Below are 46,517 nucleotides of genomic sequence, written 5' to 3'. Positions count from 1 at the left end.
TTACTCACTCGAAAGTAAAGTAATTTCGATTAACTCAACACCTGTGAGTGTCCACACAGATTTCTTGTTTTATCTTGTTAAAGAGCAACTCAATATTCGTAAGAGAACTTGAGTACCACACTGAGCGCCGAACGCTTCCAGTTGGCTAGGGCTGCGTATTCTACACATTTCCTGTTTCGCGTCAAGGAGTATTTTTCAACTTCTTGCTGCGCTTGAATTAAATGCTTAAATCCAATCAATTCAAGCTAACTCGTCAGCTGGCTTTCGCTGTCTGCCGTGTCAGTGAATGCGCATTATAGGGAGCCGGAGATTTTGTGCAAGGGCTTTTTTAATGAAAAAAGATCGCATGGCGATCTTTTAAACAATGGCGATTCTTTTACGTGCAGAGTGTCGATTAATTGGGCTTTTTACTGCCTTTATCGATAAAACCTTGGATTAGTGAGACAGCTTTGGCATCGTCCCAATCAACATAAGATCGAACAAAAGCTATCAATTGGCCCTGTTGATCGAGAATAAATGTCGCTGGAATCGTATCGAGCGGAAAAACATCCCCAAGACTTTGTGGCTGATCGTAATAAGAGTTGAAATTTGGCATACCTAATGAGCTTAAGAACGGCTGGACCTGTTGCTTACCTTCTGCATCAATAGAGATAGGTAATAGTACGAAATCTTCAGCTTTGAACTTAGTCGCTAGCCTTTCGATTGCTGGCAGCTCCCTTACACAGGGTGGACACCAGGTCGCCCACATGTTCACCATAATGATCTTACCTTTAAATTGACTGAAGTCGATGGTTTTACCATCGACGTCATTAAAGGTGACAGGCTCTATTGGGAAAGTCTTTGGCAAGACATTGATCAAATCAACAGTTGATTCCATCGGTTTAGTCGTTTGCTGCATGCCGGGGTACGCATGCGCGACCCCACCAGCAAGTAACGAAAAGAGCGATGACAACAATAATGCCGCTATGACTTTATGCTTCATTTATTATTACGCTTTAGCAAGGAATCTAACTCACGCCGATCTTCTTCGCTAATTTCATTCGGCACATTACCGCTGATGCGTTGTTTACGAATGAAGATAAAACCAATCACTAGCCCAATGAGTAACAAGCCAACGGGACCTAACCAAAGAATGTAGGTCTTGGTTTCCATCTTAGGCTTATAGAGTACAAACTCACCGTAACGGCTGGTCATAAACTCGATGATCTCATCATCCCCTTTGCCTTCGTCTACCATCTTGAAGACTTCAAGACGCAAATCCCGAGCAACCGGTGAGTTTGAGTCAATCAAGTTTTGATTTTGACACTGTGGGCAACGTAGCTCATGTGCTAAAGACAAACCGCGCTTTTGATTTTCAGGCGTTTTGAATTCATAAGTATCAACCGGTGTTGCCATAACGGCGGTCGTCATACTGAATAACAGCACTAGACCACCCATGATTTTTATCAGCGTTCTCATGATGCGCCATCCTTCGCCGCTTCAGCTTGTAATTGTTGGATCATAGGGTAAAGGGTCTCGCTCCATACGCGTTGATCGATTGGACCCGCATAACGGAAGCGAATAATACCGTTGTGATCAACCACAAAACTTTCAGGTGCACCATAGACGCCAAGGTCTAAACCTAAACGGCCATCTTTATCATAGATATTGACGTTATAGGGGTCGCCCTGACGCTTTAACTCTTCTAATGCGGGAGCACGCTCATCGCGATAGTTGATCCCGTAAATTGGCAGAAGATTTTTACGCTTTAGCATCACTAAGAAAGGATGCTCATATTTACAAGATGGACACCAAGTCGCCCACACATTAAGTAATGACACCTTACCTTTTAACTGCTCATTCGTAATGATCTCAGCAGGTGTTTCTAAGCGTTCCAGTTGGAAAGCCGGAATAGGCTTTCCTTCTAGTGCCGAATCCAGTTGCTGTGGATTCAGGAATAACCCTTTATAGAGAAACACCCCCATGGCGAGAAATATGACCAATGGGATAAACAGAACCAACTTCTTCATACATTCCCCAATTATTGAGCCGTTGCTAATTTTGCTTTGTTCGCTAACGGTGCGACGGCTGCAGTGACTTTCGCACGGTAACGTTTATCCGATGCCGCGAAGAATCCACCAATCATCATAAAAATTGCCCCAAACCATAACCAACGCACGAATGGCTTGTAGTTCAAACGAACCGCAAATTCAGTGCTAGTAATTGGATCGCCCATGGTCACATACAAGTCACGGAATAGACCCCAGTCGATCCCCGCTTCTGTCATGTCCATAGTACGCACATTATATTGACGACGGTCTGGCTTGAGTAATGTCAGCAACTCATCACCTTTGTAGACTTCTATCTGTCCCTGCATTGCTGTGTAGTTAGGACCCACTACGTTTTTAGTCTCGAGATACTTAAAGGTATAACCCGCAAGCTCTTGGCTAATACCAGGTCCCATGCGAACACTTTTCTCAATCGAGTAATTCGACACCATAGTGGCACCAATCACAGATACAGCAATACCAAGATGCGCGAAGATCATACCCAGCTGGCTACGGCCCATACGGCTGATGCTGATATCACCTTCTTTCGACTTGACCATATTATAGGCCGCTCTAGCAGTCGCCAGGATAATCCAAGCCGCTGCCGCGATACCAAAGGCAACCCAAGTATTGAATACACCATCGACGATAAATGGCGTCACAATACCGATAGCCGCAGCAATCATTGCAGGGATCAATAACTGACGCTTAAGCTCGCCTGCTTTCGATTTTTTCCAACGGATAATTGGACCAATACCCATAAAGCCAAATAAGACTAATACGATAGGCACAAACACAGCGTTGAAGTATGGGGGTCCAACAGAGATTTTACCCATGCCAAGCGCGTCGATGAGCAATGGATATAATGTACCCAATAGCACCGTACCTGCGGCAACCGTCAGTAGCACGTTACACACTAGGAGCATAGTTTCTTTAGACTTAAGCTCGAAACGGGCAGGACTACTCATTTCACTGGCACGTAAAGCAAACAGTGTTAATGAACCGCCAACAGCTAAACCAAGTAACAACAGGATGAACATACCGCGACTTGGATCGGCTGCGAATGAATGCACTGAGGTTAATACACCTGAGCGAACAATAAAGGTACCAAGCAAACTTAAAGAGAAAGCGAAAATAGACAGTAATACTGTCCAGTTACGGAAGGCGCCGCGTTTCTCAGTCACAATCAAAGAGTGAACAAGCGCAGTACCCACTAACCAAGGCATAAAAGAGGCGTTCTCAACGGGATCCCAGAACCACCAACCGCCCCAGCCTAATTCATAATAAGCCCACCAAGATCCTAGTGCGATACCGCCCGTAAGGAAGGTCCAAGCAGCCAATGTCCATGGACGAGTCCAACGAGCCCATGCAGAATCGAGACGGCCGCTCATCAGCGCAGCAATCGCAAATGCAAAGCTTACAGAGAAGCCCACATAACCTAAGTACAACATAGGAGGATGGAAGATTAATCCCACGTCCTGCAGCATTGGATTTAAGTCACGACCTTCGGCAGGGATCGGGAATAAACGTTCAAATGGGCTAGATGTGAGTAGCATAAACAAACTAAAGCCAATCACAATAAGAGCCAATACTGCCAGCACACGGGCAGTAAATACTTCTTCTAAACCTTTGCTAAACAAGGCAACCGCAGCCGCCCAAGTTGATAAAGCAAACACCCAAAATAACAGTGACCCTTCATGACCGCCCCATACGGCCGAGATCTTAAAGAAGATAGGTAACTGAGAATTTGAATGATGTGCCACATAGGCGACCGAGAAATCATCGACGGCAAAACTATAAGCCAGCACGACAACAGATAAGGTAATAAAAAAGAACATTCCGTACGTTAATGGCCAAGCGTACCTAACAAGGTATTGGTCTTTTCTGGCAACACCTATTAGGGGGACGCTGATTAATAAGAAGGCAAAAGCCACCCCTATTATCAACGCAAAGTGTCCAAGTTCTGGGATCATGGGTTTTCCTCAGTCTTCAATAATATGTTGATTTAGAAAGACTCTATCTCAACGCACAACATGCTATTCACGCAAATGCACGAAATTTTGCTCATTTTAGTATTTGCTATTGTTCCTGTCTGCCTCTTTCGTACAAAACTGGGTTACTTGTCTCATTCTCAATTTTAGAGGTCGATGAAAGTCACGGAAGAGGCTCAGTTCTGCATGTGACCGACAAATGACACTTAAGTTTCATACAAAATTTACAAGAAGAATCAATTTGTGAACCAGTGCCCAACTATAAGCTTTCAGCACTGGGATTACCTTATATTACTGTTCAATGAACAATCTTTACGTATAATCTTGCTTCCAAGCCTAGCGGTTACTCCGCTTTCTGCAAACTAAAGTGAATATAGAAACAATGACGACATTTTGGATTTTTATTGCGCTTGTTATGTTAGTCGGCCTGATGCTGATTTGGATCCCGCACTTCAGACAGCAAAAATTGCTGAAAACGGAAGAAGCTGGAGTTCGTAAACAAACGAACCTTGAATTGTTCAATGAGCGCTTAGGCGTTCTTGAAAAAGAATTAAGTGAAGAGCTACTCGATCAAGCCGAATTTGATGCATTGAAGAAAGAACTGGAAATCAGTCTACTCCAAGACATCAAACAAGCGAACGACGATTCACTGGTCAACCAAATAAAGCCAAAGACGATTCTGTGGCCGTCGATCATGTCAGTTTGTTTGATTGTTATCTCAGGCTATCTCTATCAACACTTAGGCGCCTTCGAGAATATTGAAACTGCCCAGCAACCTGCAAATCCACATGCGGGAATGGATACGGCTCAAATCATGATGCAACGCGTGCAGATGATGGAAGCTCAAGTTAAAGCCGAGCCAGAAAACAGCCAACTGTGGTTCAGCTTAGGTCATGCTTATGTATCGGCAAACCAATACGATAAAGCGATTGCAGCTTTCGATAAAGTAATCGAATTAGTCGGAAAGCATGCAGAATTGCTCGGTCCAAAAGCAACGGCGATGTATTACAAAGCGGGTCAACAAATGACACCGCAAATCCAAGCTCTTATCAATGAGTCTTTAGCAATGGATGCCCAAGATCCTTCAACGCTACTGCTCGTGGGTATGGATGCTTTCTTTACTGCTGACTACAAGAAAGCCATCACCTCTTGGCAAACGATTTTAGATAGCGGTCGTGCCGACGTTGATCGTGCAGCTCTTATGAATGCAATCGAAACCGCCAACTTACGCATGCAGTCGGAAACCGCTGGCATGCCAAATGATGATGCACATAAGCAAGTCAAAGCGAGCGCTAAATCGGTCAATGTCACTATATCTATCTCAGCAGAACTTGCGGCTAAAGCCAGTCCAGAAGACACCATTTTCATCTTTGCCCGTGCAACTGAAGGACCTAAAGTCCCATTAGCTGCAACCAAAGTCAGTGCTAAGTCTTTCCCGATTACAGTGACATTAGATGACAGCAGCGGTATGGGTGGTGATGTGAAGTTAAGCGATGCAGCCAATGTGGAAGTGATTGCTGTACTGTCTAAACAAGGTAATATCAAACCGCAAACGGGTGATATTCAAGGCAAGATCAGTAAAGTCGCCGTAGGCGATACAGCGAACCTAGTACTTGATACTCAAGTGCAATAAATCGCAGTTAATTGCAGATATAAAAAAACCGGCTTTCGCCGGTTTTTTTATATCTGAAGAATTACTTAGCTGTAGACATAAATTTGATAGCAGCTTTGTAATCATCATCAGTACAATCAGTACACATACCGCCTGGTGGCATAGCATTCAGACCGGTTTTCACACTCTTCACTAGAGCGTCAACACCCTTAGCTAAGCGTGGTTCCCATTCTGCAGCGTTGTGTACTTTTGGAGCACCAGCAACACCCATACTGTGGCATACGGTACATGCCTTATTATAAATAGCCTCAGCATCTTGAGCTGAAGCGTTAACTGACATAGTCAAAGCAGCGACAGCAGTCATTGCTAACAGTTTTTTCATGTTCAATGTTCCTAATGCAAATACGTACAAAGCTCGGCGCCGCCCTTACTTAGGCAGACTCATTATAGCCGACTAAGATTACTACAAACTTCAAGAAATCTCATCTTTTTGTGATTAGAATCTCAACACAAAATGAATCAGGCGACAAGGATGACAAATTCGTTAATATATTAGCAAGTCGTAAAAAAGTTCGATAAATATTGCGGTTATTGGAACCACATCATATTGCTGACATCTAGTGCAAACCAAGAGTAAACCCCCAATAACGTTTGTGTTAGAATGACTTGTGTTTCCTTCCGGCTTGAGATAGAGGGTTCAGTGACAAATATAACTAAAGAAACCACATTAGTGTCAGCCAGCAAGCTGACCTGTATCCGCGAAGAACGCATCCTTTTTGATGAGTTAAGTTTTGATATTAATGCCGGTGACATTGTTCAGATTGAAGGCCCTAACGGCGCAGGCAAGACCAGTTTATTACGCATATTGGCGGGCCTCTCTCGCCCCTATGCCGGACAAACTTTTTACATTAATGAAGACATAAACCGTTGCCGCGATGAATACAATGAAGACCTCTTGTATTTAGGCCATTTAGCTGGCGTGAAATGCGAGCTGACTGCCGAAGAAAACCTTAATTTCAATTTAAGAATCGGTGGTTATGATGACTTTGATACGTCAGAGATTTTAGCCAAAGTCAATTTAACGGGCTTTGAAGAAGCTCTCGCGGGGCATTTATCCGCAGGCCAGCATCGCAGAACAGCGCTATCAAGATTGTGGCATAGCAACTGTAAAATTTGGATCCTTGACGAACCTTTTACTGCAATCGATAAAAAAGGCGTCGAAGAACTGGAGCAGTTATTTATTCAGCATGCGGATAATGGTGGCTGTGTGATCCTCACAACTCACCAAGATATGGGCATTATCACAGATGATAGGCTTCGTAAAATTCGTCTCGATTATCGCTTCATATAAGGTCAGGCTCAATGAAAAGAGGCATCAGTTTTACCCAAGCATTTTTCACCTTGCTGCAGCGAGATCTTAAAATTGCTATTCGCCACCGCGGCGACATTTTTAACCCACTGCTATTTTTTATTATGGTCGTTACTTTGTTTCCGCTGGGGATTGGACCAGAACCGCAAATGTTAGCACGTGTGGCACCAGGGATAATTTGGGTAGCCGCATTATTAGCATCAATGTTGTCACTTGAAAGGCTTTTCAAAGCCGACTTTAGTGATGGTAGCTTAGAACAAATGCTATTAAGCCCACAGCCATTAGCCATTCTCGTATTAGCTAAAGTGTTAGCCCACTGGATTTTAACTGGTGTGCCACTGATTATTATCGCACCACTGTTAGCGGTATTACTCAATCTAGACGGCAACAGCTACGGTGCGTTAATTTCGACGCTTGCGCTAGGCACGCCAGTATTGTCGCTGTTAGGTGCTATTGGTGTGGCATTAACCGTCGGTCTAAGGAAAGGCGGCGTGTTACTCAGCTTACTTATTTTGCCCCTATATATCCCAGTACTCATTTTTGCAACGAGTGCTATAGACGCGGCAGGAATGAATTTACCCTATGATGGTCAGCTCGCTATAATAGGCGCTATGCTGGTCGGATCGTTAACCTTAGCACCTTTTGCAATTGGTGCATCTCTGCGAGTGAGTACTAACTAAAATGTGGAAATGGTTACACCCTTACGCGGATCCTGAACGCGCATATAAATTATCAGGAACGTTATTTCCATGGTTTGCGATCTTAGCCGGTCTATTGATTGCAGTTGGCACTACTTGGGGACTCGTTTTCGCGCCGACGGATTACCAGCAGGGTGATAGTTACCGTATTATCTTTATCCATGTTCCTGCCGCGTCTATGTCAATGGCAGCTTATATGGGGATGGCAACAGCGGCCTTTATCGGTCTAGTTTGGCAGATAAAACTTGCCGACTGGGCTGCTGCATCTATTGCTCCCATTGGTGCAGTGATCACCTTTATCGCACTCTTTACCGGGGCAGCATGGGGTAAACCTATGTGGGGTGCCTGGTGGGTATGGGATGCACGCTTAACTTCTGAGCTGGTATTACTATTCCTATATCTAGGTGTGATCTCGCTCTATGCCTCATTTGAGGATAAAGTGCTCGCAGCTCGTGCAGCAGGGATCTTAGCGATCGTCGGTGTAATCAATATTCCTATCATCAAATACTCAGTTGAATGGTGGAGCTCATTACATCAACCGTCGACGATACGCATTACCGAGAAATCGACTATGTCGACTGAAATGCTCTATCCACTGTTAATTAACATACTGGGCTTCGGTCTTATGATTGGCGCCATCACTATTGTTCGTTTTAGAGCAGAAATTTTAGCAAGAAATGGCATGCGCCCTTGGGTTCGTGAACTAGCTAAAGCGGAGGAGGTCAAATGATGCAATTCGATTCAATCAGTGATTTTTTTAATATGGGCGGCTATGCATTCTATGTATGGCTATCCTACGGAGTGACCTTCTTCTGCCTCGCTACGCTCATCATTACCAGCGCACGCCAAAAGCGTAAGGTGTTAATTGATATCGCGAAGAAGATGGATAGAGAAGAACGCCTAAAAGAAACCAGGAGTACTAAATCGTGAACCCAAGACGCAAAAAAAGACTGACATTAGCTGTAGCATTAATCGGTGGCGTTGCTGCGATTACTTCGCTTTTGCTCTATGCGCTGAACTCCAACTTGAACTTATTCTATACTCCGTCTGAAATTGTCCACGGCAAGACAGACACTGGCGTAAAACCTGAAATTGGCCAACGTATTCGTGTCGGCGGAATGGTGACGGTAGGTTCTATGGTGCGAGATCCCAAAAGCTTGCATGTCGAATTTGCAGTACATGACTCCCTCGGCGGTGAAGTACTGGTCACTTATGACGACCTATTGCCCGATCTTTTCCGTGAAGGACAAGGCATTGTTGCTCAGGGTGTACTGGGTGCTGATGGCAAACTAGAAGCTACTGAAGTACTGGCCAAGCATGATGAAAACTACATGCCACCAGAAGTTGCTGAAGCCATGGGCCAAAAGCACGAAAAGTTAGATTATAGCCAGCAAAAGGCACCAGATACTAAGTAGGTTATTGATGGATCAACAATAGCGTACAAACTAAGCCTCCTAGCTTAATAACTAGTGAGGCTTTTTTATTCTCTCAATCTAGAGAATTAAAGGTGAACTATACTCAAAGCAGCATCAAAACCTAAGACTGCGTATGATTCAAATCACACCATTAAACATAAGCTTGCTTGGTATTGGTCTACTCTTATGCCTTTTAAGCCTTTCACAAAACGCTAATGCAGCTAAAATCGTCGTCATCGAAAGCTATCATCAAGGCAATCAATGGGACCAAGAATATAGCCGAGCGATTAATGACACGCTCAGCCCTTTACACGATGTTAGCTATTTCGAAATGGATACCAAGCGCATACCAAAGGAGCAATTTGGCGAAAGGGCTAATTTAGCGTGGAAGTACATCCAAAGCCAAGTACCTCAACTGGTTATTCTGGCCGATGATAATGCGGTTAACCTGTTACATCAGCGCCTCAATGACAGCTTAATCCCTGTCGTTTATCTCGGGGTGAATATGAACCCAAGGGCCTATCATCTCAACGAGCTCAAGCGATTTACAGGGGTCATAGAAAGACCGCTGCTACGACGCTCTCTGCTGCTTATTCAACGCATACTCCCACAGACTATACACCGCAAAATACTCGTGCTGTTCGATCAAGGTGTGACTTCAGACTCAGCCGCAGAATACATCAGCAAGCAACACTCTAGTATTTTGGGTGATATCGAAGTGAATCTGGTGCAATTGTCACAGCTAGCAGATTGGCAGCAACAGCGAAAAAGCAAGGCTATAACGCGATTGTCGTAGCGCTATACCATACAGTAAGAGATGCAGAGAATCGTTCTGTTGATGCGGATCAGCTACTAAAATGGATATCTGAACATACCCCAGTACCCAATTTCGGGTTTTGAGGATTCAGTGTCTCCGCCGAGGGTAATATTGGCGGCTACGTACTCGATGGCTATCATCATGGCAAGATAGCAGCCAATATGGCATTAAAAATACTGGCAGGCGATAAACCCGAGAATATCTTTCCAGTGACAGATGATCTTGGAAAATACATGTTTAGTCAGCAAGGCTTGGCAAGATGGAATATATCCCTACCGAAAGACATAGAGAAAAAATACACTGTGGGTAGAGTAGAAAAATGGGTATAAAAAAGCCGGGCATTGCCCGGCTTTTTAAAAGTGTAACCTTAATTACTCAGCAGCTTCAACATCAACAGCTTGAGCAGCTTCTGGACGGCCAACTAGCTCGATGTAAGCCATAGGGGCTTTATCACCAGCACGTAAACCGCACTTAAGGATACGGGTATAGCCACCAGGACGTTCCTGGTAACGTGGACCCAACTCAGTAAATAACTTACCAACGACTTCAGCGTCGCGAGTACGTGCAAACGCTAAACGACGGTTTGCAACGCTGTCACTCTTAGCAAGTGTTATCAGAGGCTCAACTACGCGACGCAGTTCTTTCGCTTTAGCCACAGTTGTCTTGATGATCTCATGACGAACTAGTGAACCGGCCATGTTGCGAAACATGGCTTGGCGATGACTGCTGTTACGGTTTAGTTGACGACCACTCTTACGATGGCGCATGACCTAATCCTTATAACCTAAATCTGTACAAACCTGAGACTTATAGGTCGTCTGCTAAACTAGCTGGAGGCCAGTTTTCCAAACGCATACCTAACGACAGTCCGCGAGAAGCTAAAACGTCCTTAATTTCAGTAAGAGACTTCTTACCTAAGTTAGGGGTCTTCAGCAACTCAACTTCAGTGCGCTGTACCAGATCTCCGATGTAATGAATCGCTTCGGCTTTCAAGCAGTTAGCCGAACGTACAGTTAGCTCTAAATCGTCGACAGGACGCAGCAGAATCGGATCGAATTCCGGCTTCTCTTCTTTCAGCTCTGGCTCAGTCACGTCACGTAATTCAACAAACGCATCTAGCTGTTCAGCTAAAATTGTTGCAGAACGACGGATAGCTTCCTCAGGATCGATAGTACCGTTTGTGGTCATATCGATAACGAGTTTATCTAAGTCAGTACGCTGTTCTACACGTGCTGCTTCTACATTGTAGGCAATACGCGCAACTGGCGAGAAAGAAGCATCAACCAGCAAGCGGCCGATTGGGCGATCATCGTCTTCAGTCTGTGCACGAGCAGATGCTGGTACATAGCCACGACCACGCTCAACGCGAATACGCATGCTGATATCATTGTTACCTGTCAGGTGACAGATAATATGATCAGGATTCACGATAGTGACATCACCATCATGCGTGATATCTGCTGCGATGACAGGGCCTGCGCCGGACTTGCTCAACGTAAGCATAGCCTCGTCTTTACCCTCGATAGTCACTGCTAACCCTTTCAGGTTTAACAAGATCTCAAGGATATCTTCTTGAACGCCTTCCTTACTGCTGTATTCGTGCAGTACACCGTCAATCTCGACTTCGGTAACCGCGCAGCCGGGCATAGACGACAATAGGATGCGACGCAACGCGTTACCTAAAGTGTGGCCGAAACCACGCTCAAGTGGTTCCAATGTAACCTTGGCACGTGTTGAGTTAACCTGCTCGATATCAACGAGACGCGGTTTAAGAAATTCTGTAACAGAACCCTGCATTGTGTCCTCTCTTGTTTGTTAGCCTTACTTAGAGTAAAGCTCGACGATCAGCTGTTCGTTAATTTCCGCAGACAAATCGCTACGTTCTGGAACGCGCTTGAAAGCACCTTCCATTTTCGCGCTGTCGACTTCAACCCATGTAGGCTTCTCGCGTTGAGCTGCCACTTCTAAAGCCGCTTTAATACGAGCTTGAGTACGTGACTTCTCGCGGATGCTCACAACATCATTCGCAGACACTTTGAATGATGGAATGTTAACAACACGACCGTTAACCATAATTGATTTATGGCTCACTAGCTGACGTGATTCTGCACGAGTTGCACCGAAGCCCATACGATAAACGACGTTATCAAGACGGGTTTCTAAAAGCTGAAGCAGGTTTTCACCTGTGTTGCCTTTAGTACGTGCAGCATCTTTGTAATAGTTACGGAATTGTTTTTCTAACACACCGTAAATACGACGAACTTTTTGTTTTTCGCGTAACTGAGTACCATACTCTGACAAACGTGGCTTACGAGCGCCATGTTGTCCAGGTGCAGTTTCCAGTTTACACTTTGAATCGATTGCTCTCACACCGCTTTTTAAGAAAAGGTCTGTACCTTCTCGGCGGCTGAGCTTGAGCTTGGGACCCAAGTATCTTGCCATGATCTTTCTCCAACTATCCTAATGAAACGGCGTTATACACGACGCTTTTTAGGAGGACGACAACCATTATGAGGGATCGGCGTCACATCGGTAATGTTGGTAATTTTATAACCAACAGCGTTCAGCGCACGAATGGCTGACTCACGACCTGGACCTGGACCCTTCACAAACACTTCAAGGTTTTTTAAACCGTAGTCTTGAGCAGCAGCACCTGCACGCTCAGCAGCCACCTGTGCAGCAAATGGAGTAGATTTACGTGAACCACGGAAACCTGAACCACCTGAAGTAGCCCATGACAACGCATTACCTTGACGATCTGTAATGGTGACAATAGTGTTGTTGAAAGAAGCATGGATATGAGCCATGCCATCTGCAACCTGTTTACGTACGCGCTTACGCGGAGAACGTGACGGAACTTTAGCCATTGCTTTACCTTCCCGTTACTTTCTAATTGGTTTACGTGGACCTTTACGCGTACGCGCATTGGTCTTAGTACGTTGCCCACGGAGAGGCAGGCTACGGCGATGGCGGAGACCACGATAACAACCAAGATCCATAAGACGCTTGATGTTCATTGAAATCTCACGACGTAAGTCACCTTCTACTAGGTATTTAGCGACTTCTTCGCGTAGTGTGTCTATTTGAGCTTCGCTCAATTCCTTGATCTTAGCAGTTTCAGCGATTGCTGTAGCCGCGCAGATTGCTCTAGCGCGAGTACGGCCGATGCCGAAAATTGCAGTCAATGCGATGACTGTATGCTTTTGATCAGGAATGTTAATGCCAGCGATACGGGCCACTATGCACTCCTTAAAGTTAAAGGCCAACTGCGAAAAGCCCGAAAGGATACTCGACAGTCGACAGATTTGCAAACAAAATTTTGTTCAGCCCAATTCATGGGCTGAACAAATTACTTTTTAGCCTTGACGCTGTTTGTGTTTTGGTTCAACACAGATAACGCGTACAACGCCACTACGCTTGACGATCTTGCAGTTACGGCAGATCTTCTTCACGGAAGCTCGAACTTTCATTTCATCACTCCGTAAAGCTACTTAGCGACCAAAGCGATCTAAATTCGCTTTGTTAACTAGGTTAGCTTTCTTCATCACAGACTCATACTGATGAGACATCATATGCGTCTGAACCTGAGCCATGAAGTCCATGATTACGACTACCATAATTAGTAGTGAAGTACCGCCGAAATAGAACTGTACTTTCCACGCAATTAACATGAACTCCGGAATTAAGCAGATAAAGGTTATGTATAACGCGCCTGCCAATGTCAAACGGGTCATAACTTTATCAATGTAACGCGAAGTCTGTTCTCCAGGACGGATCCCAGGGATGAATGCACCACTCTTCTTCAAGTTATCTGCTGTTTCACGTGGGTTAAACACCAACGCAGTATAGAAGAAACAGAAAAAGATAATCGCTGTTGCATATAATAATGAGTAAAGCGGTTGTCCAGGTGACACAGCCAGTGAAAAATCACTTAACCATGACATGGACTCATTTTGGCCGAACCACTGAGCCAGTGTTCCAGGAAACAAAATGATGCTTGACGCAAAAATTGGCGGAATAACACCTGCCATGTTTATTTTCAGCGGTAGATGGGTACTTTGCGCAGCGAACACCTTACGGCCTTGCTGACGCTTAGCATAGTTAACGACGATACGACGCTGACCACGTTCCACAAACACTACAAAATAAGTCACTGCAAACACAATTACCGCGAGCAACAACAATACTAACACATTCAAGTCACCTTGACGCGCCTGCTCAGCCGTTTGGCCGATAGCGGAAGGTAATCCAGCAACAATACCTGCGAAAATCAAAATCGAGATACCATTACCTATACCACGTTCGGTAATTTGCTCACCTAGCCACATAAGGAACATAGTTCCTGTTACTAAGCTCACAACCGCAACAAAGTAGAATCCAAATCCAATGTTGACCACAAGGCCTGGCACTAAGTTTGGTAACCCGGTTGCAATACCGACCGACTGGAATGTACCCAGCACTAAGGTACCCCATCTGGTATATTGACTGATTTTCTTACGTCCTGATTCGCCTTCCTTTTTCAATTCAGCGAGTGCAGGATGTACGACAGTCAACAGTTGCATGATAATCGATGCCGAAATGTACGGCATAATACCTAATGCAAAGATAGAGGCACGCTCAAGGGCACCACCCGAGAACATGTTAAACATGCCAAGGATGGTTCCACTTTGCTGAGCAAACAGCTCTGCTAATACAGCTGCGTCAATACCAGGAATTGGCACAAACGAACCGGCTCTAAAGACGATAATCGCACCAATCACGAACAGGAGGCGAGCTTTCAATTCTGAAAGTCCACCTTTCGCGCTTTTTAAATCAAGTCCTGGTTTTGCCATCGACGTATTATTCCTCGATCTTACCGCCGGCAGCTTCAATAGCTGCACGTGCACCTTTGGTTACCTTCAGACCTTTAACAGTCACAGGGCGCTCAATGGTACCTGAAAGAACAATTTTCGCAAACTGGATGTTGCGAGTTATAACGTTCGCATCTTTCAGAGCGTTTAAGTCGATAACATCACCGTTAACTTTTGCCAGTTCGAGTACACGAACTTCAGCTGTTACCATAGCGCGACGCGAGGTAAAACCAAATTTAGGTAAACGGATTTTAAGTGGCATTTGACCACCTTCAAATCCTGGGCGTACACCGCCACCAGAACGAGACTTTTGGCCTTTATGACCACGACCCGCTGTTTTACCTAGACCTGAGCCCATACCACGGCCTACACGCTTTGGTGCATGCTTAGAGCCTGCAGCTGGAGATAGAGTATTTAAACGCATCTATTAATCCTCCACCTTAACCATGTAGTAGACCTTGTTGATCATACCGCGAACAGAAGGAGTATCTTCTAATTCAACAGTGTGGCCAATGCGACGCAAACCAAGACCCGTTAGGGTTGCACGGTGCTTCGGTAAACGACCGATACCGCTTTTAGTTTGAGTAACTTTTACAGTTTTAGTTGCCATGGTGCATTACCCCCGAATTTCGTCAACATTCAGGCCACGCTTAGCTGCGATTTGCGAAGGTGACTTCATGTGCACCAAAGCATCGACAGTCGCGCGAACGATGTTGATCGGGTTAGTAGAACCGTATGCTTTTGACAGAACGTTATGAACGCCTGCTACTTCCAATACGGCACGCATTGCGCCACCGGCAATAATACCAGTACCTTGTGATGCAGGTTGCATGTACACAAGAGAACCAGTATGACGACCTTTAACTGGGTGATGCAGAGTACCTGCATTCAACTCAACGGTCACAATGTTACGACGAGCTTTTTCCATAGCTTTTTGAATCGCTGCTGGAACTTCACGTGCCTTGCCATAGCCGTAGCCAATCTTACCGTTACCATCACCCACTACTGTCAGTGCTGTGAAGCTAAAGATACGACCGCCCTTAACTACTTTAGAAACACGATTAACTGCAATCAATTTCTCTTGCAGATCGTCTTTTTGCTGAGCTTCTAATTTAGCCATTTTATAACCCCTTAGAACTTCAGGCCAGCTTCACGAGCTGCATCTGCTAAAGCAGCTACACGACCGTGATACTTGAAACCAGAACGATCGAACGCAACTGAAGTTACGCCTTTTTCGATCGCGCGCTCAGCAACAAATTTACCTACTGCTTTCGCTGCGTCTACGTTACCGGTACTCTTCAGTAGCTCTTTAACCGCTTTTTCTACGGTTGAAGCAGCTGCCAACACCTGAGCTTCAGGATTGATCACCTGAGCATAAATGTGACGCGGTGTACGATGTACAACCAGACGGTTCACGCCCAGCTCTTGGATCTTCTTACGAGCGCGAGTAGCGCGACGTAAGCGAGATGTTTTCTTATCCATATCGCGTTACCTACTTCTTCTTAGCCTCTTTACGGCGTACTACTTCGTCGTCATAGCGAACACCCTTGCCTTTGTATGGCTCTGGTGGACGGTATCCGCGAATCTCAGCAGCGACTTGGCCAATTAACTGTTTATCAACGCCACGTAGGACGATATCAGTTTGGCTAGGACACTCTGCAGTAACGCCTGCGGGCAGTTTGTGTACTAACGGATGAGAGAAACCTAAAGTCAGGTCAATATCAGAACCGACGAGTTTCGCACGGTAACCAACGCCAACTAACTTTAACTTACGCTCAAAACCTTGAGATACACCAACAACCATGTTGTTTACTAATGCACGAGTTGTACCAGCCTGTGCCCAAGCGTTAACAACGCCTTCAACAGGGAGGAACTTAACTACGCCAGCTTCAATAACAACATTGACCGCATTGTTGATCACTCGAGTCAGACTACCTTTTCCGCCTTTGACGGTAAGAGTCTGTTCGTTCAAGGTCACCTCTACGCCAGCTGGAATAGATACTGGTGCTTTTGCTACACGAGACATTCCTAGCTCCTTAAGCTACGTAGCAGATAACCTCGCCACCCATGCCTGCAAGGCGGGCGGCACGATCAGTCATCAAGCCTTTAGAAGTGGACACAATTGCGACACCCAGACCGCCCATCACCTTTGGAAGTTCGTTTTTACCTTTGTAAATACGAAGACCAGGGCGACTTACACGCTGGATAGTCTCAACGACTGGTTGGCCTTGGAAATACTTTAAAGTAACTTCCAGTTCAGGCTTGGCTTCATCTGCTACGGCGTAATCAGCGATGTAACCTTCTTCTTTAAGCAGTTTCGCAATAGCGACTTTCAACTTAGCAGAAGGCATCTTCACCGATACGTGGTTAGCAGCTTGGCCGTTACGAATACGGGTTAACATATCCGCAATAGGATCTTGCATGCTCATATTAGCTTACTCCGTGACAAGTGCTTACCAGCTGGCCTTACGCAGGCCAGGAACTTCACCACGCATGGTTGCTTCACGTAATTTGATACGGCTTAAGCCGAATTTACGTAAGAAGCCATGAGGGCGACCAGTTTGATTACAACGATTGCGTTGACGCGCAGCGCTGGAATCACGTGGTAGAGCTTGCAACTTAAGTACTGCATCCCAACGATCTTCGTCAGAAGAAGCTGGACTTGCAATGATAGTCTTAAGAGCCGCACGCTTTTCAGCGTACTTGGCCACGAGCTGTGCACGTTTAACTTCACGTGCTTTCATTGATGTTTTTGCCATTACGCTACCCTTATTTCTTGAATGGGAAGTTAAAAGCGTCTAACAAAGCACGACCTTCTTCATCATTCTTCGCAGTAGTAGTGATAACAATATCCATACCACGAATCTTATCGATTTTATCGTAATCGATTTCTGGGAAGATGATCTGCTCACGCACGCCCATTGCGTAGTTACCACGGCCGTCAAACGCTTTAGCGCTTAAGCCACGGAAGTCACGAATACGTGGGATTGCGATATCGACTAAACGCTCTAAGAATTCCCACATACGCTCACCGCGTAGGGTCACTTTACAGCCAATAGGGTAGCCTTCACGGATTTTAAAACCAGCAACTGACTTACGAGCAACAGTCACTACTGGCTTTTGACCAGCGATTGCAGTCATATCACGGACAGCATGGTCCATGATTTTCTTGTCTGCAACAGCTTCGCCAACACCCATGTTCAGGGTGATTTTCTCAATCCGAGGGACTTGCATGACACTGGTATAACCGAACTTTTTAGCAAGTTCAGCGACAACAGTCTCTTGGTATTTATCATGCAGTTTCGCCATCGTTTACTCCAATTACTTAACGAGTTCACTGTTCGATTTGAAGAAACGAACTTTTTTGCCGTCTTCAAAGCGGAAACCAACGCGATCAGCTTTGCCAGTGGCAGAGTTGAAAATCGCTACATTTGATGCTTGTATCGGTGCTTCTTTCTCAACAATACCGCCAGCTACGCCCAATTGTGGGTTTGGCTTTTGGTGTTTTTTGACAAGATTGATGCCTTCAACAATCAATTTACCAGTAGGAAGGACTTGAGAAACTTTTGCACGTTTACCCTTGTCTTTACCTGCTAATACAATCACTTCGTCTTCACGACGTATTTTAGCTGCCATTTTGAAGCTCCTTACAGTACTTCTGGTGCCAGCGAGACAATTTTCATAAATTGCTCATTACGCAATTCACGTGTCACTGGTCCAAAGATACGAGTACCAATCGGCTGCAGGTTGTTGTTCAAAAGAACAGCTGCATTCCGATCGAAGCGAATGACAGAACCGTCTGGACGACGTACGCCTTTCTTAGTACGGACTACCACCGCGTTATACACATCGCCTTTCTTCGCTTTAGCGCGAGGAATCGCTTCTTTAACAGAAACTTTGATGATGTCGCCGATACCGGCATAACGACGATGAGAGCCACCCAAGACCTTAATACACTGAACTCTGCGTGCGCCGCTGTTACAAGCAACGTCAAGAGTCGATTGCATTTGGATCATTTTAAGTGCTCCGCTATCGTTACTACACAATTCCCACTATGGGACAATAAAAACACTCATTTTTGCTATTAATTTAGTCAAAAATGGCGCGCAAATATAACACCATAAAAGTGGAATGTATAGTATTAAAAAACAAACGGCCCCACATTCTGGAGCCGTTTACCTAAATACCTAATTAACTTAGGCCTTTGATACTACTTCAACCAGGGTCCAAGACTTAGTCTTAGACAAAGGACGACATTCGCGAATCGCTACTAAATCGCCTTCGTTGCACTGATTAGTTTCGTCATGTGCATGGATCTTAGTCGTACGCTTAATGTATTTCCCATAGATTGGGTGTTTCACTTGGCGTTCGATAGCAACAGTAATGGACTTGTCCATTTTGTTGCTAGTTACACGACCCTGCAAAGTACGGATTTTATCAGACATTATGCACCCGCCTTAGAAGTAATAATGGTCTTAACGCGCGCAATATTACGGCGCACTAATTTCAGTTGATTAGTCTGAGTCAACTGACCAGTGGCGTGTTGCATACGCAGGTTGAACTGCTCACGCAGCAGACCAAGTAGTTCAGCGTTCAGTTCTTCAACGCTCTTTTCTCTCAGTTCGCTCGCTTTCATTACATCACCGTCTTAGTTACGAAGGTAGTCTTAATTGGAAGCTTGGCAGCAGCTAAAGCAAACGCTTCACGAGCGATCACTTCAGAAACACCATTCATCTCATAAAGAACCTTACCAGGTTGAATCTGACATACCCAGTATTCAACGTTACCCTTACCTTTACCCATACGCACTTCGAGAGGCTTAGAGGTAATCGGTTTGTCCGGGAAAACTCGAATCCAAATTTGTCCCTGACGCTTAATGTGACGTGTCATGGCACGACGTGCAGATTCGATCTGACGCGCAGTTAAACGGCCACGGCCGACTGCTTTCAGACCAAAAGTACCAAAGCTAACTTCGGTACCGTTCGCCAGACCGCGGTTGCGGCCTTTGAACATCTTGCGAAACTTCATACGTTTAGGTTGCAGCATTGCCGGCTCTCCTATTTACCACGAGGCTTGCGCTTAGGTTGCTGCTGCTTCGGTTCTTCAATCTGTGGCAGCATTCCATCTAGAACTTCACCTTTGAAGATCCAAACTTTAACGCCAATCACACCGTATTGGGTGTGACTTTCAGATGTAGAATAGTCGATATCAGCACGCAAAGTATGTAAAGGTACACGACCTTCACGATACCACTCATCACGCGCAATCTCAGCTCCGCCTAAACGGCCACTAACTTGTACTTTGATACCTTGAGCACCAATACGCATTGCGTTTTGAACTGCGCGCTTCATAGCACGACGGAACATAACACGACGCTCTAATTGCTGTGCAATTGAATCAGCAACTAACTTGGCATCTAGCTCAGGTTTACGGATCTCAGCGATGTTAATTTGAGCAGGAGTGCCAGCAAGTTTTGACACTGCAGCACGCAATACTTCAACGTCTTCACCTTTCTTACCAATCACAACACCTGGACGGGCAGTGTGAATCGTAACGCGGATGCTTTTCGCTGGACGTTCGATAACAATCTTAGATACTGAAGCAGCTTGTAATTTCTCTACAAGAAACTTACGCACTTCCCAGTCGCTGTTCAGATTATTTGCGTAATCTGATTTATCTGCGTACCAGGTAGAGATCCAAGGCTTGGTGATACCCAGACGGATACCATTAGGATGTACTTTCTGTCCCATTGCTCTCTCCTAGCGATCTGATACAACCACAGTAATGTGGCTGGTACGCTTCATGATACGATCAGCGCGGCCTTTAGCACGTGGCATGATACGCTTCATAGTTGGGCCTTCATCTACGAAGACGGCTCCTACTTTAAGCTCATCAATATCCGCGCCTTCGTTGTGTTCGGCGTTTGCGATAGCTGAGTCAAGTACTTTTTTAACCAGTACGGCGGCTTTCTTGGGGCTGAAAGTCAAAATTTCGAGTGCCTTAGCAACAGGCAAACCACGAATTTGATCAGCAACCAGACGGGCCTTCTGCGCAGACGTACGGGCAAAACGATGTTTAGCTAAAACTTCCATCTTATTCCTCCCGTATTAACGCTTCTTCGCTTTCTTATCAGCGGCATGGCCACGATAAGTGCGAGTTGGTGAAAATTCACCAAGTTTGTGGCCGATCATTTCGTCAGTTACGAACACAGGAACGTGCTGACGACCATTATGGACAGCGATGGTCAAACCAATCATATTTGGAATGATCATAGAGCGACGTGACCAAGTCTTAATAGGCTTTTTGTCACCGGCTTCCATCGCTTTCTCTACCTTCTTCAGCAAGTGCAGGTCAATGAAGGGACCTTTCTTGAGAGAACGTGGCATGGCGAATCCTCTTACTATTTATTACGACGACGTACGATGTACTTGTCAGTGCGCTTGTTACTACGAGTTTTATAACCCTTAGTTGGCACACCCCATGGAGTCACTGGGTGACGACCACCAGAAGTACGGCCTTCACCACCACCGTGTGGATGGTCTACTGGGTTCATTGCAACACCGCGAACTGTAGGACGTATGCCTCTCCAGCGCTTAGCACCTGCTTTACCTAACTGGCGTAGCATGTGTTCGGCATTACCAACTTCACCAAATGTCGCGCGGCAATCAACTGGCACTTTACGCATTTCGCCTGAGCGAAGACGTAGAGTGGCATATGCGCCATCACGAGCAACAACTTGTACATAAGCCCCTGCAGAACGAGCGATCTGAGCACCTTTACCAGGCTTCATTTCAACAGCGTGAACTACAGAACCTACTGGGATGTTGCGCAGTGGCATAGCGTTACCGGTTTTGATCTCGGCAGCAACACCAGACTGGATCTTATCGCCAGCTTGCATGCCTTTGGCAGCAAGAATATAACGACGCTCACCATCCGCATACAATACTAACGCGATGTTAGCTGTACGGTTTGGATCGTATTCCAGACGCTCAATCTTTGCAGGGATACCATCTTTATCGCGTTTGAAGTCGATTAGACGATAATGCTGCTTATGACCACCACCTACGTGACGGACAGTGATACGGCCAGTATTGTTACGGCCACCACTTTTAGATTTTTTCGCCAACAGGCCAGCAAAGGGTTTACCCTTATGCAGGTCAGTGTTCACCACTTTAACTACGTGGCGACGACCTGGAGAGGTTGGCTTACACTTAATAACTGCCATGATAATTCTCCTTTGCTTACTCAGCGCCGCCGACGAAATCGATGTCAGCACCAGCAGCTAGAGTTACATAGGCTTTTTTCCAATCGCTACGACGACCAGTACGGCCACCAGTGCGTTTAGTTTTGCCTTTGCTTACTAAAGTGCGAACTGAATCAACTTCAACTTCAAATAGCTTAGCAACAGCAGCTTTAATTTCAGCTTTAGTTGCATCGATAGCTACGCGGAAAACAACAGTGTTGTGCTTCTCAGCGTTCACAGTGCTCTTTTCAGAGATGTGTGGAGCGAGAATAACTTTTAGCAAACGTTCTTCGCGGATCATCATGCTAGCATCTCCTCGATTTGCTTCACTGCGTCAGCAGTCACAAGCACAGTGTTGAACGCGATCAGACTAACTGGGTCAAGACCCGCTACGTCACGAACGTCAACTTTGTACAGGTTACGAGCTGCTAAGAATAAGTTCTCATCAACTTCTGCAGTCACAATCAGAACGTCTTCAAGGTTCATTGCTTTCAATTTAGCTTTCAGCTCTTTAGTTTTAGGAGCTTCAACACCGAAAGATTCAACAACAACCAGACGCTCTTGACGTACCAATTCAGACAGAATGCTTTTCAGCGCGCCGCGGTACATCTTTTTGTTAACTTTTTGGCTATGATCTTGGGTTTTAGCAGCGAATGTTACGCCACCGCCACGCCAGATTGGGCCTTTAACAGAACCAGCACGAGCACGGCCAGTTCCTTTTTGGCGCCAAGGCTTTTTGCCTGAGCCAGTTACTTCCGCACGAGTCTTTTGAGCACGAGTGCCCTGACGCGCGTTTGCAGCGTATGCTACAACTACCTGATGAACCAGTGCCTCGTTAAAGTCACGGCCGAAGGTAGTTTCGGAAACTTCAAGAGCGCTTTGCGCGTCTTTCAATACCAATTCCATTACTATCTCCTCAGACCTTAAGCTTTAACGGCAGGCTTGATAATCAAGTCGCCATTGGTAGCGCCAGGAACAGCGCCACGGACTAGTAGCAGGTTACGCTCAACATCTACACGAACTACAACTAGATTTTGAGTAGTAACACGCTCGGCACCCATATGGCCTGACATTTTTTTGCCTTTGAATACGCGACCAGGCGTTTGGTTCTGACCGATAGAACCATTCGAGCGGTGCGACAAAGAGTTACCGTGAGTCATATCTTGAGTACGGAAGTTCCAACGCTTAACGCCGCCTTGGAAGCCTTTACCTTTTGATTGACCAGTAACATCTACTTTCGCTACGTCTGCGAAAATATCAACATTTAGCTCAGCACCAACTTCAATGCCCTCGCCTTCACCGTCTACCAAACGCATTTCCCACAAACCACGACCGGCTTCAACACCGCTCTTGGCAAAGTGACCTGCTTCTGGTTTAGTGATGCGATTGGCTTTTTTGGTGCCAGTTGTAACTTGAAGTGCACGGTAGCCGTCAGTTTCTAAAGTTTTCACTTGAGTAACACGGTTGCCTGCAACTTCAATTACAGTAACTGGTATTGAAACACCATCTTCAGTGAAGATGCGAGTCATACCAACTTTACGACCAATAAGACCGATAGCCATCTCTCAAACCTCTTCTTACTAGGATCTCAATTAACCCAAGCTAATCTGTACGTCGACACCAGCCGCAAGATCTAAACGCATTAATGCGTCAACAGTCTTTTCAGTTGGCTCTACGATGTCAACCAGGCGCTTGTGTGTACGTAATTCGTACTGGTCACGAGCATCTTTATTAACGTGCGGAGAGATCAAAATGGTATAACGCTCTTTGCGAGTAGGTAGTGGAATTGGACCACGAACCTGCGCGCCTGTACGCTTAGCAGTTTCAACGATTTCCGCTGTAGACTGATCAATTAAGCGATGATCAAATCCCTTTAAGCGGATACGGATTCTTTGGTTCTGCATTGACCAGAGCTCCTAAAATGGACACATAAAAAATCACCCTCTAGCTTCTTCTATATAGAAAAGCAGAGCGAGATGATTTAACCGTTCGACTCCCAATCGGAGCCGCTATGATAATGATTAACTTCAGCGACTAATCATTTAATTCGTCAACCTAAGTCGACGAGGGGGCCATTATACCTATCTAAATCCGGATATCAAGCCCGCTGTGTAAATAGTCATCAAATAACTATTCAACTTCAGAGTGGCGAGCATTTTACACAAATCTGTAGATAAAACTAGCCCTAAAACAAAAAAGGAAGCCGAAGCTTCCTTTTCAAACTAATCTCTGTCGCGATTAAGCGATGATTTTAGCTACTACACCAGCACCAACTGTACGACCACCTTCACGGATTGCGAAGCGTAAACCTTCGTCCATCGCGATTGGGCAAATCAGAGTCACTACCATTTTGATGTTGTCGCCAGGCATTACCATCTCTACGCCTTCTGGCAGTTCGATAGTACCGGTTACGTCAGTTGTACGGAAGTAGAACTGTGGACGGTAGCCTTTGAAGAATGGAGTGTGACGTCCACCTTCTTCTTTTGACAGAACATAAACTTCTGATTCAAAAGTGGTGTGTGGGTTGATTGAACCTGGTTTAGCCAATACTTGACCACGTTCTACGTCATCACGCTTAGTACCACGTAATAACACACCACAGTTCTCGCCTGCACGACCTTCGTCAAGCAGTTTACGGAACATTTCTACGCCAGTACACGTTGTTTTAGTCGTAGTGCGAACACCAACGATTTCAACTTCGTCACCCACTTTAACAATTCCACGCTCAACACGACCAGTTACTACTGTACCACGGCCAGAGATTGAGAATACGTCTTCGATTGGCAGTAGGAACGGCTTGTCGATGTCACGTTGTGGTTCTGGAATGTAAGAATCCAGAGCTTCAGCAAGTTCGATAATCTTAGCTTCCCACTCTGGTTGACCTTCTAGGGCCTTCAGAGCTGAACCTTGGATTACTGGTAAGTCATCACCTGGGAAATCGTATTCTGACAGAAGTTCACGCACTTCCATTTCAACCAATTCCAGTAATTCTTCGTCATCTACCATGTCACATTTGTTCATGAACACGATGATGAAAGGTACGCCAACCTGACGAGAAAGCAGGATGTGCTCACGAGTCTGTGGCATTGGACCGTCTGTTGAAGCTACTACTAAAATCGCGCCGTCCATCTGTGCAGCACCAGTGATCATGTTTTTAACATAGTCAGCATGGCCTGGGCAGTCTACGTGTGCGTAGTGACGTGAAGGCGTGTCATATTCGATGTGAGAGGTATTGATGGTAATACCGCGCTCACGCTCTTCTGGAGCGTTATCGATTTGAGAGAAGTCTTTAGCTTCGCCACCGTAGGTCTTAGCCAGTACGTGAGAGATAGCTGCAGTCAGTGTGGTTTTACCATGGTCAACGTGACCAATGGTGCCCACGTTTACGTGAGGCTTAATACGTTCAAATTTAGCTTTTGCCACGATATATTCCTTTCTTTTCAGAATAGTCCAGTCAGTGCTGGACCATAATAACATTTATGTCGTAACTGGATATTAGCTACGAGATTCAATAATCGCTTTTGCAATGTTTTGCGGTGCATCAGAGTACTTCAAGAACTCCATAGAGTATGAAGCGCGTCCCTGAGTAGCAGAGCGCAAATCAGTTGCGTAACCAAACATTTCAGAAAGAGGCACTACAGCATGGACTATTTTGATGCCACCAAAGCCATCATCCATCCCCTCAATCAAGCCACGACGACGGTTTAAATCACCAACGACGTCACCCATATAATTTTCAGGGGTAGATACTTCAACTTTCATGCAAGGTTCGAGCAACGCAGGGTTTGCTTCAAGCGCACCCTTTTTGAAGCCCATAGAACCTGCAATTTTGAACGCCATTTCATTCGAGTCCACATCATGATATGAACCGTCGAATAGAGTGACCTTCACGTCCAACACAGGGAAGCCAGCGAGAACGCCATTCTTCATCTGTTCTTGGATACCTTTATCAACCGCAGGAATGAATTCACGAGGAATCACACCTCCCACAACTGCATTGACAAATTCGTAACCAGCGCCTTCTTCATTAGGCTCTAGTTTTAACCAAACGTGACCGAATTGTCCACGACCACCTGATTGGCGTACAAATTTACCTTCAGCTTCTACTGACGCTCGGATAGTTTCGCGGTACGCCACTTGTGGCTTACCTACGTTACATTCAACACCAAATTCGCGACGCATACGGTCAACGATGATGTCTAAGTGTAACTCACCCATACCCGAAATCAGAGTTTGTGATGATTCTTCGTCAGTTTCAACTCGGAATGATGGATCTTCCGCTGCAAGCTTTTGCAACGCGATACCCATTTTATCCTGGTCGGCTTTTGACTTAGGCTCAACGGCAATGGTAATTACTGGCTCTGGGAACTCCATACGTTCCAAGATCACTCTATGATCGTTATCACAAAGCGTGTCCCCCGTAGTCACCTCTTTTAGACCAATAGCCGCTGCGATATCACCGGCACGCACTTCTTTCAGTTCAGTGCGATCGTTTGCATGCATTTGCACCATACGACCTACGCGTTCACGCTTCTGTTTAACAGAGTTGTAAACACCTGAACCTGATTCTAGTACGCCTGAGTACACGCGAATAAAGGTCAAAGTTCCTACGAATGGATCTGTAGCAATCTTAAATGCCAATGCAGCGAAAGGTGCATTGTCATCTGATGGGCGTTCTACTTCTTGCTCGTTCTCATCGATGCCCTTGATTGGAGGTACATCAATTGGCGCAGGCAAGAATTCAATAACCGCATCAAGTACCGCTTGAACGCCTTTGTTCTTGAATGCAGAACCACAAGTCGCTAAAACGATTTCATTATTTATAGTACGCTGACGTAACGCCTTTTTAATCTCGTCTTCTGATAGCGTGCCTTCTTCAAGGTACTTATCCATCAGTTCATCCGAAGATTCGGCTGCTACTTCAACTAGATACTCATGCATTTCAGCCGCTTTAGCCGCTAACTCTGCAGGGATCTCCTCATGAGTGAAAGTCATACCCTGGTCTGATTCATTCCAGTTAATAGCTTTCATCTTAATTAAGTCGATCACACCTTTGAAGTTTTCTTCTGCGCCAATATTCAATTGAATAGGCACACAAGTGGCTCCAAGACGAGTTCTAATTTGCTTCACTACACGTTCAAAGTCAGCACCTGCACGATCCATTTTGTTGACAAATACTAAGCGTGGAACGCGGTATTTATCAGCTTGACGCCACACTGTTTCTGACTGAGGTTCAACACCAGATGAACCACAGAAAACGACAACAGCGCCGTCGAGGACACGCAGAGACCGTTCAACTTCAATAGTAAAGTCAACGTGACCAGGGGTATCGATGATATTGATGCGGTGTTCAGTGAATTGAGCATCCATACCACGCCAGAATGTGGTTACCGCAGCCGAGGTGATAGTGATACCACGCTCTTGCTCTTGAACCATCCAGTCTGTGGTAGCGGCGCCGTCATGCACCTCACCGATTTTATGAGACAAACCGGTATAGAACAGAACACGTTCTGTTGTGGTGGTTTTACCTGCGTCAACATGAGCACAAATACCGATATTACGATAACGCTCAATTGGGGTTGTACGAGCCACTATTATACCCTCTCCACCAAGACCTAAGTCTTGGCAATATCAACAACATGGTGTGGGCCTAAGCCCACACCATCATATTACCAACGGTAATGAGCAAAGGCTTTGTTAGCTTCAGCCATGCGATGCACGTCTTCACGCTTCTTAACAGCAGTACCTTTGTTTTCAGACGCATCCAGCATTTCACCTGCTAGACGTAAAGCCATAGATTTTTCACCACGCTTACGAGCAGCTTCAACTAACCAGCGCATCGCCAGTGCGTTACGACGCACAGGACGAACTTCACATGGTACCTGGTACGTAGAACCACCAACGCGACGAGATTTAACTTCGACTGATGGGCGAACGTTGTCCAGGGCTGCTTCAAGGATAACTAAATGGTTTTCGCTTTTCTTTTCAGCGACAACATCTAGTGCCTTGTAAATAATTTTTTCTGCAGTCGACTTTTTGCCGTCTTGCATAATGACGTTGATGAACTTAGCCAGCAACTCACTGTGAAACTTTGGATCTGGTAGGATTTTACGTTGTCCTACAACGCGACGTCTTGGCATAACAATTCTCCGTATGCTTCAGGGATTTCCAAAACTGGAATTCTCAAAATAAAACTAGCTTGGCCTTACTTAACGGATAAGTTAAGACTTAGGACGCTTAGCACCGTATTTAGAACGGCTTTGGCGACGTGAAGTCACGCCTGCACAGTCTAATGCGCCACGAATAGTGTGATAACGCACACCTGGTAAGTCTTTAACACGACCACCACGGATTAAGATCACGCTATGTTCCTGCAGGTTGTGGCCTTCACCGCCGATGTACGAAGTTACTTCGAAACCGTTAGTTAGACGCACACGAGCTACTTTACGTAGTGCAGAGTTTGGTTTTTTAGGGGTAGTTGTGTACACACGTGTACAAACACCACGTTTTTGCGGGCACGCATTCAACGCAGGCACATTAGTCTTGTCGACTTTTGGCGCGCGTGGCTTACGTACCAACTGGTTTACAGTTGCCATGTATAGCTCCGAGTCAGTTGAATCAAACTCAACGATAAGGTGTGAAAAATCTATATCCCACAATGGTGGGACGCGGAATTTTAGAAAGGTAATGCCTGACTGTCAAGAAATAGCCAACTTTTGCGGCATATTCCAAGAAAAAAGGCGCCATAGGCGCCTTTTTATAACAAACTGATTACTTAATCTTGGCTACCAGCCAGGTTTAAGAGATCGGCCAAGTTCTGTTCGGCTTCACTTGCAGTGATCTTATTCACTACTACAGGTTCGTTTTTCTTCGCACGCGCTTCATTACGAGTCTTGTGATAAGCGTAACCGGTACCGGCTGGGATCAGTCGGCCAACGATAACGTTTTCTTTCAGACCACGTAATTGATCGCTCTTACCACCTACGGCAGCTTCGGTCAGTACGCGCGTGGTTTCTTGGAACGATGCTGCTGAGATAAAGGATTCTGTTGCCAGAGATGCTTTAGTAATACCCAGTAGTTCACGTTCAAAGGTCGCAGGCACTTTACCTTGGGCGATCAGTTCGCGGTTAGCGATCTTAACGCGTGACACTTCAGCTTGTTCCCCTTCAAGGAACTCAGTGTCACCGGCAGAAGTGATAAGACACTTACGCAGCATCTGACGGATGATCACTTCGATATGCTTATCGTTGATCTTCACGCCTTGCAGACGGTAAACGTCCTGTACTTCGTTCACAATGTAGTTAGCTACGTTGTGGATACCACGAAGACGCAGAATGTCGTGTGCCGCTTCTGGACCGTCAGCGATAACTTCACCACGTTCGACTTTTTCACCTTCGAACACGTTTAAGTTACGCCACTTAGGGATCATCTCTTCATAGTGATCGCCGCCATCAGCAGGTGTAATCACCAAACGACGCTTACCTTTGGTCTCTTTACCAAACGAGATAGTACCAGAGATTTCCGCCAGAATAGCAGGCTCTTTTGGCTTACGCGCTTCGAACAAGTCAGCAACGCGTGGCAGACCACCGGTGATGTCGCGAGTTTTAGACGATTCCTGAGGAATACGAGCTAATGCGTCACCCACGTTGATTTGCGCGTTATCTTCTAAGTTAACGATCGCACTACCTGGTAAGAAGTATTGTGCTGGAACTTCAGTACCTGGGATCATTAAATCGCTACCATTAGCGCCAAGCAGGCGGATCATTGGGCGCATTTCTTTACCCGCAGTACCACGCTGACCAACGTCAAGGATCACGATTGATGACAGACCCGTTAGTTCGTCTGTTTGACGTGTCATAGTAACACCGTCAATCATGTCTACGAACTTGATACTACCCGCCACTTCAGAAATGATTGGGTGAGTATGTGGATCCCAGTTAGCGATAACATCGCCCGCTTCAACAGCGGCTTCTTCTAGCTTCTCGAGCACAGTACCGTATGGCACTTTATAACGCTCTTTCTCACGACCCAGCTCGTCAATAACGGCCAGTTCAGAAGAACGAGAAACGATAACCAGTTTGCCGTCACTGTTAGTAACATGCTTAGCATTATGCAGTTTCAATGAACCCGAGTTTTTCACTTGGACATTGTTTTCTGCAGACGCTCTCGATGCCGCACCACCGATGTGGAACGTACGCATCGTTAACTGTGTACCTGGTTCACCGATAGATTGTGCTGCCACAACACCGATGGCTTCACCGTGGTTAATAATATGACCACGAGCCAAGTCACGACCGTAACAAGCTGCACACACACCGAAATCGGTATCACAAGAAATAACAGAACGTACAATGACTTCGTCAATTGAATGCTCTTCTAACTTATCACACCATGCTTCGTCGAGTAGCGTGTTACGTGGTGCGAGTACGTCTTCAGTGCCTGGATAGAACACATCAATCGCAACTACACGACCCAGTACGCGTTCACGTAACGGCTCAACCACATCACCACCTTCAATCAGCGGTTTCATGGTTAGACCTTCGTGAGTACCACAATCGTCTTCGATAACCACTAAATCTTGTGCAACGTCTACAAGACGACGAGTCAGGTAACCCGAGTTCGCTGTCTTCAATGCCGTATCGGCTAGACCTTTACGCGCACCGTGAGTAGAAATAAAGTACTGGAGTACGTTTAGACCTTCACGGAAGTTAGCGGTAATTGGCGTTTCGATGATTGAGCCGTCTGGCTTAGCCATCAGACCACGCATACCCGCCAACTGACGGATCTGTGCGGCACTACCACGAGCGCCTGAGTCAGCCATCATATAGATGCTGTTAAACGAGGCTTGTTTCTCTTCAACACCATCACGGTTAATCACTGTCTCAGTTGACAGGTTTTCCATCATAGCTTTAGAAACTTTTTCGTTGGCACTTGCCCAGATATCGATAACTTTGTTGTAACGTTCACCAGCTGTAACTAGACCAGATTGGAACTGCTCTTGAATTTCAAGAACTTCCGCTTCTGCATCAGCAACTAAGGTGTATTTCTCGTCTGGAATAACCATGTCATCGATACCGACAGAGGCACCAGAGATGGTTGCAAAACGGAAACCGGTATACATCAATTGGTCAGCGAAGATAACAGTATCTTTCAGACCCAGTTGACGATAACAAGTGTTCAACAGTTTAGAGATCTGCTTTTTGCCCATGTTCTGGTTAACAAGATCAAATGACAAACCTGCTGGCAGAATCAATGACAGCAGAGCACGACCCACTGTTGTATCTACGATACGGCGTTGTTCAGTACGCTCACCTGCGTCACCAATAATGGTTTCAGTGATACGCACTTTAACGCGGGCATGCAATTCAGCAGCGCCAGTTGCGTAAGCTTTTTCAACTTCAGCAACAGACATAAAGTACATACCTTCACCACGGCCGTTAATACGCTCACGGCTGGTGTAGTACAGACCCAATACCACGTCTTGAGACGGGGTGATTACAGGCTCGCCGTTGGCTGGTGACAGGATGTTGTTGGTAGACATCATCAGGGCACGGGCTTCAAGCTGCGCTTCCAGTGTTAACGGTACGTGTACCGCCATTTGGTCACCGTCGAAGTCGGCGTTGTATGCCGCACAAACGAGTGGGTGTAACTGGATGGCTTTACCTTCAATCAGTACTGGTTCGAACGCTTGAATACCCAGTCTGTGCAGTGTTGGTGCACGGTTGAGCATCACTGGATGTTCGCGGATCACTTCATCCAGAACGTCCCAAACTTCCGCCACTTCACGCTCAACCATCTTCTTAGCGGCTTTGATGGTAGTAGCTAAGCCACGACCTTCCAGCTTGCCATAGATGAATGGCTTGAACAGTTCCAGTGCCATCTTCTTAGGAAGACCACATTGGTGCAGACGTAGAGTAGGACCTACGGTAATTACCGAACGACCAGAATAGTCGACGCGCTTACCCAATAAGTTCTGACGGAAACGACCTTGCTTACCTTTGATCATATCGGCCAAAGATTTCAGAGGACGTTTGTTAGAACCGGTAATAGCACGACCACGACGACCGTTATCTAATAGCGCATCAACAGACTCTTGTAACATACGCTTTTCGTTGCGTACGATAATGTCTGGCGCAGCTAAATCTAACAGACGCTTCAAACGGTTGTTACGGTTGATCACGCGGCGATACAGGTCGTTAAGATCTGAAGTCGCGAAGCGGCCGCCATCGAGCGGTACTAATGGACGTAAGTCAGGTGGTAACACAGGCAGTACTTTTAAGATCATCCACTCAGGCTTGTTGCCTGAAGTGTAGAATGCTTCCATCAACTTAAGACGTTTAGTCACTTTCTTGCGACGAGTCTCAGAGTTGATTGAAGGCAATTCTTCACGCATTTGTTCGATTTCTTTCGCTAAATCGATAGCACGTAACAGTTCAAGTACTGCTTCGGCACCCATTTTAGCTTCGAACTCATCACCGTATTCTTCTAATGCATCCAGATAAGTTTCTTCTGTCAGCATTTGGCCACGCTCAAGGCTGGTCATGCCAGGCTCGATCACGACAAATGATTCAAAATACAGTACGCGTTCGATATCACGCAGCGTCATATCCAGCATTAAGCCGATACGTGACGGTAGTGATTTTAAGAACCAAATGTGCGCAACTGGGCTAGCCAGTTCGATGTGACCCATACGCTCACGACGTACTTTAGTTTGGGTTACTTCAACGCCACACTTTTCACAAATAACACCACGGTGCTTCAAACGTTTGTACTTACCGCACAAACATTCGTAATCTTTGACTGGGCCAAAGATACGCGCACAGAACAGACCTTCACGCTCAGGCTTGAAGGTACGGTAGTTGATGGTTTCTGGCTTCTTAACTTCACCAAAAGACCAAGAACGGATCAGATCAGGCGATGCCAGACCAATTTTGATGCCGTTAAATTCTTCAGTCTTGCTTTGCTGTTTCAGAAACTTTAATAAGTCTTTCACGTTTCTCTCCTGAAGGAGTTAAACCGGGTGCTCCGCTCGCACGGAGCACCATTCTGTTTGCCAAACGCGGCTAAAGGCCTGCGCTTATGCCTGATCCAACTCGATATTAATACCGAGTGAACGGATCTCCTTCAGTAACACGTTGAAGGACTCTGGCATGCCAGGTTGCATCTGATGGTTACCGTCGACGATGTTCTTATACATCTGAGTACGACCGTTAACGTCATCCGATTTAACGGTGAGCATTTCTTGAAGCGTATAAGCGGCACCGTATGCTTCTAGTGCCCACACTTCCATCTCACCGAAACGCTGACCACCGAACTGAGCTTTACCGCCCAGTGGTTGTTGAGTCACTAAGCTGTACGAACCGGTAGAACGGGCGTGCATCTTGTCATCAACTAAGTGGTTCAGTTTGAGCATGTACATGTAACCAACAGTTACTTGACGCTCAAATTCGTTACCGGTACGACCATCAAACAACTTCAACTGACCAGAGGTTGGCAAACCTGCAAGTTCAAGCATCTGCTTGATCTCTTTCTCTTTAGCACCGTCGAATGCAGGAGTTGCAATCGGGATACCGCCTTTCAGGTTAGTCGCAAGACGTAATACTTCATCATCAGTGAATGAATCGATATCGACGCGCTGCTGCACTTCGTCACCTAATTCATAAACTTGCTTGATGTAGCCACGAACTTCAGCCAGCTCGCGCTGTTCTTCAAGCATCGCAGTGATCTTGTTACCAATACCTTTGGCAGCGGCGCCCATATGGACTTCAAGTACCTGACCAATGTTCATACGTGATGGAACACCTAGCGGGTTCAATACGATGTCTACTGGGTTACCTTGTTCGTCATACGGCATGTCTTCGATTGGGCAAATCTTAGAGATAACACCCTTGTTACCGTGACGACCCGCCATCTTGTCACCAGGTTGGATAGTACGCTTAACCGCTAAGTAAACCTTAACGATCTTCAGTACGCCTGGAGCCAAGTCATCACCTTGTGTGATCTTGCGACGTTTGATTTCAAACTTCTTATCGAAGTCAGCTTTCAGCTCTTCATGCTGTTCAGCTAATTGCTCAAGTTCAGTTTGTTTAGCTTCATCGTCAATGACTTGAATCAACACATCTTTACGTGGCAAGGCAGCAATTTGCGCTTCAGTGAAACCAGCACCGATTAACAGGTTACGTGCACGGCTCAAAACACCTTCTTCAAGGATCTTGAACTCTTCACCTAAGTCTTTACGAGCTTGGGCAATGTGCATCTCTTCGATTTCAACTGCACGCTTGTCTTTTTCAACGCCGTCACGGGTAAATACCTGAACGTCGATGATAGTGCCCTTAACAGAGTTAGGAACACGCAGTGAACTGTCTTTAACGTCAGACGCTTTCTCACCGAAGATAGCACGGAGTAATTTCTCTTCTGGCGTCAGCTGTGTTTCGCCTTTTGGCGTCACTTTACCAACCAGAATATCGCCACCCTTCACTTCTGCACCAATGTAAACGATACCTGACTCGTCGAGTTTCGACAGAGCAGACTCACCAACGTTTGGAATATCAGCTGTGATTTCTTCGCTACCCAACTTAGTATCACGAGCGATACAAGACAGCTCCTGAATGTGGATAGTGGTGAAACGGTCTTCTTGCGCAACGCGCTCAGAAATTAAGATCGAGTCTTCGAAGTTGTAACCGTTCCAAGGCATGAACGCGATACGCATGTTCTGGCCAAGGGCTAAATCACCTAAGTCAGTAGACGGACCGTCTGCTAACACGTCACCGCGAACCACTGGCTCACCAACAGCACAACAAGGGCGTTGGTTGATACAAGTGTTTTGGTTAGAACGGGTGTACTTAGTCAGGTTATAAATGTCGATACCGGCTTCGCCTGGGCGCAGCTCATCTTCATTTACTTTAACAACGATACGGCTCGCATCAACGTAGTCAATGAAGCCACCACGCTTAGCAACAACCACAACACCTGAGTCAACAGCGAGTGTACGTTCAATACCAGTACCTACTAGCGGCTTTTCAGAGCGCAGTGTTGGTACGGCTTGACGTTGCATGTTCGCACCCATCAATGCACGGTTAGCATCATCGTGTTCTAAGAACGGGATGAGCGACGCAGCAACTGAAATGATCTGTTGTGGCGAAACGTCCATATATTGGATGTCAGCAGCGCGCATAAAGGTAGATTCACCTTTATGACGACAAGCAATTTGCTCTTCTGCCATACGACCGTTCGCGTCAACTTCAATGTTCGCCTGTGCGATCACATAACGACCTTCTTCGATTGCTGACAAGTATTCCACTTCGTCAGTAATCACGCCGTCGATAACCTTGCGGTATGGCGTTTCTAGGAAGCCGTATGAGTTAGTACGAGCAAAGCTTGCTAATGAGTTGATTAGACCAATGTTTGGACCTTCAGGGGTCTCAATTGGACATAAACGACCATAATGCGTTGGATGTACGTCGCGGACTTCGAAGCCTGCACGTTCACGGGTCAAACCACCAGGGCCAAGAGCAGAAATACGGCGCTTATGCGTTACTTCTGACAGCGGGTTGTTTTGGTCCATGAATTGTGACAGCTGAGAAGAACCGAAGAACTCTTTCACTGCAGCAGAAATTGGCTTAGCGTTGATTAAGTCTTGTGGCATCAGCTCGTTCAGATCGCCTAAAGATAGACGTTCACGCACGGCGCGCTCAACACGGACTAAACCTACGCGGAATTGGTTTTCAGCCATTTCACCGACGCTACGAATACGACGGTTGCCTAAGTGATCGATATCATCGACTTCGTCGAAACCGTTACGGATATGAATGATATTCTTCATTACCGCGACGATGTCTTCTTTAGACAATACACCGCTACCTTCGTCATCAGGAATGCTGAGACGACGGTTGAACTTCATACGACCGACTTTAGACAGGTCATAACGCTCTTCACTGAAGAACAAGTTCTGGAATAGTGCTTCGGCAGCATCTTTGGTTGGTGGCTCGCCAGGACGCATCATACGATAGATTTCAACCAGTGCTTCTAAGCGGTTAGTGGTTGAATCGATACGCAGCGTATCTGAAATATAAGCACCATGATCTAGCTCGTTGATATACAAGGTGCTGAGTTCTTTAATACCGGCCAATGATAATTTAGCCAAATCTTCTAAGCTAATTTCACTGTTGGCAGAGACTAAAACTTCACCTGTATCCGGATCGATATAATCCTGAGCAGCATATTTGCCCACGATATATTCAACTGGCACTTCGAGCTCAGTGGTATTGGTTTTTTCTAATTGGCGAATGTGGCGCGCAGTGATACGACGACCAGCTTCAACCAATACAGAACCTTCAGCATCCTTGATGTCATAGCTGGCAGTTTCGCCACGCAGACGCTCAGGAACCAAAGCCATAACCAGAGTATCTTTCTTGATCTTGAACTCAACGCGTTCAAAGAACAGATCGAGGATCTCTTGAGTAGAATATTCTAATGCACGTAACATGATGGTCGCAGGCAATTTGCGGCGACGGTCAATACGCACAAATAGTGCATCTTTAGGATCGAATTCAAAGTCAAGCCATGAACCACGGTAAGGAATAATACGTGCGTTATACAGCACCTTACCTGATGAGTGGGTTTTACCACGGTCATGATCAAAGAACACGCCTGGAGAACGGTGTAATTGAGATACGATTACACGCTCAGTACCGTTGATAACAAAAGTACCGTTATCCGTCATCAATGGGATATCACCCATGTAGACTTCTTGTTCTTTAATATCTTTTACTGTGCCCGCCGCTGCTTCACGGTCATACAACACCATGCGTAATTTAACGCGTAGTGGAGCTGAGTACGTAACACCACGGATCTGACACTCTTTCACATCAAAAACAGGCTCGCCAAGCTTATAGCTGACGTATTGCAGTTCTGAATTACCAGAAAAGCTCTTGATGGGAAAAACGCTACGGAAGGCGGCTTCTAAACCGCGCTCACCGGTAGGATCTTGATCGGTGAACTTCTTAAAAGAGTCTAGCTGGATAGACAATAAATAAGGGATATCCAAAACTTTTGGACGCTTACCAAAGTCTTTGCGAATACGCTTCTTTTCAGAATAGGAGTAAACCATGGGTTTCCTCTGCTTACGAGATGTGACCAAGACTGAATAAATAACTTATGTTATTAAATTCAGCACGTTTGCCCATCACCGTTGATGGCAAGAACCTAACCAGTAATCTCTGCTAGGGACTGCAAAATTTGGCGACAAACGGTGAAAAAAAATCGCCAGCGCATATAGCGCAAAAAAGGCCGACGGTTAAAAAACCGCCAGCCTCCACCCAAGTGGCTTGGGTGAGCAAGCTAAATAATAGCTTACTTGATTTCTACAGAAGCACCAGCTTCAGTAAGTTCTTTCTTCAGAGCTTCAGCTTCTTCTTTAGAAACGCCTTCTTTAACTGCTACTGGAGCAGCTTCAGACATAGCTTTAGCTTCTTTCAGGCCTAAACCTGTTGCGCCACGGATTGCTTTAATAACAGCAACTTTGTTGTCGCCGTGAGCAGTCAGGATTACGTTGAATTCTGTTTGTTCTTCAACAACAGCAGCTTCAGCGCCACCAGAAACAACAGCAGCAGCGGCAGAAACGCCGAACTTCTCTTCCATTGCTTCGATCAGTTCAACAACTTCCATTACAGACATAGCTGCAAAGGCTTCTAAGATTTGGTCTTTAGTGATAGACATAACAAATGTTTCCTATTGTTCTGAATTCAATTTTATTAAGCAGCCAGCTTGAAATTAAGCGGCTTCTTGTTTTTGATCGCGCAGGGCGGCCAGTGTACGAACGAACTTGCCAGCAGATGCTTCTTTCATAGTCATCATTAACTGAGCTAGTGCTTCTTCGTATGTTGGCAGTTTCGCCAAACGATCAATTTCAGCTGCAGGGATGAAATTCCCTTCAAAGGCTGCGCCTTTAACTTCGAAGTTAGCTTGTTCTTTAGCAAAGTCTTTTAACAGACGTGCTGCAGCACCTGGGTGCTCTAAAGAAAAAGCAATCAAAGTTGGGCCAGTGAACGTTTCTGCTAGGCACTCAAAAGCTGTACCTTCAACAGCACGACGAGCCAATGTGTTACGTACTACACGTACATATACACCAGCTTCGCGAGCTTTTTTACGCAGACCGGTCATAGCACCTACAGTCACACCGCGAGAATCAGCGGCAACTGCAGATAGCGCACCTTTGGCAGCTTCGTTGACTTCAGCAACAATCGCTTTTTTGTCTTCGAGTCTTAATGCCATTGGCTTTACTCCTGGATTCTACCTAGGGTATTCCCTAGTATTTACCATACTAAATACTTATGTATTTAGTGACTTACGGTGCAGATTATCCAGTAAAAAAATTTAGCTGGGGCCTGACACCGTCTACGCAGGAAATTAAGTTATTTTTACAAAAAACACCTGCGGTCTTGGACGGAAACCTGAGTTACAACCGATTAAACGGCGATAAAACAGGCTTCAACCCACAAAGTGCGCGCATTATAGATTAATACGCTCACCTTGTAAAATTATATGGTTGTCTCAAGCGTAGCTTGATCAACTGCAACACCTGCACCCATAGTGGTAGAGATGCTAACCTTTTTCACGTATACACCTTTAGCAACTGCAGGCTTAGCCTTTTTCAGTGCAGAGATCAACGCTTCCAAGTTTTCTTTCAATTGAACTGGTGTGAAATCCACTTTACCGATAGTAGTGTGGATAATACCGTTCTTGTCGTTACGGTAACGAACTTGACCAGCCTTGGCATTCTTAACAGCTTCAGCAACGTTTGGTGTTACTGTACCTGTTTTAGGGTTAGGCATTAAACCACGTGGGCCTAAGATTTGACCTAACATACCAACAACGCGCATTGCATCTGGAGATGCGATAACCACGTCGAAGTTCATTTCACCGGCTTTGATTTGCTCAGCCAGATCATCCATACCAACTAGCTCAGCACCAGCAGCTTTTGCCGCTTCAGCATTTGCACCTTGTGTAAATACTGCAACGCGAACGTCACGACCAGTACCGTGTGGCAACACTGTTGCACCACGAACGTTTTGGTCAGATTTACGTGGGTCGATACCCAGGTTAACTGCTACGTCTACACTTTCAACGAATTTTGCAGTTGCTAATTCTTTTAACAGAGCAACAGCTTCGTTGATATCGTAGCTTTTAGTACCGTCAACTTTTTCGCGAATTACGCGCATGCGTTTAGTTAGCTTTGCCATTATATTAATCCTCTACAACCAAACCCATTGAACGCGCAGTACCTTCGATTGAGCGAGTCATCGCTTCAATGTCAGCACCAGTCATATCGGCAGCTTTAAGTTCAGCAATTTCTTGAACTTTAGCGCGTGCGATAGTACCCACTTTCTGAGTGTTTGGACGTGGAGAACCTGATTTCAGGCCTGCAGCAGTCTTCAGTAAGTAAGACGCTGGAGAAGTCTTAGTTTCAAAAGTGAATGAACGGTCACTGTAAACAGTGATCACGACAGGAATAGGCATGCCTTTTTCCATTTTTTCTGTACGGGCGTTAAACGCTTTACAGAATTCCATGATGTTCACACCTTTTTGACCCAAAGCTGGACCAACTGGTGGTGACGGGTTCGCAGAACCTGATTTTACTTGTAGCTTAATATAAGCATCAATCTTCTTTGCCATCTGACATTTCCTCAGTTTGGGTTCAAACGCGCATCAGCGACATGCTGACGTGCTCCCCCGAAAACAACGGGGACGAATTATATAGAAACTCGCCCCCGTTGCCAAACGGATTTTGTATTTTATTTAATCAGCCTTTTTCAACTTGACTAAAGTCAAGTTCAACAGGCGTAGAACGACCAAAGATCATTACTGATACTTTTACGCGGCTCTTGTCATAATCCACTTCCTCAACGGTACCGTTGAAGTCAGCAAATGGACCATCACATACACGCACCACTTCACCAGGCTCGAAGATAGTTCTATGAGTTGGTGACGCTGTCGTTTCTTGTAAGCGACGCAGAATTGCATCCGCTTCTTTATCGGAAATTGGGGCAGGACGATCAGAGGTTCCGCCAATAAAGCCTAAAACACGCGGGATGCTTTTGACTAAATGCCAGCTGTCATCGTTCATTTCCATCTGGACTAACACATAGCCAGGGAAAAACTTACGTTCGCTCTTGCGACGCTGACCTGCACGCATTTCAACAACTTCTTCAGTCGGAACCAATACTTCGCCGAAGTATTCTTCCATGCCGTGCATCTTAATGTATTCAATCAGTGACTTACAAACTCGGCCTTCATAGCCTGAGAATGCCTGCACTACATACCATCTTTTTTTAGCTTCTTTAGCTTCAGTCATTCGAGGTGCCTATACGCCAGTGATAAAATTGACAATTCGCATTAACACAGCATCCATACCCCAAAGGATAAGAGCTAAGATACCTGTTGCTGCAAGGACAATAAAAGTGGTGTTTAGTGCTTCTTGACGCGTCGGCCATACAACCTTGCGCACTTCGATATGCGCTTCACGGGCAAAAGCTAACGCTTTTTTACCTTTTACAGTCTGAAGCGCAATAAAACCAGCAATAGCGAATGCAACGATAACACTAAGCGCACGTATTACGGCACTGGCTTCGCTATACATTTGATTGCCAATAACAGCAGCGGCTAGTAATACAATCACTAAACCCCACTTCACGATATCCAGAGAATTGTTCTGGTTTTCAGTATTTGTTGTCATCGGTTTTTCCGTTACTCAATACGGCCTGAGCTTAGAGCACATTAATTGACGGGCATAATTCCCACATCATACTCTGCATTTCCGAACACCCTTAGAAACGCAAAATAGCATAAGCTCAGGGTCAAAAATCGGCCATAGATTGTATTCTTATTCGACTTTGTAAGCAAGGATGCGAATCCCATGCAATCCACAAAACCTGTGAAATAATCCACTTAAACAAAAAAGGAAGCCGAAGCTTCCTTTTCAAACTAATCTCTGTCGCGATTAAGCGATGATTTTAGCTACTACACCAGCACCAACTGTACGACCACCTTCACGGATTGCGAAGCGTAAACCTTCGTCCATCGCGATTGGGCAAATCAGAGTCACTACCATTTTGATGTTGTCGCCAGGCATTACCATCTCTACGCCTTCTGGCAGTTCGATAGTACCGGTTACGTCAGTTGTACGGAAGTAGAACTGTGGACGGTAGCCTTTGAAGAATGGAGTGTGACGTCCACCTTCTTCTTTTGACAGAACATAAACTTCTGATTCAAAAGTGGTGTGTGGGTTGATTGAACCTGGTTTAGCCAATACTTGACCACGTTCTACGTCATCACGCTTAGTACCACGTAATAACACACCACAGTTCTCGCCTGCACGACCTTCGTCAAGCAGTTTACGGAACATTTCTACGCCAGTACACGTTGTTTTAGTCGTAGTGCGAACACCAACGATTTCAACTTCGTCACCCACTTTAACAATTCCACGCTCAACACGACCAGTTACTACTGTACCACGGCCAGAGATTGAGAATACGTCTTCGATTGGCAGTAGGAACGGCTTGTCGATGTCACGTTGTGGTTCTGGAATGTAAGAATCCAGAGCTTCAGCAAGTTCGATAATCTTAGCTTCCCACTCTGGTTGACCTTCTAGGGCCTTCAGAGCTGAACCTTGGATTACTGGTAAGTCATCACCTGGGAAATCGTATTCTGACAGAAGTTCACGCACTTCCATTTCAACCAATTCCAGTAATTCTTCGTCATCTACCATGTCACATTTGTTCATGAACACGATGATGAAAGGTACGCCAACCTGACGAGAAAGCAGGATGTGCTCACGAGTCTGTGGCATTGGACCGTCTGTTGAAGCTACTACTAAAATCGCGCCGTCCATCTGTGCAGCACCAGTGATCATGTTTTTAACATAGTCAGCATGGCCTGGGCAGTCTACGTGTGCGTAGTGACGTGAAGGCGTGTCATATTCGATGTGAGAGGTATTGATGGTAATACCGCGCTCACGCTCTTCTGGAGCGTTATCGATTTGAGAGAAGTCTTTAGCTTCGCCACCGTAGGTCTTAGCCAGTACGTGAGAGATAGCTGCAGTCAGTGTGGTTTTACCATGGTCAACGTGACCAATGGTGCCCACGTTTACATGGGGCTTAATACGTTCAAATTTAGCTTTAGCCATGGTAATGCCTCAGTCCAAGAATCTTGGTGATGAAAACTAACATATAGAAAAAATCCGATGCATTAAAATGACATCGAACCGATTATGTTTAGGCGTAGGAGCTAAATTTAGAGAGGCTGGTGCTGATAGGCAGATTCGAACTGCCGACCTCACCCTTACCAAGGGTGTGCTCTACCAACTGAGCCATATCAGCAACTAATTTGGAGCGGACAGCGGGAATCGAACCCGCGTTATCAGCTTGGAAGGCTGGAGTAATACCATTATACGATGTCCGCGCAACCTAACTAAGGCTACCTAACTACCTAGAAAAAGTGGTGGAGGGAGAAGGATTCGAACCTTCGAAGGCTGAGCCGTCAGATTTACAGTCTGATCCCTTTGGCCACTCGGGAACCCCTCCACAGAAAATGGTGCCGGCACCAAGAGTCGAACTCGGGACCTACTGATTACAAGTCAGTTGCTCTACCAACTGAGCTATGCCGGCATTATCATTTCGGAACGGGATATTAGGTAAATGCGCTCCCAAGTGCAAGTAAAAAAACCTATTTACGTAAAAAAAACGCTTGAACGGTGTTTTTTTACACGTTATCCAAGTTTGCCGACCAATTAAACAGCGAATACATCAAACGGTCACGGAAACACGACTGCAATCACCCATTTAGTATTGTTCCGAATAATTCCATAGTGTACTGTGCCTTTCCTAAGCTGAGGAAAGCCAATGACTTCTAAAAATTCAATTCAAAAAGCACTCTATCTCGCCTTTGAGCGCCTGCAATGGTCTGAGTTACGAGATTCAGTGCCGCTGACGCTGAGCGAGCAAGACTTGGAAAACCTTAGAGGCATTAATGAGAAGATATCCTTATCGGAAGTCACAGATATTTATCTTCCCCTTAGTCGGCTGCTCAATCTAATAGTCAAAGCTAAGCAACAACGTGGTTTAGTCGTTGATGAGTTCCTTGGTCAAAAGCCATCAAAAAGCCCTTACATCATTAGTATTGCCGGCAGTGTCGCCGTCGGCAAAAGTACCACAGCGCGCATATTGCAAGCCTTACTACAGCACTGGCCTGAGCACCCTAAGGTCGATCTGGTGACCACGGATGGCTTTTTGTATCCACTCGCAGACTTGAAGCGTAAAGGCTTGTTACAGCGTAAGGGATTTCCGGAAAGCTACGATATGAAAATGCTGGTTGAGTTTATCTCCGCCGTGAAATCCGGTCAGCCACATGTGAAAGCCCCTATCTATTCACATGTCACCTATGATCGTGTGAAGAATCAACACCAAACCGTTTCCCAGCCAGACATCTTAATTTTGGAAGGCTTGAATGTATTACAGACCGGACTCGACTCCCCCGTTGATACCCGTCGTCCTTTCGTCTCTGATTTTGTCGACTTTTCTATTTATGTCGATGCACAAGAGCCATTACTCAAACAATGGTACAAAGAACGCTTCTTGCAATTCCGCTCTGGTGCATTCAGTGACAAGAAATCCTATTTCCATCACTATTCGACACTAACTGACGATGAAGCTAATACCATTGCCGCCAATATTTGGGACACGATTAACGGTCCCAACCTGCAATTGAATATTCAACCGACCCGTGAAAGGGCCCATTTGATCCTACAAAAAGGTCAGGATCATTTGATGTCCCACGTACTGATGCGCAAATAGTCTTCTGTAAAATAGTCTCTTGGGTGCTTAGCGTGCCCTTAAGCTAATTTCACCGCCGATAAATGCTTGCACACCATCGGCGGTTTCGAGCAAGACCGCACCTTGCTCATCAACACCGCGGCAAATCCCTTCGACCGATTTTTCACCCATAAGCAAACGTATTTCACGGCCATAAAATAAGTCTGCCGCTTGCCAACGAGCTTTGAATGCAGCTAATCCTTCACGCTCAAATAGCTGGATATCACGCTTGAGTTGCTTCTGTAATTCGATAACAAGCGCTGTCTTATCAGGCATATCGACTAACTCTGACAGGTCACTCCAAGGCTGATCTATACCTTTACCTTGCTCATCTGACATCGCCATATTAACGCCAACACCAATGATCAGCTGACACTGACTATCCGCCTGTCCCGACATTTCAATCAAGATCCCGGCAAGCTTCTTGTGATCTAAATAGATGTCATTCGGCCACTTAACCCCGATATTCTCTACCCCAAACGATTTAAGCACTTCAACCAATGTACAGGCCACCACTAAACTTAATCCCATAGCCTGTGCCATTCCCTGCGGAAATGTCCAAAACAGCGAGAAATATAAATGATGCCCATAGGGTGACACCCAAGTGCGACCTCGACGACCACGACCTGCGGATTGATACTCTGCCACGCACACGTCGCCATTCTTTAACTCAGTGGTATGACTCAGCATAAAGCCGTTGGTGCTTGCTATCTCATCAAAGTAAAAGCAACGGTTATCAATTGATTTCACTAAACGTGAAGCATCAATTAAAGAGATCGGATTAGCTAACTTATAGCCGCGACCTTTAACGCTATAAATTGCCACGCCATAGGTTTCTAACGCATCAATATGCTTATTCACCGCGGCGCGGGAAATCCCAAGTTCAGTGGCTAGCTGCTCGCCTGAAACAAATTGACCGCTAGACAATAACGCTAATATCTGGCGCTTTCTTCCCCAATTATCCGACATACAAATCTCCTTCGCCGTTAGCCCCTATGATTCTAGGTTCCGCTTCTAGCACGACACCAAATTTATCCTGCACCTGCGTAATGACATGCCGTGCTAGGCGACAAATATCACGCCCCGTTGCCTCGCCTCGATTCACTAGCACTAAAGCTTGTTTGTCATGCACGGCAGCATTACCAAGCACAAAACCTTTCAGTTCTGCTTGTTCAATCAGCCAACCTGCCGCCAATTTCACTGTTGCATCCGCTTGTGCGTAACCCACTATCATTGGAAAACGCTGTGCTAAATCTAAATAACAGGCCGCACTTACAATAGGATTTTTAAAGAAACTCCCTGCATTGCCGAGCACTGCTGGATCAGGGAGCTTTTCACTGCGCACTTGGCATACGCGATCAAAAATTTCACGCGCAGTGACGGTTGCTGGATCAAACGATTGCAATGGACCATAGGCCAAACACGGTTGCCAACGTTTAGCTAAGCGCAGTCCGACAGCTGTAACTACGGCAAGATCACGCAATGTGTCTTTGAAAATAGACTCACGGTAAGCAAATTGACATTCAGCTGTGCTTATACGCACAAACTCACCTGAGGGTAAATCAAGATACTCAACCCAATCACACACATCACAGAGCTCAACACCGTAGGCGCCAATATTCTGTATAGGTGCTGCGCCAACCGTTCCAGGAATTAACGCCATATTCTCCAGCCCAAACATGCCACGCTCGAGCGTAAACTGAATTAACTCGTGCCAATTCTCACCCGCCTCAACCTCGAGATAAAACGCTTCTGCGTCTTCAGAGACTTTTATCCCCTTCGATAACATCCTGACAACTGTGCCGTTAAAGTCCTCCGTAAAGACCAGATTGCTACCACCACCAAGCACCAACATAGGCAATTGTTGTTGCCATAGCGGCAGACAGATCGCCTTAACAGCTTCTTTTGAGTGCGCCTCAACAAGATCCGCGCAAGACTGGGCCAAACCAAAGGAATTAAATGATTGAAGGCTATGAGATAGAGGCATGTGTTTGTTCAATGACGACAAAAACGTATTGTAACTGCTAAAAGCGAGGATTGCAGCTCATGCTAGAGAAGATGACTGAATGAAGAACTGAGAGAAAAGCAGGAAAATCACTCCAATTAACAAATTATAGACGCAAAAAAGCCAGCTTATTCAGCTGGCTTGGTTACATCTCAATGAGATAATTAGGCGCTTGGCGATGACCTACTCTCACATGGGGAGACCCCACACTACCATCGGCGCGTTTGCGTTTCACTTCTGAGTTCGGGATGGGATCAGGTGGTTCCACAAGGCTATTGTCACCAAGCAAATTCTTACTGGTTAATTGTCCGTCTGACGGCATTGTCTCCTCGCTACTGTGCTCATGTACTAACGTACACTCCGCGCCTCGCTCGTCACGGCTTTGTCAGCCTAACAATTTCCTGCGTAATTAACCTTTTAATTAAAATTTGAAAAGCTGATTTGCTTTGAGTCTTTCACTTTATCAAGTATCTCTATTCTGTCTAAGTTCGCTTAGCAAAACCCATCTGGGTTGTATGGTTAAGCCTCTCGAGTCATTAGTACATGTTAGCTCAACGCCTCACAACGCTTACACACCATGCCTATCAACGTCCTAGTCTCGAACGGCTCTTTAGAGGAATTAAA

The 46,517-nt window shown here is 45.8% G+C and carries 57 protein-coding genes, 4 tRNA genes and 2 rRNA genes; 9 read left to right on the top strand and 54 right to left on the bottom strand.

Annotated elements, in window-relative coordinates; translation table 11 throughout:
• Window positions 1-394: 394 nt before the first annotated feature.
• The 4 genes from K5Q99_RS11905 to K5Q99_RS11890 are packed head-to-tail and all read right to left on the bottom strand — an operon-like array spanning window position 395 to window position 4,000.
• Window positions 395-982 (bottom strand): TlpA disulfide reductase family protein, encoded by a 588-nt coding sequence (locus K5Q99_RS11905; RefSeq protein WP_220776965.1) that lies wholly within the window; start codon window positions 980-982, stop codon window positions 395-397.
• Entirely contained in the window at window positions 979-1,458 is a 480-nt protein-coding gene (gene nrfF / locus K5Q99_RS11900; protein ID WP_220776964.1) for a heme lyase NrfEFG subunit NrfF, read from the bottom strand. The genes K5Q99_RS11905 and nrfF overlap by 4 nt, the downstream gene beginning before the upstream one ends.
• Window positions 1,455-2,009: a DsbE family thiol:disulfide interchange protein gene (locus K5Q99_RS11895; protein WP_006079711.1), complete on the bottom strand. Its 555-nt coding sequence runs from the start codon at window positions 2,007-2,009 to the stop codon at window positions 1,455-1,457. The genes nrfF and K5Q99_RS11895 overlap by 4 nt, the downstream gene beginning before the upstream one ends.
• Before the next feature lie 11 nt (window positions 2,010-2,020).
• Window positions 2,021-4,000 (bottom strand): heme lyase CcmF/NrfE family subunit, encoded by a 1,980-nt coding sequence (locus tag K5Q99_RS11890; protein ID WP_220776963.1) that lies wholly within the window; start codon window positions 3,998-4,000, stop codon window positions 2,021-2,023.
• Between the two features lie 400 nt (window positions 4,001-4,400).
• On the opposite strand from K5Q99_RS11890, the gene ccmI reads away from it, so the two are divergent.
• Complete coding sequence (ccmI, locus tag K5Q99_RS11885) at window positions 4,401-5,651, top strand: c-type cytochrome biogenesis protein CcmI (protein ID WP_220776967.1); 1,251 nt, start codon at window positions 4,401-4,403, stop codon at window positions 5,649-5,651.
• A 61-nt stretch (window positions 5,652-5,712) separates the two neighbouring features.
• Here the strand turns inward: ccmI and K5Q99_RS11880 are convergent, their stop codons facing one another.
• Window positions 5,713-6,012, bottom strand: coding sequence for a c-type cytochrome (locus K5Q99_RS11880; RefSeq protein ID WP_105251041.1), 300 nt, complete (start codon window positions 6,010-6,012; stop codon window positions 5,713-5,715).
• Window positions 6,013-6,330: 318 nt separating this feature from the next.
• Here K5Q99_RS11880 and ccmA point away from each other — a divergent pair, with 318 nt between their 5' ends.
• The 7 genes from ccmA to K5Q99_RS22500 all read left to right on the top strand — a co-directional run bounded on the left by ccmA (window position 6,331) and on the right by K5Q99_RS22500 (window position 10,258).
• Window positions 6,331-6,981, top strand: a complete 651-nt coding sequence (gene ccmA, locus K5Q99_RS11875) for a cytochrome c biogenesis heme-transporting ATPase CcmA (protein ID WP_220776962.1) — start codon at window positions 6,331-6,333, stop codon at window positions 6,979-6,981.
• Window positions 6,982-6,992: 11 nt separating this feature from the next.
• Entirely contained in the window at window positions 6,993-7,679 is a 687-nt protein-coding gene (ccmB, locus tag K5Q99_RS11870; RefSeq protein WP_006079706.1) for a heme exporter protein CcmB, read from the top strand.
• A 1-nt stretch (window position 7,680) separates the two neighbouring features.
• Window positions 7,681-8,427, top strand: a complete 747-nt coding sequence (locus K5Q99_RS11865; protein WP_105251039.1) for a heme ABC transporter permease — start codon at window positions 7,681-7,683, stop codon at window positions 8,425-8,427.
• Complete coding sequence (ccmD, locus tag K5Q99_RS11860; RefSeq protein WP_220776966.1) at window positions 8,427-8,627, top strand: heme exporter protein CcmD; 201 nt, start codon at window positions 8,427-8,429, stop codon at window positions 8,625-8,627. The genes K5Q99_RS11865 and ccmD overlap by 1 nt, the downstream gene beginning before the upstream one ends.
• On the top strand, window positions 8,624-9,112 hold the full coding sequence (gene ccmE, locus K5Q99_RS11855; RefSeq protein WP_105251038.1) for a cytochrome c maturation protein CcmE: 489 nt from the start codon (window positions 8,624-8,626) through the stop codon (window positions 9,110-9,112). The genes ccmD and ccmE overlap by 4 nt, the downstream gene beginning before the upstream one ends.
• Window positions 9,113-9,245: 133 nt before the next feature.
• Window positions 9,246-9,908, top strand: coding sequence for a hypothetical protein (locus K5Q99_RS11850; RefSeq protein ID WP_246604470.1), 663 nt, complete (start codon window positions 9,246-9,248; stop codon window positions 9,906-9,908).
• 182 nt (window positions 9,909-10,090) lie between these two features.
• Window positions 10,091-10,258 carry a hypothetical protein gene (locus K5Q99_RS22500; RefSeq protein WP_246604469.1) on the top strand — a complete coding sequence of 56 codons (168 nt, stop codon included), beginning with the start codon at window positions 10,091-10,093 and terminating at the stop codon, window positions 10,256-10,258.
• 42 nt (window positions 10,259-10,300) lie between these two features.
• Here the strand turns inward: K5Q99_RS22500 and rplQ are convergent, their stop codons facing one another.
• The 45 genes from rplQ to K5Q99_RS11625 form a co-directional block, all read right to left on the bottom strand.
• Entirely contained in the window at window positions 10,301-10,696 is a 396-nt protein-coding gene (rplQ, locus tag K5Q99_RS11845) for a 50S ribosomal protein L17 (protein ID WP_006083573.1), read from the bottom strand.
• A gap of 40 nt (window positions 10,697-10,736) precedes the next feature.
• Entirely contained in the window at window positions 10,737-11,726 is a 990-nt protein-coding gene (locus K5Q99_RS11840; RefSeq protein ID WP_006083574.1) for a DNA-directed RNA polymerase subunit alpha, read from the bottom strand.
• Window positions 11,727-11,750: 24 nt separating this feature from the next.
• Window positions 11,751-12,371: a 30S ribosomal protein S4 gene (gene rpsD / locus K5Q99_RS11835; RefSeq protein WP_106648456.1), complete on the bottom strand. Its 621-nt coding sequence runs from the start codon at window positions 12,369-12,371 to the stop codon at window positions 11,751-11,753.
• A gap of 32 nt (window positions 12,372-12,403) precedes the next feature.
• Window positions 12,404-12,796 carry a 30S ribosomal protein S11 gene (gene rpsK, locus K5Q99_RS11830; RefSeq protein WP_006083577.1) on the bottom strand — a complete coding sequence of 131 codons (393 nt, stop codon included), beginning with the start codon at window positions 12,794-12,796 and terminating at the stop codon, window positions 12,404-12,406.
• Window positions 12,797-12,811: 15 nt separating this feature from the next.
• Window positions 12,812-13,168, bottom strand: a complete 357-nt coding sequence (gene rpsM, locus K5Q99_RS11825; protein WP_011787581.1) for a 30S ribosomal protein S13 — start codon at window positions 13,166-13,168, stop codon at window positions 12,812-12,814.
• A 117-nt stretch (window positions 13,169-13,285) separates the two neighbouring features.
• The gene (gene rpmJ, locus K5Q99_RS11820) at window positions 13,286-13,399 is read right to left on the bottom strand and encodes a 50S ribosomal protein L36 (protein WP_006083579.1); all 114 of its coding nucleotides are present in this window, start codon (window positions 13,397-13,399) and stop codon (window positions 13,286-13,288) included.
• Between the two features lie 21 nt (window positions 13,400-13,420).
• A complete protein-coding gene (secY, locus tag K5Q99_RS11815; RefSeq protein ID WP_007644459.1) occupies window positions 13,421-14,761 on the bottom strand; it encodes a preprotein translocase subunit SecY in 1,341 nt (446 codons plus the stop codon).
• Between the two features lie 7 nt (window positions 14,762-14,768).
• Complete coding sequence (gene rplO / locus K5Q99_RS11810; RefSeq protein WP_006083581.1) at window positions 14,769-15,203, bottom strand: 50S ribosomal protein L15; 435 nt, start codon at window positions 15,201-15,203, stop codon at window positions 14,769-14,771.
• Window positions 15,204-15,206: 3 nt separating this feature from the next.
• Complete coding sequence (rpmD, locus tag K5Q99_RS11805) at window positions 15,207-15,389, bottom strand: 50S ribosomal protein L30 (RefSeq protein WP_006083582.1); 183 nt, start codon at window positions 15,387-15,389, stop codon at window positions 15,207-15,209.
• A gap of 6 nt (window positions 15,390-15,395) precedes the next feature.
• Window positions 15,396-15,899 carry a 30S ribosomal protein S5 gene (rpsE, locus tag K5Q99_RS11800; protein WP_006083583.1) on the bottom strand — a complete coding sequence of 168 codons (504 nt, stop codon included), beginning with the start codon at window positions 15,897-15,899 and terminating at the stop codon, window positions 15,396-15,398.
• An 11-nt stretch (window positions 15,900-15,910) separates the two neighbouring features.
• The gene (gene rplR, locus K5Q99_RS11795; RefSeq protein ID WP_006083584.1) at window positions 15,911-16,261 is read right to left on the bottom strand and encodes a 50S ribosomal protein L18; all 351 of its coding nucleotides are present in this window, start codon (window positions 16,259-16,261) and stop codon (window positions 15,911-15,913) included.
• Window positions 16,262-16,271: 10 nt separating this feature from the next.
• Window positions 16,272-16,805: a 50S ribosomal protein L6 gene (gene rplF / locus K5Q99_RS11790; RefSeq protein WP_106648457.1), complete on the bottom strand. Its 534-nt coding sequence runs from the start codon at window positions 16,803-16,805 to the stop codon at window positions 16,272-16,274.
• A gap of 10 nt (window positions 16,806-16,815) precedes the next feature.
• Window positions 16,816-17,208, bottom strand: a complete 393-nt coding sequence (gene rpsH / locus K5Q99_RS11785) for a 30S ribosomal protein S8 (protein WP_106648458.1) — start codon at window positions 17,206-17,208, stop codon at window positions 16,816-16,818.
• Between the two features lie 24 nt (window positions 17,209-17,232).
• On the bottom strand, window positions 17,233-17,538 hold the full coding sequence (gene rpsN / locus K5Q99_RS11780) for a 30S ribosomal protein S14 (protein WP_106648459.1): 306 nt from the start codon (window positions 17,536-17,538) through the stop codon (window positions 17,233-17,235).
• Between the two features lie 10 nt (window positions 17,539-17,548).
• Window positions 17,549-18,088: a 50S ribosomal protein L5 gene (gene rplE / locus K5Q99_RS11775; RefSeq protein WP_006083588.1), complete on the bottom strand. Its 540-nt coding sequence runs from the start codon at window positions 18,086-18,088 to the stop codon at window positions 17,549-17,551.
• Window positions 18,089-18,100: 12 nt separating this feature from the next.
• Window positions 18,101-18,415, bottom strand: a complete 315-nt coding sequence (gene rplX / locus K5Q99_RS11770) for a 50S ribosomal protein L24 (RefSeq protein WP_006083589.1) — start codon at window positions 18,413-18,415, stop codon at window positions 18,101-18,103.
• Window positions 18,416-18,426: 11 nt separating this feature from the next.
• Window positions 18,427-18,795: a 50S ribosomal protein L14 gene (gene rplN / locus K5Q99_RS11765; RefSeq protein WP_006083590.1), complete on the bottom strand. Its 369-nt coding sequence runs from the start codon at window positions 18,793-18,795 to the stop codon at window positions 18,427-18,429.
• 180 nt (window positions 18,796-18,975) lie between these two features.
• Window positions 18,976-19,224 carry a 30S ribosomal protein S17 gene (rpsQ, locus tag K5Q99_RS11760; protein ID WP_006083591.1) on the bottom strand — a complete coding sequence of 83 codons (249 nt, stop codon included), beginning with the start codon at window positions 19,222-19,224 and terminating at the stop codon, window positions 18,976-18,978.
• Window positions 19,224-19,415 (bottom strand): 50S ribosomal protein L29, encoded by a 192-nt coding sequence (gene rpmC, locus K5Q99_RS11755; RefSeq protein ID WP_006083592.1) that lies wholly within the window; start codon window positions 19,413-19,415, stop codon window positions 19,224-19,226. The genes rpsQ and rpmC overlap by 1 nt, the downstream gene beginning before the upstream one ends.
• The gene (gene rplP, locus K5Q99_RS11750; protein ID WP_006083593.1) at window positions 19,415-19,825 is read right to left on the bottom strand and encodes a 50S ribosomal protein L16; all 411 of its coding nucleotides are present in this window, start codon (window positions 19,823-19,825) and stop codon (window positions 19,415-19,417) included. The genes rpmC and rplP overlap by 1 nt, the downstream gene beginning before the upstream one ends.
• Window positions 19,826-19,836: 11 nt before the next feature.
• Complete coding sequence (gene rpsC, locus K5Q99_RS11745) at window positions 19,837-20,529, bottom strand: 30S ribosomal protein S3 (protein ID WP_011787574.1); 693 nt, start codon at window positions 20,527-20,529, stop codon at window positions 19,837-19,839.
• Window positions 20,530-20,538: 9 nt separating this feature from the next.
• Window positions 20,539-20,871, bottom strand: a complete 333-nt coding sequence (rplV, locus tag K5Q99_RS11740; protein WP_006083595.1) for a 50S ribosomal protein L22 — start codon at window positions 20,869-20,871, stop codon at window positions 20,539-20,541.
• Between the two features lie 15 nt (window positions 20,872-20,886).
• Window positions 20,887-21,165 (bottom strand): 30S ribosomal protein S19, encoded by a 279-nt coding sequence (rpsS, locus tag K5Q99_RS11735; RefSeq protein ID WP_006083596.1) that lies wholly within the window; start codon window positions 21,163-21,165, stop codon window positions 20,887-20,889.
• 14 nt (window positions 21,166-21,179) lie between these two features.
• The gene (gene rplB / locus K5Q99_RS11730; RefSeq protein ID WP_006083597.1) at window positions 21,180-22,004 is read right to left on the bottom strand and encodes a 50S ribosomal protein L2; all 825 of its coding nucleotides are present in this window, start codon (window positions 22,002-22,004) and stop codon (window positions 21,180-21,182) included.
• Between the two features lie 16 nt (window positions 22,005-22,020).
• Window positions 22,021-22,323 (bottom strand): 50S ribosomal protein L23, encoded by a 303-nt coding sequence (gene rplW, locus K5Q99_RS11725; RefSeq protein WP_025008843.1) that lies wholly within the window; start codon window positions 22,321-22,323, stop codon window positions 22,021-22,023.
• The gene (gene rplD, locus K5Q99_RS11720; protein WP_006083599.1) at window positions 22,323-22,928 is read right to left on the bottom strand and encodes a 50S ribosomal protein L4; all 606 of its coding nucleotides are present in this window, start codon (window positions 22,926-22,928) and stop codon (window positions 22,323-22,325) included. Before rplD ends, rplW begins: the two co-directional genes overlap by 1 nt.
• Window positions 22,929-22,945: 17 nt before the next feature.
• Window positions 22,946-23,584 (bottom strand): 50S ribosomal protein L3, encoded by a 639-nt coding sequence (gene rplC / locus K5Q99_RS11715; protein ID WP_006083600.1) that lies wholly within the window; start codon window positions 23,582-23,584, stop codon window positions 22,946-22,948.
• Between the two features lie 30 nt (window positions 23,585-23,614).
• A complete protein-coding gene (rpsJ, locus tag K5Q99_RS11710) occupies window positions 23,615-23,926 on the bottom strand; it encodes a 30S ribosomal protein S10 (RefSeq protein WP_006083601.1) in 312 nt (103 codons plus the stop codon).
• A gap of 334 nt (window positions 23,927-24,260) precedes the next feature.
• Entirely contained in the window at window positions 24,261-25,445 is a 1,185-nt protein-coding gene (gene tuf, locus K5Q99_RS11705; protein ID WP_106648460.1) for an elongation factor Tu, read from the bottom strand.
• Between the two features lie 72 nt (window positions 25,446-25,517).
• Window positions 25,518-27,614, bottom strand: coding sequence for an elongation factor G (gene fusA / locus K5Q99_RS11700; RefSeq protein ID WP_220776961.1), 2,097 nt, complete (start codon window positions 27,612-27,614; stop codon window positions 25,518-25,520).
• 77 nt (window positions 27,615-27,691) lie between these two features.
• Complete coding sequence (rpsG, locus tag K5Q99_RS11695; RefSeq protein WP_011787570.1) at window positions 27,692-28,162, bottom strand: 30S ribosomal protein S7; 471 nt, start codon at window positions 28,160-28,162, stop codon at window positions 27,692-27,694.
• An 81-nt stretch (window positions 28,163-28,243) separates the two neighbouring features.
• A complete protein-coding gene (gene rpsL, locus K5Q99_RS11690; RefSeq protein ID WP_006083605.1) occupies window positions 28,244-28,618 on the bottom strand; it encodes a 30S ribosomal protein S12 in 375 nt (124 codons plus the stop codon).
• Window positions 28,619-28,797: 179 nt separating this feature from the next.
• A complete protein-coding gene (gene rpoC / locus K5Q99_RS11685; RefSeq protein ID WP_220591697.1) occupies window positions 28,798-33,015 on the bottom strand; it encodes a DNA-directed RNA polymerase subunit beta' in 4,218 nt (1,405 codons plus the stop codon).
• An 84-nt stretch (window positions 33,016-33,099) separates the two neighbouring features.
• Window positions 33,100-37,131 carry a DNA-directed RNA polymerase subunit beta gene (gene rpoB, locus K5Q99_RS11680; protein ID WP_106648463.1) on the bottom strand — a complete coding sequence of 1,344 codons (4,032 nt, stop codon included), beginning with the start codon at window positions 37,129-37,131 and terminating at the stop codon, window positions 33,100-33,102.
• A 242-nt stretch (window positions 37,132-37,373) separates the two neighbouring features.
• A complete protein-coding gene (rplL, locus tag K5Q99_RS11675; protein WP_106648464.1) occupies window positions 37,374-37,739 on the bottom strand; it encodes a 50S ribosomal protein L7/L12 in 366 nt (121 codons plus the stop codon).
• A gap of 54 nt (window positions 37,740-37,793) precedes the next feature.
• Complete coding sequence (gene rplJ, locus K5Q99_RS11670; protein WP_006083609.1) at window positions 37,794-38,294, bottom strand: 50S ribosomal protein L10; 501 nt, start codon at window positions 38,292-38,294, stop codon at window positions 37,794-37,796.
• Between the two features lie 266 nt (window positions 38,295-38,560).
• Entirely contained in the window at window positions 38,561-39,262 is a 702-nt protein-coding gene (gene rplA, locus K5Q99_RS11665) for a 50S ribosomal protein L1 (protein ID WP_106648466.1), read from the bottom strand.
• Window positions 39,263-39,266: 4 nt separating this feature from the next.
• Entirely contained in the window at window positions 39,267-39,695 is a 429-nt protein-coding gene (rplK, locus tag K5Q99_RS11660; protein ID WP_006083611.1) for a 50S ribosomal protein L11, read from the bottom strand.
• A gap of 127 nt (window positions 39,696-39,822) precedes the next feature.
• Window positions 39,823-40,374, bottom strand: coding sequence for a transcription termination/antitermination protein NusG (gene nusG / locus K5Q99_RS11655; protein WP_106648467.1), 552 nt, complete (start codon window positions 40,372-40,374; stop codon window positions 39,823-39,825).
• Between the two features lie 9 nt (window positions 40,375-40,383).
• Window positions 40,384-40,755, bottom strand: a complete 372-nt coding sequence (gene secE, locus K5Q99_RS11650; protein ID WP_006083613.1) for a preprotein translocase subunit SecE — start codon at window positions 40,753-40,755, stop codon at window positions 40,384-40,386.
• Between the two features lie 264 nt (window positions 40,756-41,019).
• Window positions 41,020-42,204 (bottom strand): elongation factor Tu, encoded by a 1,185-nt coding sequence (gene tuf / locus K5Q99_RS11645; protein WP_106648460.1) that lies wholly within the window; start codon window positions 42,202-42,204, stop codon window positions 41,020-41,022.
• 117 nt (window positions 42,205-42,321) lie between these two features.
• A tRNA-Thr gene (locus K5Q99_RS11640) sits at window positions 42,322-42,397 on the bottom strand.
• Window positions 42,398-42,405: 8 nt separating this feature from the next.
• Window positions 42,406-42,479, bottom strand: a tRNA-Gly gene (locus K5Q99_RS11635).
• A gap of 37 nt (window positions 42,480-42,516) precedes the next feature.
• A tRNA-Tyr gene (locus K5Q99_RS11630) sits at window positions 42,517-42,601 on the bottom strand.
• 8 nt (window positions 42,602-42,609) lie between these two features.
• Window positions 42,610-42,685, bottom strand: a tRNA-Thr gene (locus tag K5Q99_RS11625).
• Window positions 42,686-42,919: 234 nt separating this feature from the next.
• Between K5Q99_RS11625 and coaA the strand changes: the two genes are divergently transcribed.
• Complete coding sequence (gene coaA, locus K5Q99_RS11620) at window positions 42,920-43,870, top strand: type I pantothenate kinase (RefSeq protein ID WP_106648468.1); 951 nt, start codon at window positions 42,920-42,922, stop codon at window positions 43,868-43,870.
• 27 nt (window positions 43,871-43,897) lie between these two features.
• Here the strand turns inward: coaA and birA are convergent, their stop codons facing one another.
• From birA to K5Q99_RS11600, 4 genes are all read right to left on the bottom strand, one after another.
• On the bottom strand, window positions 43,898-44,857 hold the full coding sequence (gene birA, locus K5Q99_RS11615) for a bifunctional biotin--[acetyl-CoA-carboxylase] ligase/biotin operon repressor BirA (RefSeq protein ID WP_220776960.1): 960 nt from the start codon (window positions 44,855-44,857) through the stop codon (window positions 43,898-43,900).
• Window positions 44,847-45,875: a UDP-N-acetylmuramate dehydrogenase gene (gene murB / locus K5Q99_RS11610; protein WP_220776959.1), complete on the bottom strand. Its 1,029-nt coding sequence runs from the start codon at window positions 45,873-45,875 to the stop codon at window positions 44,847-44,849. Before murB ends, birA begins: the two co-directional genes overlap by 11 nt.
• 188 nt (window positions 45,876-46,063) lie before the next feature.
• Window positions 46,064-46,179 (bottom strand): 5S ribosomal RNA (rrf, locus tag K5Q99_RS11605).
• Between the two features lie 229 nt (window positions 46,180-46,408).
• Window positions 46,409-46,517: ribosomal RNA gene (locus tag K5Q99_RS11600) — 23S ribosomal RNA — on the bottom strand; the annotation flags it as partial.

Source organism: Shewanella hafniensis, assembly GCF_019655335.1.
Classification (GTDB): Bacteria; Pseudomonadota; Gammaproteobacteria; order Enterobacterales; family Shewanellaceae; genus Shewanella; species Shewanella hafniensis.
The sequence above is the reverse complement of the archived record's forward strand: the minus strand, read 5'-3'. Positions and strand labels throughout refer to the sequence as shown.

What these genes read in the sequence shown, in the direction of transcription:
- K5Q99_RS11905 (WP_220776965.1), bottom strand. Translation starts at nt 982, where the DNA reads ATGAAGCATAAAGTCATAGCGGCATTATTGTTGTCATCGCTCTTTTCG.
- nrfF (WP_220776964.1), bottom strand. Translation starts at nt 1,458, where the DNA reads ATGAGAACGCTGATAAAAATCATGGGTGGTCTAGTGCTGTTATTCAGT.
- K5Q99_RS11895 (WP_006079711.1), bottom strand. Translation starts at nt 2,009, where the DNA reads ATGAAGAAGTTGGTTCTGTTTATCCCATTGGTCATATTTCTCGCCATG.
- K5Q99_RS11890 (WP_220776963.1), bottom strand. Translation starts at nt 4,000, where the DNA reads ATGATCCCAGAACTTGGACACTTTGCGTTGATAATAGGGGTGGCTTTT.
- ccmI (WP_220776967.1), top strand. Translation starts at nt 4,401, where the DNA reads ATGACGACATTTTGGATTTTTATTGCGCTTGTTATGTTAGTCGGCCTG.
- K5Q99_RS11880 (WP_105251041.1), bottom strand. Translation starts at nt 6,012, where the DNA reads ATGAAAAAACTGTTAGCAATGACTGCTGTCGCTGCTTTGACTATGTCA.
- ccmB (WP_006079706.1), top strand. Translation starts at nt 6,993, where the DNA reads ATGAAAAGAGGCATCAGTTTTACCCAAGCATTTTTCACCTTGCTGCAG.
- K5Q99_RS11865 (WP_105251039.1), top strand. Translation starts at nt 7,681, where the DNA reads ATGTGGAAATGGTTACACCCTTACGCGGATCCTGAACGCGCATATAAA.
- ccmD (WP_220776966.1), top strand. Translation starts at nt 8,427, where the DNA reads ATGCAATTCGATTCAATCAGTGATTTTTTTAATATGGGCGGCTATGCA.
- K5Q99_RS11850 (WP_246604470.1), top strand. Translation starts at nt 9,246, where the DNA reads ATGATTCAAATCACACCATTAAACATAAGCTTGCTTGGTATTGGTCTA.
- K5Q99_RS22500 (WP_246604469.1), top strand. Translation starts at nt 10,091, where the DNA reads ATGGCATTAAAAATACTGGCAGGCGATAAACCCGAGAATATCTTTCCA.
- rplQ (WP_006083573.1), bottom strand. Translation starts at nt 10,696, where the DNA reads ATGCGCCATCGTAAGAGTGGTCGTCAACTAAACCGTAACAGCAGTCAT.
- K5Q99_RS11840 (WP_006083574.1), bottom strand. Translation starts at nt 11,726, where the DNA reads ATGCAGGGTTCTGTTACAGAATTTCTTAAACCGCGTCTCGTTGATATC.
- rpsD (WP_106648456.1), bottom strand. Translation starts at nt 12,371, where the DNA reads ATGGCAAGATACTTGGGTCCCAAGCTCAAGCTCAGCCGCCGAGAAGGT.
- rpsK (WP_006083577.1), bottom strand. Translation starts at nt 12,796, where the DNA reads ATGGCTAAAGTTCCGTCACGTTCTCCGCGTAAGCGCGTACGTAAACAG.
- rpmJ (WP_006083579.1), bottom strand. Translation starts at nt 13,399, where the DNA reads ATGAAAGTTCGAGCTTCCGTGAAGAAGATCTGCCGTAACTGCAAGATC.
- secY (WP_007644459.1), bottom strand. Translation starts at nt 14,761, where the DNA reads ATGGCAAAACCAGGACTTGATTTAAAAAGCGCGAAAGGTGGACTTTCA.
- rplO (WP_006083581.1), bottom strand. Translation starts at nt 15,203, where the DNA reads ATGCGTTTAAATACTCTATCTCCAGCTGCAGGCTCTAAGCATGCACCA.
- rpmD (WP_006083582.1), bottom strand. Translation starts at nt 15,389, where the DNA reads ATGGCAACTAAAACTGTAAAAGTTACTCAAACTAAAAGCGGTATCGGT.
- rpsE (WP_006083583.1), bottom strand. Translation starts at nt 15,899, where the DNA reads ATGGCTAAATTAGAAGCTCAGCAAAAAGACGATCTGCAAGAGAAATTG.
- rplR (WP_006083584.1), bottom strand. Translation starts at nt 16,261, where the DNA reads ATGGATAAGAAAACATCTCGCTTACGTCGCGCTACTCGCGCTCGTAAG.
- rplF (WP_106648457.1), bottom strand. Translation starts at nt 16,805, where the DNA reads ATGTCTCGTGTAGCAAAAGCACCAGTATCTATTCCAGCTGGCGTAGAG.
- rpsH (WP_106648458.1), bottom strand. Translation starts at nt 17,208, where the DNA reads ATGAGCATGCAAGATCCTATTGCGGATATGTTAACCCGTATTCGTAAC.
- rpsN (WP_106648459.1), bottom strand. Translation starts at nt 17,538, where the DNA reads ATGGCAAAAACATCAATGAAAGCACGTGAAGTTAAACGTGCACAGCTC.
- rplE (WP_006083588.1), bottom strand. Translation starts at nt 18,088, where the DNA reads ATGGCGAAACTGCATGATAAATACCAAGAGACTGTTGTCGCTGAACTT.
- rplX (WP_006083589.1), bottom strand. Translation starts at nt 18,415, where the DNA reads ATGGCAGCTAAAATACGTCGTGAAGACGAAGTGATTGTATTAGCAGGT.
- rplN (WP_006083590.1), bottom strand. Translation starts at nt 18,795, where the DNA reads ATGATCCAAATGCAATCGACTCTTGACGTTGCTTGTAACAGCGGCGCA.
- rpsQ (WP_006083591.1), bottom strand. Translation starts at nt 19,224, where the DNA reads ATGTCTGATAAAATCCGTACTTTGCAGGGTCGTGTAACTAGCAACAAA.
- rpmC (WP_006083592.1), bottom strand. Translation starts at nt 19,415, where the DNA reads ATGAAAGCGAGCGAACTGAGAGAAAAGAGCGTTGAAGAACTGAACGCT.
- rplP (WP_006083593.1), bottom strand. Translation starts at nt 19,825, where the DNA reads ATGCTGCAACCTAAACGTATGAAGTTTCGCAAGATGTTCAAAGGCCGC.
- rpsC (WP_011787574.1), bottom strand. Translation starts at nt 20,529, where the DNA reads ATGGGACAGAAAGTACATCCTAATGGTATCCGTCTGGGTATCACCAAG.
- rplV (WP_006083595.1), bottom strand. Translation starts at nt 20,871, where the DNA reads ATGGAAGTTTTAGCTAAACATCGTTTTGCCCGTACGTCTGCGCAGAAG.
- rpsS (WP_006083596.1), bottom strand. Translation starts at nt 21,165, where the DNA reads ATGCCACGTTCTCTCAAGAAAGGTCCCTTCATTGACCTGCACTTGCTG.
- rplB (WP_006083597.1), bottom strand. Translation starts at nt 22,004, where the DNA reads ATGGCAGTTATTAAGTGTAAGCCAACCTCTCCAGGTCGTCGCCACGTA.
- rplW (WP_025008843.1), bottom strand. Translation starts at nt 22,323, where the DNA reads ATGATCCGCGAAGAACGTTTGCTAAAAGTTATTCTCGCTCCACACATC.
- rplD (WP_006083599.1), bottom strand. Translation starts at nt 22,928, where the DNA reads ATGGAATTGGTATTGAAAGACGCGCAAAGCGCTCTTGAAGTTTCCGAA.
- rplC (WP_006083600.1), bottom strand. Translation starts at nt 23,584, where the DNA reads ATGGCTATCGGTCTTATTGGTCGTAAAGTTGGTATGACTCGCATCTTC.
- rpsJ (WP_006083601.1), bottom strand. Translation starts at nt 23,926, where the DNA reads ATGCAGAACCAAAGAATCCGTATCCGCTTAAAGGGATTTGATCATCGC.
- rpsG (WP_011787570.1), bottom strand. Translation starts at nt 28,162, where the DNA reads ATGCCAAGACGTCGCGTTGTAGGACAACGTAAAATCCTACCAGATCCA.
- rpsL (WP_006083605.1), bottom strand. Translation starts at nt 28,618, where the DNA reads ATGGCAACTGTAAACCAGTTGGTACGTAAGCCACGCGCGCCAAAAGTC.
- rpoB (WP_106648463.1), bottom strand. Translation starts at nt 37,131, where the DNA reads ATGGTTTACTCCTATTCTGAAAAGAAGCGTATTCGCAAAGACTTTGGT.
- rplL (WP_106648464.1), bottom strand. Translation starts at nt 37,739, where the DNA reads ATGTCTATCACTAAAGACCAAATCTTAGAAGCCTTTGCAGCTATGTCT.
- rplJ (WP_006083609.1), bottom strand. Translation starts at nt 38,294, where the DNA reads ATGGCATTAAGACTCGAAGACAAAAAAGCGATTGTTGCTGAAGTCAAC.
- rplA (WP_106648466.1), bottom strand. Translation starts at nt 39,262, where the DNA reads ATGGCAAAGCTAACTAAACGCATGCGCGTAATTCGCGAAAAAGTTGAC.
- rplK (WP_006083611.1), bottom strand. Translation starts at nt 39,695, where the DNA reads ATGGCAAAGAAGATTGATGCTTATATTAAGCTACAAGTAAAATCAGGT.
- nusG (WP_106648467.1), bottom strand. Translation starts at nt 40,374, where the DNA reads ATGACTGAAGCTAAAGAAGCTAAAAAAAGATGGTATGTAGTGCAGGCA.
- secE (WP_006083613.1), bottom strand. Translation starts at nt 40,755, where the DNA reads ATGACAACAAATACTGAAAACCAGAACAATTCTCTGGATATCGTGAAG.
- tuf (WP_106648460.1), bottom strand. Translation starts at nt 42,204, where the DNA reads ATGGCTAAAGCTAAATTTGAACGTATTAAGCCCCATGTAAACGTGGGC.
- coaA (WP_106648468.1), top strand. Translation starts at nt 42,920, where the DNA reads ATGACTTCTAAAAATTCAATTCAAAAAGCACTCTATCTCGCCTTTGAG.
- birA (WP_220776960.1), bottom strand. Translation starts at nt 44,857, where the DNA reads ATGTCGGATAATTGGGGAAGAAAGCGCCAGATATTAGCGTTATTGTCT.
- murB (WP_220776959.1), bottom strand. Translation starts at nt 45,875, where the DNA reads ATGCCTCTATCTCATAGCCTTCAATCATTTAATTCCTTTGGTTTGGCC.